Origin of the sequence: Actinomadura xylanilytica, from assembly GCF_030283145.1 — a bacterium.
GTDB lineage: Bacteria > Actinomycetota > Actinomycetes > Streptosporangiales > Streptosporangiaceae > Spirillospora > Spirillospora xylanilytica.
Map to the genome: position 1 here is coordinate 112388 of NZ_JASNWE010000006.1, position 55874 is coordinate 168261.

Annotated in this window: 52 protein-coding genes (2 of these 52 running past the window's edge); 19 read left to right on the forward strand and 33 right to left on the reverse strand. The window is 72.3% G+C overall.

Annotation, left to right across the window (positions count from 1 at the left end):
- From QP090_RS34755 to QP090_RS34780, 6 genes are all read right to left on the reverse strand, one after another.
- On the reverse strand, positions 1–4438 hold the 5' portion of the coding sequence (locus tag QP090_RS34755) for a type I polyketide synthase (protein WP_285943981.1). Its footprint begins 1442 nt before the window's first position; the window shows 4438 of its 5880 coding nt (coding positions 1–4438); it begins with the start codon at positions 4436–4438; its stop codon lies off the left edge, out of view.
- A gap of 227 nt (positions 4439–4665) precedes the next feature.
- Complete coding sequence (locus QP090_RS34760; RefSeq protein WP_285943982.1) at positions 4666–5652, reverse strand: enediyne biosynthesis protein; 987 nt, start codon at positions 5650–5652, stop codon at positions 4666–4668.
- On the reverse strand, positions 5649–7631 hold the full coding sequence (locus tag QP090_RS34765; protein WP_285943983.1) for a CRTAC1 family protein: 1983 nt from the start codon (positions 7629–7631) through the stop codon (positions 5649–5651). Before QP090_RS34765 ends, QP090_RS34760 begins: the two co-directional genes overlap by 4 nt.
- A gap of 205 nt (positions 7632–7836) precedes the next feature.
- A complete protein-coding gene (locus QP090_RS34770) occupies positions 7837–8712 on the reverse strand; it encodes an SDR family NAD(P)-dependent oxidoreductase (protein ID WP_285943984.1) in 876 nt (291 codons plus the stop codon).
- Positions 8709–9314, reverse strand: a complete 606-nt coding sequence (locus tag QP090_RS34775; protein WP_285943985.1) for a peroxidase-related enzyme — start codon at positions 9312–9314, stop codon at positions 8709–8711. Before QP090_RS34775 ends, QP090_RS34770 begins: the two co-directional genes overlap by 4 nt.
- Before the next feature lie 54 nt (positions 9315–9368).
- Positions 9369–10343 carry a DUF1702 family protein gene (locus QP090_RS34780; RefSeq protein ID WP_285943986.1) on the reverse strand — a complete coding sequence of 325 codons (975 nt, stop codon included), beginning with the start codon at positions 10341–10343 and terminating at the stop codon, positions 9369–9371.
- Between QP090_RS34780 and QP090_RS34785 the strand changes: the two genes are divergently transcribed.
- Together QP090_RS34785 and QP090_RS34790 are read left to right on the forward strand one after the other, a co-directional pair.
- A complete protein-coding gene (locus tag QP090_RS34785; protein ID WP_285944069.1) occupies positions 10261–10599 on the forward strand; it encodes a hypothetical protein in 339 nt (112 codons plus the stop codon). The genes QP090_RS34780 and QP090_RS34785 overlap by 83 nt on opposite strands.
- A gap of 12 nt (positions 10600–10611) precedes the next feature.
- A complete protein-coding gene (locus QP090_RS34790; protein WP_285943987.1) occupies positions 10612–12147 on the forward strand; it encodes a GMC family oxidoreductase in 1536 nt (511 codons plus the stop codon).
- 109 nt (positions 12148–12256) lie between these two features.
- Here QP090_RS34790 and QP090_RS34795 read toward each other — a convergent pair whose 3' ends face one another.
- Positions 12257–13111 (reverse strand): maleylpyruvate isomerase N-terminal domain-containing protein, encoded by an 855-nt coding sequence (locus tag QP090_RS34795; protein ID WP_285943988.1) that lies wholly within the window; start codon positions 13109–13111, stop codon positions 12257–12259.
- 156 nt (positions 13112–13267) lie between these two features.
- On the opposite strand from QP090_RS34795, the gene QP090_RS34800 reads away from it, so the two are divergent.
- Positions 13268–13999, forward strand: coding sequence for a TetR/AcrR family transcriptional regulator (locus tag QP090_RS34800; protein ID WP_285943989.1), 732 nt, complete (start codon positions 13268–13270; stop codon positions 13997–13999).
- An 89-nt stretch (positions 14000–14088) separates the two neighbouring features.
- Here the strand turns inward: QP090_RS34800 and QP090_RS34805 are convergent, their stop codons facing one another.
- The 3 genes from QP090_RS34805 to QP090_RS34815 form a co-directional block, all read right to left on the reverse strand.
- Positions 14089–14757: a maleylpyruvate isomerase N-terminal domain-containing protein gene (locus QP090_RS34805; RefSeq protein WP_285943990.1), complete on the reverse strand. Its 669-nt coding sequence runs from the start codon at positions 14755–14757 to the stop codon at positions 14089–14091.
- A 13-nt stretch (positions 14758–14770) separates the two neighbouring features.
- Positions 14771–15805 (reverse strand): NAD-dependent epimerase/dehydratase family protein, encoded by a 1035-nt coding sequence (locus QP090_RS34810; protein WP_285943991.1) that lies wholly within the window; start codon positions 15803–15805, stop codon positions 14771–14773.
- 675 nt (positions 15806–16480) lie between these two features.
- Positions 16481–17212 (reverse strand): ScbR family autoregulator-binding transcription factor, encoded by a 732-nt coding sequence (locus QP090_RS34815; protein ID WP_349666533.1) that lies wholly within the window; start codon positions 17210–17212, stop codon positions 16481–16483.
- A 1085-nt stretch (positions 17213–18297) separates the two neighbouring features.
- On the opposite strand from QP090_RS34815, the gene QP090_RS34820 reads away from it, so the two are divergent.
- Complete coding sequence (locus tag QP090_RS34820; RefSeq protein ID WP_285943993.1) at positions 18298–19062, forward strand: helix-turn-helix domain-containing protein; 765 nt, start codon at positions 18298–18300, stop codon at positions 19060–19062.
- Between the two features lie 410 nt (positions 19063–19472).
- Here the strand turns inward: QP090_RS34820 and QP090_RS34825 are convergent, their stop codons facing one another.
- The 5 genes from QP090_RS34825 to QP090_RS34845 form a co-directional block, all read right to left on the reverse strand.
- Entirely contained in the window at positions 19473–20219 is a 747-nt protein-coding gene (locus QP090_RS34825; RefSeq protein ID WP_285943994.1) for an SDR family oxidoreductase, read from the reverse strand.
- Positions 20220–20316: 97 nt separating this feature from the next.
- Positions 20317–21015 carry a DUF899 domain-containing protein gene (locus QP090_RS34830; protein ID WP_285943995.1) on the reverse strand — a complete coding sequence of 233 codons (699 nt, stop codon included), beginning with the start codon at positions 21013–21015 and terminating at the stop codon, positions 20317–20319.
- A gap of 166 nt (positions 21016–21181) precedes the next feature.
- Positions 21182–22729 carry an AMP-binding protein gene (locus tag QP090_RS34835; RefSeq protein WP_285943996.1) on the reverse strand — a complete coding sequence of 516 codons (1548 nt, stop codon included), beginning with the start codon at positions 22727–22729 and terminating at the stop codon, positions 21182–21184.
- Positions 22726–23550: a p-hydroxycinnamoyl CoA hydratase/lyase gene (locus QP090_RS34840; RefSeq protein WP_285943997.1), complete on the reverse strand. Its 825-nt coding sequence runs from the start codon at positions 23548–23550 to the stop codon at positions 22726–22728. The genes QP090_RS34835 and QP090_RS34840 overlap by 4 nt, the downstream gene beginning before the upstream one ends.
- 239 nt (positions 23551–23789) lie before the next feature.
- Entirely contained in the window at positions 23790–25025 is a 1236-nt protein-coding gene (locus QP090_RS34845; protein ID WP_285943998.1) for a carotenoid oxygenase family protein, read from the reverse strand.
- A 105-nt stretch (positions 25026–25130) separates the two neighbouring features.
- Between QP090_RS34845 and QP090_RS34850 the strand changes: the two genes are divergently transcribed.
- A complete protein-coding gene (locus tag QP090_RS34850; RefSeq protein ID WP_285943999.1) occupies positions 25131–25808 on the forward strand; it encodes a TetR/AcrR family transcriptional regulator in 678 nt (225 codons plus the stop codon).
- 6 nt (positions 25809–25814) lie between these two features.
- Here the strand turns inward: QP090_RS34850 and QP090_RS34855 are convergent, their stop codons facing one another.
- From QP090_RS34855 to QP090_RS34870, 4 genes are all read right to left on the reverse strand, one after another.
- A complete protein-coding gene (locus QP090_RS34855) occupies positions 25815–27356 on the reverse strand; it encodes an acyl-CoA carboxylase subunit beta (RefSeq protein ID WP_432763111.1) in 1542 nt (513 codons plus the stop codon).
- 470 nt (positions 27357–27826) lie between these two features.
- Positions 27827–28390, reverse strand: coding sequence for a carboxymuconolactone decarboxylase family protein (locus QP090_RS34860; protein ID WP_285944001.1), 564 nt, complete (start codon positions 28388–28390; stop codon positions 27827–27829).
- Between the two features lie 188 nt (positions 28391–28578).
- Complete coding sequence (locus QP090_RS34865) at positions 28579–28713, reverse strand: hypothetical protein (RefSeq protein ID WP_285944002.1); 135 nt, start codon at positions 28711–28713, stop codon at positions 28579–28581.
- A gap of 3 nt (positions 28714–28716) precedes the next feature.
- Entirely contained in the window at positions 28717–29109 is a 393-nt protein-coding gene (locus QP090_RS34870; RefSeq protein ID WP_285944003.1) for a hypothetical protein, read from the reverse strand.
- A gap of 456 nt (positions 29110–29565) precedes the next feature.
- Between QP090_RS34870 and QP090_RS34875 the strand changes: the two genes are divergently transcribed.
- Complete coding sequence (locus QP090_RS34875; protein WP_285944004.1) at positions 29566–30786, forward strand: VldE C-terminal domain-containing protein; 1221 nt, start codon at positions 29566–29568, stop codon at positions 30784–30786.
- A gap of 54 nt (positions 30787–30840) precedes the next feature.
- Here QP090_RS34875 and QP090_RS34880 read toward each other — a convergent pair whose 3' ends face one another.
- From QP090_RS34880 to QP090_RS34910, 7 genes are all read right to left on the reverse strand, one after another.
- Complete coding sequence (locus QP090_RS34880) at positions 30841–32802, reverse strand: ATP-binding SpoIIE family protein phosphatase (RefSeq protein WP_285944005.1); 1962 nt, start codon at positions 32800–32802, stop codon at positions 30841–30843.
- A 349-nt stretch (positions 32803–33151) separates the two neighbouring features.
- On the reverse strand, positions 33152–34015 hold the full coding sequence (locus tag QP090_RS34885) for a spermidine synthase (protein WP_285944006.1): 864 nt from the start codon (positions 34013–34015) through the stop codon (positions 33152–33154).
- 26 nt (positions 34016–34041) lie between these two features.
- A complete protein-coding gene (locus tag QP090_RS34890; protein WP_285944007.1) occupies positions 34042–35049 on the reverse strand; it encodes an ABC transporter ATP-binding protein in 1008 nt (335 codons plus the stop codon).
- Positions 35039–36076 (reverse strand): ABC transporter ATP-binding protein, encoded by a 1038-nt coding sequence (locus QP090_RS34895; protein WP_285944008.1) that lies wholly within the window; start codon positions 36074–36076, stop codon positions 35039–35041. The genes QP090_RS34890 and QP090_RS34895 overlap by 11 nt, the downstream gene beginning before the upstream one ends.
- 3 nt (positions 36077–36079) lie before the next feature.
- The gene (locus QP090_RS34900; RefSeq protein WP_285944009.1) at positions 36080–37060 is read right to left on the reverse strand and encodes an ABC transporter permease; all 981 of its coding nucleotides are present in this window, start codon (positions 37058–37060) and stop codon (positions 36080–36082) included.
- On the reverse strand, positions 37057–37983 hold the full coding sequence (locus QP090_RS34905) for an ABC transporter permease (protein ID WP_285944010.1): 927 nt from the start codon (positions 37981–37983) through the stop codon (positions 37057–37059). Before QP090_RS34905 ends, QP090_RS34900 begins: the two co-directional genes overlap by 4 nt.
- 6 nt (positions 37984–37989) lie before the next feature.
- Positions 37990–39600, reverse strand: coding sequence for a peptide ABC transporter substrate-binding protein (locus QP090_RS34910; RefSeq protein ID WP_285944011.1), 1611 nt, complete (start codon positions 39598–39600; stop codon positions 37990–37992).
- Between the two features lie 180 nt (positions 39601–39780).
- On the opposite strand from QP090_RS34910, the gene QP090_RS34915 reads away from it, so the two are divergent.
- Both QP090_RS34915 and QP090_RS34920 read left to right on the forward strand, forming a co-directional pair.
- Positions 39781–41103, forward strand: coding sequence for a M20/M25/M40 family metallo-hydrolase (locus tag QP090_RS34915; protein WP_285944012.1), 1323 nt, complete (start codon positions 39781–39783; stop codon positions 41101–41103).
- Between the two features lie 123 nt (positions 41104–41226).
- Complete coding sequence (locus tag QP090_RS34920) at positions 41227–42054, forward strand: thioesterase family protein (RefSeq protein ID WP_285944013.1); 828 nt, start codon at positions 41227–41229, stop codon at positions 42052–42054.
- Between the two features lie 22 nt (positions 42055–42076).
- Here QP090_RS34920 and QP090_RS34925 read toward each other — a convergent pair whose 3' ends face one another.
- Complete coding sequence (locus QP090_RS34925; protein ID WP_285944014.1) at positions 42077–42979, reverse strand: TIGR03620 family F420-dependent LLM class oxidoreductase; 903 nt, start codon at positions 42977–42979, stop codon at positions 42077–42079.
- 98 nt (positions 42980–43077) lie between these two features.
- On the opposite strand from QP090_RS34925, the gene QP090_RS34930 reads away from it, so the two are divergent.
- From QP090_RS34930 to QP090_RS34945, 4 genes are all read left to right on the forward strand, one after another.
- Positions 43078–43647 carry a TetR/AcrR family transcriptional regulator gene (locus QP090_RS34930; protein WP_285944015.1) on the forward strand — a complete coding sequence of 190 codons (570 nt, stop codon included), beginning with the start codon at positions 43078–43080 and terminating at the stop codon, positions 43645–43647.
- A 10-nt stretch (positions 43648–43657) separates the two neighbouring features.
- Complete coding sequence (locus tag QP090_RS34935) at positions 43658–44485, forward strand: hypothetical protein (protein ID WP_285944016.1); 828 nt, start codon at positions 43658–43660, stop codon at positions 44483–44485.
- A 53-nt stretch (positions 44486–44538) separates the two neighbouring features.
- The gene (locus QP090_RS34940) at positions 44539–45576 is read left to right on the forward strand and encodes an MBL fold metallo-hydrolase (RefSeq protein WP_285944017.1); all 1038 of its coding nucleotides are present in this window, start codon (positions 44539–44541) and stop codon (positions 45574–45576) included.
- Between the two features lie 192 nt (positions 45577–45768).
- Positions 45769–46560, forward strand: a complete 792-nt coding sequence (locus QP090_RS34945) for a putative protein N(5)-glutamine methyltransferase (RefSeq protein ID WP_285944018.1) — start codon at positions 45769–45771, stop codon at positions 46558–46560.
- Here the strand turns inward: QP090_RS34945 and QP090_RS34950 are convergent.
- Positions 46535–47047: an MFS transporter gene (locus tag QP090_RS34950; RefSeq protein ID WP_285944019.1), complete on the reverse strand. Its 513-nt coding sequence runs from the start codon at positions 47045–47047 to the stop codon at positions 46535–46537. The two genes, QP090_RS34945 and QP090_RS34950, sit on opposite strands and share 26 nt — an antisense overlap.
- A gap of 122 nt (positions 47048–47169) precedes the next feature.
- On the opposite strand from QP090_RS34950, the gene QP090_RS34955 reads away from it, so the two are divergent.
- From QP090_RS34955 to cutA, 3 genes are all read left to right on the forward strand, one after another.
- On the forward strand, positions 47170–47931 hold the full coding sequence (locus QP090_RS34955; protein ID WP_285944020.1) for a class I SAM-dependent methyltransferase: 762 nt from the start codon (positions 47170–47172) through the stop codon (positions 47929–47931).
- A gap of 65 nt (positions 47932–47996) precedes the next feature.
- Positions 47997–48716, forward strand: a complete 720-nt coding sequence (locus tag QP090_RS34960; protein ID WP_285944021.1) for a TetR/AcrR family transcriptional regulator — start codon at positions 47997–47999, stop codon at positions 48714–48716.
- Between the two features lie 427 nt (positions 48717–49143).
- A complete protein-coding gene (gene cutA, locus QP090_RS34965; protein ID WP_285944022.1) occupies positions 49144–49461 on the forward strand; it encodes a divalent-cation tolerance protein CutA in 318 nt (105 codons plus the stop codon).
- Here cutA and QP090_RS34970 read toward each other — a convergent pair.
- The gene (locus tag QP090_RS34970) at positions 49442–50692 is read right to left on the reverse strand and encodes a helix-turn-helix domain-containing protein (RefSeq protein ID WP_285944023.1); all 1251 of its coding nucleotides are present in this window, start codon (positions 50690–50692) and stop codon (positions 49442–49444) included. The genes cutA and QP090_RS34970 overlap by 20 nt on opposite strands.
- Positions 50693–50829: 137 nt before the next feature.
- Between QP090_RS34970 and QP090_RS34975 the strand changes: the two genes are divergently transcribed.
- Entirely contained in the window at positions 50830–51327 is a 498-nt protein-coding gene (locus QP090_RS34975) for a hypothetical protein (protein ID WP_285944024.1), read from the forward strand.
- 195 nt (positions 51328–51522) lie between these two features.
- The gene (locus tag QP090_RS34980) at positions 51523–51852 is read left to right on the forward strand and encodes a hypothetical protein (protein WP_285944025.1); all 330 of its coding nucleotides are present in this window, start codon (positions 51523–51525) and stop codon (positions 51850–51852) included.
- 55 nt (positions 51853–51907) lie between these two features.
- On the opposite strand, the gene QP090_RS34985 is transcribed toward QP090_RS34980, so the two are convergent.
- Positions 51908–52474: a DUF1707 SHOCT-like domain-containing protein gene (locus QP090_RS34985; protein WP_285944026.1), complete on the reverse strand. Its 567-nt coding sequence runs from the start codon at positions 52472–52474 to the stop codon at positions 51908–51910.
- Between the two features lie 233 nt (positions 52475–52707).
- Positions 52708–52953, reverse strand: a complete 246-nt coding sequence (locus QP090_RS34990) for a hypothetical protein (protein WP_285944027.1) — start codon at positions 52951–52953, stop codon at positions 52708–52710.
- 72 nt (positions 52954–53025) lie between these two features.
- Between QP090_RS34990 and QP090_RS34995 the strand changes: the two genes are divergently transcribed.
- A complete protein-coding gene (locus QP090_RS34995; protein ID WP_285944028.1) occupies positions 53026–53631 on the forward strand; it encodes a site-specific integrase in 606 nt (201 codons plus the stop codon).
- Here the strand turns inward: QP090_RS34995 and QP090_RS35000 are convergent.
- Positions 53619–55103: an aldehyde dehydrogenase gene (locus tag QP090_RS35000; protein WP_285944029.1), complete on the reverse strand. Its 1485-nt coding sequence runs from the start codon at positions 55101–55103 to the stop codon at positions 53619–53621. The two genes, QP090_RS34995 and QP090_RS35000, sit on opposite strands and share 13 nt — an antisense overlap.
- 115 nt (positions 55104–55218) lie before the next feature.
- Between QP090_RS35000 and QP090_RS35005 the strand changes: the two genes are divergently transcribed.
- The gene (locus QP090_RS35005) at positions 55219–55845 is read left to right on the forward strand and encodes a pyridoxamine 5'-phosphate oxidase family protein (protein WP_285944030.1); all 627 of its coding nucleotides are present in this window, start codon (positions 55219–55221) and stop codon (positions 55843–55845) included.
- Positions 55846–55860: 15 nt separating this feature from the next.
- On the opposite strand, the gene QP090_RS35010 is transcribed toward QP090_RS35005, so the two are convergent.
- A protein-coding gene (locus tag QP090_RS35010; protein ID WP_285944031.1) for a DUF8814 domain-containing protein crosses the window boundary here: on the reverse strand, positions 55861–55874 show its final stretch. Its footprint extends 1219 nt past the window's final position; 14 of the gene's 1233 nt are visible here — the last part of the coding sequence; the start codon falls outside the window, past its right edge; its stop codon occupies positions 55861–55863.

Below are 55874 nucleotides of genomic sequence, written 5' to 3' on the forward strand. Positions count from 1 at the left end.
CGTGGTAGCGGACGAGCGGGGTGCCGAGGAAGCGCATCAGCGGCAGTTCGGGCCGGTCGTGCCGGACCGTGTCGATGGTCCCGGTCCGGCCGCTGACCACCACGACCTCCGGCGCGTCCGGGTCGGCGAGCAGCCGGCGCATGATCTGCACGCCCTGGTCGGGGGCGACGGGGGTGATCCCGTCCTGGGCGAGCGACTCGACGACGGCGAGCCGCTCCCCCATCCCGACCCCGGACCAGACCGACCATTCGAGGCACAGGGCCCGGCAGCCGGGGTACTGCTCCGCCGTCTCCCGGGTGAGGGCGGCCAGCCACTCGTTGGCCATGGCGTAGTGCCCCTCGCCGCGCAGTCCGGCGCGGCCGATGATGCTCCCGAACGTGACCAGCAGCCGCAGCCGCTCGGGCCCGACGGCCGACAGCACCGTGCGGAGCCCGTCGATCTTGGGGGCGAAGGTCGCCCGGACCTCGTCCATGTCGAGGGCGGTCAGCCCGCGCGGCAGATTCCGGCCGGCGCCGTGCAGCACCGCCGTGACCGGCCCCAGCTCGCGGGTCGCGGCGGCCACCGCGGCGCGCACCCCCGCCGCGTCGCAGACGTCGGCGCGGTAGTAGCGGGCGGTCACCCCGGCCTCGGTCATGCGCGCGAGGTTCGCGGCCAGTTCGGCGTCCTCGCGCGGGTCGGAGCGGCCGAGCACCGCCAGGCGGGCGCCGGTGTCGCCGGCCAGCGCCAGCGCGCACTCGGCGGTGATGCCCTTGCCTCCCCCGGTGACCAAGAGGACGTCCGAGCCGTCGAGCGGCGCGGCCGTCCGCTCCGCGCGCACCGGCATGGCGCGCAGGGTCGGGACGCGGCGGACGCCGTCGGCGTCGTAGTGGACCTCGGCGTAGTCGTCGGTCGCGGCCACCTCGGCGGCGACCCGGGCGGCGGCCTCCGGGCCGGGCGGGACATGCGCGATGGTGACGCGGAGGTGCGGGGCCTCCAGCCGCAGCGTCTTGGCCAGGCCCGCCGCGCCGCGCCCGTGCTGGACGAGCACGAAGCGGTCGCCCGCCTCACCCGACAGCGCGGCCTGCACGCCTTCGAGGGCCGACGCCAGGTGCTCCGCGGCGCAGTCCTCGGGCAGGCAGACCAGGACGCCGGGGCCGGTCCCGGCGGCCTGGAGGGCGGATCGCAGCGGCTCGGCGAGCGGGTTGCCGCCGGGCGCGTACAGCCGCCACTCCCGCTGCCCGGACGGGTTCCGCGGCCCGGCGCCGTCCGGCGGGGGAGGTTCGGGAGAGCGCACCGGCGGCGTCTCGACCAGGTCGACGGCGAACGGCCTCGCCCACGCACCGGCCCCCTCGACCACCGGCGCGGGCGCCGTCTCCCCCGAGGTCTCCGCGAGCTGGTCGAGGGTCTCGGCCAGCTCCCGCAGGGTGGCCGTCGCGAAGCTGGTCGGCGGCTGGAGGATGGTCACCCCGCGGGCCTGGGCCGCCAGGTTCATCACCTGGCCCACCGTGATCGAGCTCAGGTGCAGGTCGTCGAGCAGCCGGCTGTCGTCCGACACCATCTCGACGGGGAGCTCGACGCGTTCGGCCACCAGGCGGCGGAGCGCCCCGAGGGTGCTCTCGTCGGTGCCTTCACCGGCCGGGCTCCCGGCGAGCTCGGGACCGGCGGGCGCGGGGCCGGCGGCCTCGGGGCCGGTGGGCCGGGCTCCCGCCTCCCGTCCCCCGATGCTCACGGCGGGCGCCTGCTCGCACGGGCTGGCGAAGAAGGCGAACGTCTCGCCGATCTCCAGCGGCCGGGCCAGCCGGTCGTGGAACAGCGCCTCGTGGTCCACCGGCGCCCCGATGACGTACGCGGCGCCCGCGACGCGCAGCAACCCGCGCAGCGACTCGTCGTCGGTGTCCAGGGCCACGGCCGGCACGCCCGTCGTCTCGGCCGCCAGCCCGCTGAGCACCCGGCCCGGCCCGACCTCCACGAACAAGTCGACGTCCTTGGCCGCCAGCTCGACCGCGCGGGTGAACAGCACCGGATCGGTGATCTGGCGGCGCAGCAGGGCGGGGATGTCGGTCTCGGCCGGCAGGAGCGCACCGGTGACGGTGGAGATGATCCGCCGCCCGATCCGGCCGAACTCCCTCTTCTCCAGCCCGGCCGCGAACGCGTCCGCGGCGGGCGCGACCAGCGGCGAGTGGAACGCGTGCGAGACCGCCAGCCGGGTCCAGGACACACCGGCCTCCGCCGCTCTGGCGCCGGCGGCCTCGATCGCGTCCGCCGGTCCCGCCACGACGGTCTGCGCCGGCCCGTTGTAGGCGGCGATGACGACCGGGAGGTCGCGGATCAGCGCGGTCACCTGGTCGGGCGGGGCGCCCAGGCCCGCCATCGTGCCCGACTCGCTGTGCTCGGTCATGGTGCGGCCGCGGTCGCCGACCAGGCCGAGCAGCGCCGGCCCGTCCATCGCCCCGGCCCAGTGCAGCGCGGAGATCTCCCCGAGGCTGTGGCCGACGGCGACGCCCGCCTCCAGCCCGAGCAGCGACAGCGCGCGCAGGCCGGCCATCGAGCCGGTGGCGATGCGCGGCTGCGCGACGGCGGTCGCGACGGCGTCGCCCGCCGCCGGCAGCGCCGCGCGCTCGTACACCTCCTCGACCTCGGCGAAGCGGCGCCGGAGCGCCCCGCCGCTCAGGCCCTTCCCCGACCCCTGTCCGGTGAAGAGGTAGCCGATCCGCCCCTCGCCGCTCGCGTGGCCGAGGAAGCGGCGGCCCTCGGGATCGGCCAGCACCGTCTCGCCGGCGTCGAGGGTCTCCAGCAGCCGCCGCAGGCCCCGCTCGGCGTCCTCGGGCGAGGAGACGACCAGGGCGGCCCGGTACGGCAGGTCGCGCAGCCGCTGGTGCAGCGTCGCCGCGAGGTCGCCGAGCTGGGCGTACGACAGGGTGGGCACCCAGTCGGCCAGCTCGGCGAGCCGGCCGCGCAGCTCGTCCGGCGAGCCGCCGTCGACGAGCAGCAGCTCGGCGTCCTGCACCGACGCGGCCAGCGCACGGGTCCGGCGGCTGAACGGGCGGGGCCGCCGCGCCCCGGCGCCCTCGACCACCACATGGCTGTTGATGCCGCCGAAGCCCATCGAGGTGATCCCCGCCCGCGGCGGCGCTCCGTCCGGCCAGGGCTCGGCCTTGCGCAGGACGCGCAGCAGCTCGCCGTTCTGCTCGATCACCGGATGCGGGTCCACGCAGCCGACGGTCGGTGGCAGCACCCGGTGGTGCACCGCCAGCACCGCCTTGATCAGACCGGCCACCCCGGCGGCGGCCTTGGTGTGGCCGATCATCCCCTTGACGGTGCCGATCACGGCGGGCGCCGCCGCGGCGCCGGCGGTCGCCGCGGCGTCCGCCCTGGCCCTGCTGAGGGCGGTGAGCTCGACGCCGTCCCCCACCTCCGTGCCCGTGCCGTGCCCCTCGAACAGCGGCACGGTGTCGATGCCGAAGCCGGCCCGCTCGTAGGCGCGCCGCAGGGCGAGCCGGTACCCGTCGGCCTCGGGGCGGGTGATCCCGCCCCGGCCGTCGGAGGAGATGCCCCACCCGGCGACGGTGGCGTAGACGCGGCGGTCCGCCCGGACGGCGTCCGGCTCGCGCATCAGCACCACCATTCCGCAGCCCTCGCCGGGCCAGAAGCCGTTGGAGTTGCGGTCGTACACCCGCATCTCGGTCCGGGCGAGGGCGCCGGTCTTGGCGAAGCCGACGATCTCGAACGGGTCGATCGAGAGGTCGACGCCGCCCGCGATCGCGACGTCGAGGTCGCCGTCGAGCAGCGCCTTGCACGCGGTCGACACCGACAGCAGCGAGGACGAGCAGGCCCCGTCCACCGCGTAGCCGCCGCCGTTGAGGTCGAAGTAGTTGCAGATCCGGCCCGCGATCGTGTTGGACAGCCCGCCGGCCAGGGTGTCCTCGTCGGGCGCGGGGAACGGGCTCTTGTAGGTGTCCTCGAGGTCGTCCAGGAACCCGCCGAGCCGAGTGTCGTCCCAGCCCTGCTCGCGGAGCGCCGCCGCGACCGTCCGCCGGACGTAGGGCCAGCGCAGCCGCATCAGGTTCGCGCGGGTGAACTCTCCGGTGAGGGTGTTGCCGACGACGACGCCGGTGCGTTCGCGCCGCAGCCCCTCGGCGTCGGGGAAGCCCGCGTCGGCCAGGGCCCGGCCGGCGACGTCGAGCGCCAGCCAGTGCGTAAGGTCGGTCGACCGGTAGGTGCTGCCGGCGATGCGGTGGGCGACCCGGTCGAAGGTGTAGCCCTCGATGACGGCGGCGTTCCTGGAGTAGAAGCTGTCCGGGGCGGCCGGGTCCGCGTTCCAGTAGTCGGCGAGCCGCATACGCTCGTCGGGCAGCCGCCGGAAGGCGCGGCGACCGGCGAGCGCGTTCTCCCAGAGCCGGCCCGGTGAATCGGCATCGGGATAGACGCTCGCCATTCCCACAACAGCAACCCTAGGCATATTCTCATCGCCTCTTTCTGCATCGTGATGATTTACCAGCGTGCCCTACTCGATGCAGATCCGACTTCTCTTGAAATGCTTGAAGACCGATCACCGGAACGGTGAATTCAAATAACACCGTTTCATAATGGTGTCATTTATTGAAATCGCCGGTAGTCGCGGCGGGCATGCCGAAGAGCGGCTCCCGCGACGTGCGGGAGACCGCTCTCGGTGCCGAGGTCAGGCGATCAGGCGGTGGACGGATTCGACACCGGCGCCGCCGCGCCGGCCGCGCGCTCGCGCCGCTGCCGCCTCAGGTGCGCGACCCACCAGCCGAGCCCGCGCAGGGCGCACAGGGCCGTGGTGGCGTAGAACAGCGTGTAGGTGATGTTGAAGAGCATCAGCACGGCGTAGATCACCGCGAGGCTGGAGCCGAAGATGAACTGGGCCCGGCCCTTGGACGGCGTGGTGCCGGGGTCGGTGATCATGTAGTTGGTGAACAGCACGAACGCCACCCCGGTCATCACCGCCAGGCCGGTCGCCAGCGGCGCGTCCCAGATCCAGTGCCGGACCAGGGCCTGGATCGCGAAGCCGCCCATCCAGCCCATGATGAGCATCACCCGCCCGGTGAGCACGGCGTTGATGACCGTGCCGGCGGTAATGATGATCACCGGAATCAGGATGCGGAAGAGCGAGTTGGCGTACTCGGTGAACTGGTAGGGCGGCGCGATGCTGACCCACGATCCGAAGCACAGCAGCGTGACGGTGATGCCAAAGTTCGACGGGTTCATGAAGTGCCGCCACCGGCCGTTGATCGGGGCCCTCAGGATGTGCTTCTGCGCCACCCCGACGACCACGCCGAACATGATGGGCCACCACATGTCGTTGGCGTAGAGCAGCATGTTGACGGCCAGGGCGGTGATGTGCGACGGGAGCAGGAACTCGTACAGGCCGCGTGCGCCGTTGCCCCGGAACCGGGGGGCGACTCCGTCCGCCCTGGCGCTGATCACCTCGAAGACCAGCTCGGTCGCGTACGCGGTGACGACCGCCAGGATCGGCCACAGCCAGGGCTGCTCGAAGCCCAGCACCGTGTATCCGATGATGTTGAACACGCTGATCGAGATCGCGAAGTTGCGCAGCGCGAGGTAGCGGACGTCGGGTTTGCGCACGGCCTTGGCCGGCGGCGGGGCGGTGGGCGCCGGCGCGGCGCCGGTCGGCTCGACTGTCGTGGTCATCGGCTCGGAACCTCCTTGGCCGTGGTGTCCAGAAGCAGGGTGTGGTCGCCCTCGTTCAGCCGGACGGTCTGCTTGTGCAGCCGGGCCTGCGTGTCGCGCCACTGGAGCTCGACCTCGACCGGCCCGCCGGTCCGGCCGAGCCCGAAGCGGACCTCGAAGCTGCGCTTGCCGCTGTGGCCGCTGCCCCCGTCGAGTTGCGAGATGTGGGTGCGGCCGTCGGCGGTCCGGGCCCGGACGGTCACCCCGTAGGCGGGCGACCCGATCCCCTGGAGGTCCTTGCCGTCCGGACGCCCGGCCACCGGCCGGAAGAGGTGCAGGTCGAGGTAGCGGCCCAGGTTCGGGGAGTTGTTGGCGTAGAACGCCGGCGGGCCCCACTGGCGGGCGAGGGCGAAGTCGAGCGCGCCGTTGCGCCGGGTGTCGGCCATCGCCACGCCCCGCGTGGGGATCGGGACGGCCAGGCCGAGTTCCTTGGTGAGGTTGGCGAAGGGCCCGCCGTCCTGCCGGGCGTAGAAGGCGACCGGCTGGCTTCCCGCGATGTCGTCGCCGGGCTGCACGTTGGGCCACATCGCGGGGTTGGTGTAGATGTTGTCGTTGGTCATGGCCATCTCCTGGAGCCACGGCCAGCGGTTGATCTTCCCCTTGACGAAGCCCTCGGTCTGGACGATCTCCAGCTTCCCGCTGTTGCGGAAGTCGCCCATCTTGACGTCCCAGCCCCAGCCGGTGAACGCCAGCCCCATCTCGCGGGCCTTCTGCGTGTACGGCGCCTCCCCGGCGGCGAGCCGGCGCTGCATGTCGGCCTCGCTCCCGGCCTGGTTGATCCAGGTGAAGTTGCTCTCCTCCAGGCCCCAGGCGGTGGTGATGTTGCTGACCGACATGTCGAACCGGCCGCTGTTGTTCAGGTCGCCGAAGTCGACGCCCATGCCCTTGAACGAGCTCTTGCCGATCACGAACGACTTGGGCGTCGTGGGGCTCCGCTTCCCGATCACCTCGCCGAACCTGATGGTGCCCGGCGTGGACCGGTTGTGGAGCAAATGGTCCTTGCCGAAGTCGTTGGCCAGGTAGAGCTCGGGGACGCCGTCACCGGTGAGGTCCGCGCTCGACGCGGCGAGGGTCCAGCCGGAGGACGCCTTGAACGGCAGCGCGCCTCGAGCCTCGGCGAACGTCGCCGTGGGGCGGGGGCCCGCGGTGGCGTTCTGCCAGCGCAGCACGTGCGAGCCCCCGCCGTTCTTGGCGTTGGACATCGAGGCGTTCATCTGCACGTTGTTCAGGCCGTGCGGATCGAGGACGTCGGAGTCGGGGAAGTAGTTGCTGACCAGGATGTCGGCGTGGCCGTCGCCGTCGAAGTCCGCGACGTTGACCGCGTTGGTGTTCCACCGGGGGCCGTGGTAGGCGCCGTCGGCGCTCCCCTGGGGCACCAGTTCCACCCGCTCGTAGGTGTCGGGCGCGAGCGCGCGCGTCCCGGTCTTGGCGAGGAAGAGGATCGGGGTGCGGCCCCAGTAGTAGACCATGAGGTCCATTCGCCCGTCGCCGTTGAAGTCGCCCGGCGCGCAGCCCATCGGGGCCATGGCGGGATGCACGGGGAGCGGCGCGGGATCGAGGGCGAAGGGCGTGAACCGGTCGGCGGCGGGTGCCGTCGGCGCGTAGGTCACGACCACCTTGTCGGTCCGGGTGTCGACCAGGCACATGTCGTCCGGCCGGCCGTTGCCCTGGAGGTCGTTGATGGCGACCGCCGCACCGACCGCGGAGATCCACGACCGCAGGTGCCGGAAGGCGGGGTTCACCGTCCGCTCGGTCTGGGTCGGCTTGTACCCGGGCGGCATGGCGATCGGCATCTCGGTGAAGCGATACCGCGACGCCAGCTCCGCCCGTGTGTCGGCCGAGGCCGTCGGGAGCCGCGCGACAAAGTACAGAGCCAGGATCAGCGCGAGCGCGGTCAGGCCGGGGATGAATCTGCGCTTCCGCGCCCAAAGAGATGCCATTTCATTCTCTCCATCGGGGTCCGGTCGATCCTTGTATCGGCGGTCATGCAGCATCCCTATGCTGAAATACGAGGCCCCGTGTCCGCATCTTTCCGAATGCGGTTTTCCCGTCGTTGTCCGCGGTCGCCGCCCGAACGCACGGAGCCCTGGCACGGCACCCCCGGAACGGGAATGCCACACCAGGGCCCAAGGGCGGCGGGAGAGCTCAGGGAATCGGAAAGAACAAGCGCACGAATCGTTCGAAGAAGCGGTCGCCCATCGTCAAGCGCATGCGCGGGAGAAGCCGGGACGGCATGCCTATCCGGTAGCGGATGCGGGGGTTCGGCGCGGTCGCCGCCCGCTCGATGACCTTGGCCACCGCGTCCGCCCGGACCGCGATGCGGCCCCGGCCGCTCGGGCGGGGGGTGTCCCGGTAGGCCTCGTGCCAGTCCACGAAGTACTCCCAGAAGTCCCGGTACACGCCCGCGTTCTGCTCCTCGGTCATGCCCAGGTCGGCCACGCTGGTCGGCACGAAGCCGCCCAGGATCGGGGACGGCTCGATCAGCACCACCTTGATGCCCGCGCCGGCGACCTCGTGCCGGAGCGAGTCGCCGATCGCCTCCAGCGCGTGCTTGGTCGCCTGGTAGTAGCCCCGGCCGGGGGTCGCGAACTGGCCGAAGATCGACGACATCAGGACGATCCGGCCGGCGCCCTGCTCGCGCATCCCCGGCAGCACGAGCTGGGTCAGCCGGGACAGCCCGAAGACGTTGGTCTCGAACTGGCGGCGGACCTCCTCCATCGGGGTCTCCCCGATCGTGCCGTTCAGGCTGTAGGCGGCGTTGTTGATCAGGGTGCCGACGGCGCCGTGCTCGGCGGTGATCCGTTCGACGGCCTCGATCATCGACTTCTCGTCGGTCACGTCGAGGCGCATCGTGGTGACGCCCTCGGCGGCGAGCTCCTCCAGCGCTTCGACGTTGCGGGCGGTCGCGTAGACCGGCAGGCCCGCGCGGTGCAGGCGCAGCGCGGCGGCGCGCCCCGTCCCCGACGACAGGCCCGTGCCCGACGACGCGCCGGTCAGCAGGATGGCGCGTGACGGCGTCATCGAGTGCTCTCCTGCTGGGAGATGCGGCTCTTCTGCTGAAGGGCCGCGCCGAGCCCGACGGAGTCGACGAGCCGGTTGATGAAATTGAACAGCGCCGCGCAGAAGACCGCCTCGAGGATCTCGTCGTCGCTCCACCCCGCGTCGGCCGGAGCCGCCCAGTCGGCGTCGGTGACCTGGTAGGCCGCCGTGCTGACCTTGGTGACCAGCCGCATCAGGGCCAGCGTGCGCTCGTCGACGGGGAGATCCTCGGGCGTGGTGGCGGTCTCGACGGCCGCGGCCAGCTCGGGGCTGCCGCCGAACTGCAGGAGGAACCAGTTGTGGGTGCCCACGCAGTACGGGCACTGGTTGACCTGGGAGGTCCACGCCGCGATCAGTTCCTTGGTCTCACGGGCCAGCGCGCCGTCCTTGAACATTCCGGCGTAGCCGGTCGTCACCACGTGGAGCAGTTCCGGCCGGGTCGAGGTCAGCCGGAACATGTCCGGCACGAACGGCAGCCCGGTCGCCGTCTTCACATCCTCGTACAGGTCGGCGAGCCGGCCCTCCGCGTCGGCCTCCTCGACGAGCGGCACCCGGACGCCCTTGAGCATTGAGTTCTCCTGCATGGGCCTGGCCCTTTCTTCGGGGGGTTGTCGGTGTCCGCTCGGCGGGCGGCGGTGTCAGCCGCCGCGGACGGCGGCCTGGATGCGCTGCCGCCAGACTTCGAACGCGGGCAGCGGGCCGTCCGGGGGAAGGTCGTCCAGTGCGGTGTCGGTCAGCCGGGCCGCCTCATCGACCGTGCACCCGCAGATGACGCGCACGGCCTCAGTGGTGTCGTCCACGACGAGTCCCGGCAGGAGGCGCGCCTTGGCGGCGAACGCCGATCCCTGGGCGAGGTCGCCGCGGTGGTCGCCCGCGAGCTTCACCAGGGCCTCCAGCCCGACGGCCCCGGCGCCGCCCCCGACGCCGCCCGCGTAGGTCGCGGCCAGGCCGGTGCCGCCCCACAGGTCCGCGCGCCGCTGCGGCGCGAACGTGCCGATCATCGACGCCACCCGCTCGACATCGGCGCCGCAGACGAACCACAGCGCCCGGCCGATGCCCTGGTCCACGGCCCGCGCCGCGTATCCCGAGGGGTCGGGCCAGGGCGGGACGACGGCCGGGGCCTTCCGCTCGTGGACGTACTCGCGCGTCGAGAAGTAGGCCAGGTGGAACCCGTAGCCGTCGAGCGCGAGCCAGCGCAGCAGCGGGTCCTGGAGCACGATCGCCGGCCACAGCCGCTTGGGGAGGCGGGCCATCGCCCAGCCGATCCCCACGTGCGCCATGTAGATGTGCGCGCCCGCGGGACCGTCCACGAAGGCCCGCACGCGGTGGCGCCGCCACGGTGTCATCGCGTCGGTGATGGCCAGGGCCATGGCGGCGCCTTCGTAGGCGAATCCGCGGAACCGCCGTTCGACCGTGTCGAGCAGGGCGCTCAACTCGGCCATGTCACCGCTGGTCATCGCGTGTTCGAAGCCGGTCAGAAACTGCCGGCCGGTGTGTTCGAGTCGCGCCTGGGCCTGCGGATCCCGCGCGGTGAATCCGCGCCTCGCAAAGGTGACTTCGGAGAAATCCGGTGTCAGCAGGCGTTTGCGAATGTTTCCCGTCAAGGTTGCCATGTATCCCCCTGAACGCGGTCGTCCCCGGGGTGGGGTCGATCTCAGGGTGCCGTCCCGCGGCCGGGACGTCATCTTCTCTATTGCCATTTCATCGGGAAGTCCGAAACGGCACCGGCCCGCGCACATCGGCGCACAGGCGAAGAAGACGGCGGCGATGCCGGATGTGATGCTGAGGCTTGAGATCATGCGCGCGATCTTCTGGCGGCGCCGCCCGCATTCCGGTGGCGACCGCGATCCTGCCGGCCCCGATGCGTGATGAGGATGTCCCATGACTTATCAGTACGACGAGATCATCGTCGGCTCCGGATCGTCCGGCGCCGCCCTGGCCGCACGGTTGACCGAGGATCCGAGGCGACGCGTGCTGCTTCTGGAGGCGGGCCCCGACTTTCCCGTCGTCGATGAATCACCGCACGACATTCTCAATGGCAACGAGATGTCGCTGAACGACCACGACTGGCAGTTCCGCGCCGCCATCACCGACGGCCGCCGGATCCGTTTCCCGCGCGGGAAGGCCACCGGCGGGTCGTCGGCGGTCGGCGCCACGATCGCGCTGCGCGGCACGCCCGCCGACTACGACGAATGGGGCGCGGCCGGGAACCCCGACTGGACCTGGCCCCAGGTGCTGCCCTACTTCCGGCGGCTCGAGGACGACCTCGACTTCAACGGCGAGTTCCACGGCAAGGGCGGTCCCGTCCCGATCCGCCGCTGGCACTCCGACGAGCTGACCTCCGGCCAGGAGGCGTTCGCCGACGCCTGCCTGAGCGCCGGGTTCCCCGAGGTGAAGGACCACAACCACCCGGAGGCGACCGGCGTGGGCCCGATCCCTTCGAACCGGCGGGACACCGTCCGGCGGGTCTCGACCGCGATCGCCTACCTCGGGCCCGCGCGCGGGCGGGAGAACCTCGAGATCCGCTCGGGCGTCCTGATCGACCGGCTGCTGTTCGAGGGCGACCGCGCGGTCGGGGTGCGGACGGCGGACGGGACGGAGATCCGCGCCCGGCGGGTCGTCCTGTGCGCCGGCGCCGTCGGCTCCCCGGCGATCCTCATCCGTTCGGGGATCGGCCCCGCGGACGACCTCGGCCGCCTCGGCGTCGGCCTGCGGCTCGACCGGCCCGGGGTTGGCGCCAACCTCATCGACCATCCCCGGACCGGCGTCTTCATGTCGGCCAAGCCCGGCGCGTTCCAGCGGTCGGACCCGTTCCTCCAGACGATCGTGCGGACCACGGCGGAGGGGTCGCAGGAGTTCAACGACCTCCAGTACTACATGGTCAACCACTTCGACCTGACGCTCTTCCCCGAGCTTCAGATGCTGGCACGGTCCTCGACCATCATCGGCGTCATGGTGGTGCACCAGCGGCCGCAGTCGCGCGGACGGCTGGTGCTGCCCTCGGCGGATCCGGCGGCGGCCCCCGAGATCGACCTGAACTTCCTGGCGACCGAGCACGACCTGAAGGTGCTCGTGGACGGCGTCCGCACGAGCTGGTCGCTGGCCATGCACCCGGGCATCCGCGACCTCGGCGAGGACGTGGTCGTCCTCAACGACAGGTCGCTGGTCGACGACGAGGAGATGGTCCGGCAGTACGTCAAGTCGAGCCTCGACAGCGCCTACCACCCGGTCGGCACGGCGCGGATGGGCCCGGCCGGCGACGACGGCGCGGTCGTGGACCAGCGCCTGCGCGTCCACGGCACCGAGGGCCTGTACCTGTGCGACGCGTCGGTGATGCCCAGCATCGTCAGCGCGAACACCAACCTCACCTCGATCATGCTCGGGGAGCGCCTGGCGGACTGGCTGCGCGAGGCCTGACCCCACCGGGACCGCGACAAGCCCCTGCGCCCGCCGTCACGGCGGGCGCAGGGGCCTTTCCGGGCGGCCCGGCGGCCGGGTCCCGCCCGGCGGGGGCGGGCGGGACCCGTTACGGCGTGCGCACGACGCGCAGGAAGGCGGGAAGCAGCCACGGCCTCCGCCCGCGGACGACCACCTTCCCGCTCAGCACCGCACGGGCCTTGCCGATGCGGTCGAACAGCATCAGGTTGAACGTCGCCGGGTCGAAGAAGATCCGCACATCGGCGCCGGGGCCGGGCTCCTCGACGGTCGCCCGGCCGTCCTGGAGGACGATGGTCGCGGGCGTGGTGTACCGCGACCGGAACTCCACCGCGATCCGCCCGTGCCTGGGCGGTTCGTCGGAGTCCAGGAAGCGGCCGAGGCCGTTGCGCGTCATCCCGACCATGAAGAGCTCGAAGAACGCGGCGGCGTCCCGCGGCGGCACCGTCCAGGGGAGCCGCGCGGCGCGGGCGATGTCCCAGCCGTGGATCAGCAGCTCGTTGATGAGGTGGGCCAGCAGCCCGGCCACCGGCACCCGGGCGCCGCCGATCCACGGCACGGGCCGGTCGGGGTCGGCGTCCGCGGCGGTCTGGAGAACGGTGCCGACGGCGGCGCGCAGCCTCTCGGTGAGCGCTCCGATACGGCGGTCGGGAATGCCCTCCAGCATGGCGTCGTTCAGGCGGTCCACGGTGTCCACCGTGGTCGCCGGCACCAGCTCGGCGACCACGCCGGCGGGCCGGCGCGCTTCCGCGCGGACCAGCGAGGTGTACATCTCCGCGATGCCGGTGACATGCGCGACGGTATCGGCGACGGACCATTGGTCGACGGCCGTTCTCCGCGTGTCGGGAACCTGTTCGGCCAGCCGGGCGAAACGTTCCGAAGTATGTTCGAGAGAATGGCGGACCGCCAGCCACTGGTCATGCGTCACCCGGAATGTGGAAGCCATGATTCCCTCCTTCAGGATAGTGCCGACGGTAACAGCGGGGCACTCCGTTGGACACCGACCGCATCGGATACAGCAACATCAGAGAAACATATTCGGCGTTCCCCCAATAGCCTGAAGGAAGATCTCTCCACTGCCGCTGGAAGGAAGTCCTGCCGGATGTCACCGCGCAAGATCGATCCTCGGGTTCGCGCACGGCTGGTGGACGTGGCCGCGCGGCTGCTGGCGGCGGAGGGCCCGCAGGCCCTGTCCGCGCGCCGCATCGCGACGGAGGCCGGCAGCTCGACCATGCCCGTCTACACCCACTTCGGCGGGATGAGCGGGCTGGTGCGCGAGATCGTCTATGAGGGCTTCGCGCGCATGGAGCGGTATTTCGCCCTCGTGCGCGAATCCGATGACCCGGTCGCCGACATGGCGCTGCTGGGCCGGGCCTACCGGCGCAACGCGCTGGCGAATCCGCACCTGTACGCGGTCATGTTCGGAAGCTCGACGCTGGCCGGCTTCGAGCTGTCGGAGGAGGATCGCCAGCACGGTCGCTACACCCTGGTCAACGTGGTCGAGTGCGCGGGACGGTGCATGGCGGCGGGCCGGTTCCGGGCCGCCGACGAGGAACTGGTCGCGCATCAGATGTGGACCGCGACGCACGGGCTGGTCACGCTCGAACTGGGCGGGTACCTGGTCGCGCCGTACGAGCCCGAGGCCTGTTTCGAGTCGCAGCTCGTCGGCCTCATGGCCGGCGCCGGCGACACGCCCGAGGCGGCCCGGCGCTCGGTCGGGCTGTCGCGCCGGCGGATGCCGCGCGAGCTGGCGCCCTGGGCCGAGCATGAACCTGCGCCCCCGGCCGGGCCCGGGGCGGGCGATCCGGTCGGCAGGACCGCTGCGGGCGCCTGACCCGTCCGGCCGTCCAGCCGTCCGGCGGCCGGTCTGCCGGACCGCCCGGCACCTGACGCGGCCGGACGGCCGGACGGCCGCGGTCCCGGTCAGGAGTCCGCGGCCGGCATCTCGACGGGGTGCGCGGGCGGGGTGAACGGCCCCCACGTGAAGGCCGGGAGCCACGGGCCGGGGTCCGCGCTCCACGACAGCCGCGCGATCTGTTCGTGGGTGCGCCTCCCGCCGATCGACCGGACCACGTCATGGCGGTTCCCCCGCATGGTGATCGCGGGCTCTCCGGCGCCGGCCGTCCATCGCAGGTCGCCGGCCTCGATGCCCACCGCGGGCAGGCCGTGCGAGGCCAGCGAGAACGAGAATCCGAGGATCCCGAGCTCCATGACGCCCACGTACGCGGGATGCCCGTCCGGCATGGCCTCCCCCAGGACGGCCCGGATGTCGCCCTCGTGAACGAAGGCGTCCGCCACGAGGAGGTCGTTCATCTCGCCGGTTCCGTCGGCGACCGCCCGTTCGAACTCCTCCGCCAGGCCGTTCCAGTGCCGCAGGAGGTCGGGTACGGCCGCGGACGCGGGCGGCGGTTCGGCCACCGGCGCTCCTAAGCCGCGCGCGCAGATCTCGGCAAGATGCGCGACGAGTCCGCGGACCGTCCAGTCCGGGCAGGCGGGGACGGTGCGATCGGCGACCTCCGGGCGCTCGCCGAGCAACCGGGCGACGTTCTCGCGCACCCTGCGGTAGGCGACGGGGTTCGGTACTCGTTCCATCTCGGTCCTCCCACTAGAGCCGTTTGGCGGACGCGCCGGCGGACCGCGCCGCCCGACCGGCCTGCCGGCCGCTCAGGTGCCCCTGCCGGTGCAGCCATCGCACGGCGTCGCGGACGGTCTCCGCGAGCGGCCGGCCGTCGATGCCGAGACGGTCGGCGCCCTCGTCGACGGGAGCGCTGACGGCGCAGGCGTACGCGGCTCCATATTCCGCGGGGATGTGCCACGGCCAGACCCGCTGGACCTGGTCGGTCAGGCGCGCGGCGGGGAGCATCGCCCGGGCGGGCAGGAAGAGCGCCGGCAGCGCCCGCCCCGTGGCCTCCCGCACGGTCTGAACGTACCGGCGTGTCGACACGTGGCGGCCGGGGCCGAAGAGCCGGTTCCGCCCCGGCTCCGCCCGGCGGAGGACCTCGGCGTGCAGCCGCGCGGTGTCCCGCACGTCGCCGAGCGGGAAGCCGCCGCCCGGCCACATCGGCATCAGCCCGCGGAGCAGGTCGCGCAGCCGGGCGTTCTGGTCGCCGAGATGGGGATCGTCCGGTCCGAGCAGCGGCGGCGGATAGGTGATCACGACCGGCGCGCCGCGCTCCTGAAGGCCGCGGGCGACCGCCTCGGCCGCGGCCTTGCTCGCCATGTAGCGTTCGCGCGGGCGGCCGACCGGCGACCCGGCGTGGACCGGGCCGTGCGGCGAGGGGTACAGCGCGCCCACCGTCGAGACGTGGACGATCGGATCCGCGCCCGCGCGGCCGGCCGCCTCCAGGGTGACCTCCGTGCCCCGGGCGTTGGTCCGCGCCATCGCCGCGTGCCTCCTGCGGTCGAAGGAGTAGACGGCGGCGGCGTGGAGCACCGCGTCCGTGCCCTTCAGCGCCCGGCGCATCGCCCGCTCATCGGTGACGTCCGCGCCCGTCGTGTCCACCGCGTCGAGCGGCACCCCGAGCGGCGCCAGCGCCGGTTCGACCCTGGCCTCGTCGCGGACGACCAGGCGGACCTGGTGCCCCGAGCCGACGATCGCCGCCACCGAGTGGGCACCGACGAAACCGGTGCCACCCGTCACTCCCACCAACATGAGCTTCGACTCCCGCCCGCCGAGAACCAGTCCGGCTTCAGCGTGCAATGGCCGTACTCCCTTTGTCTTCTCCTCGTGTGCCGCCACCGGCGTGGGCGCATGGTGCATCTCATGCTCGGCACGAGGCAGTGCCGTGTCCAGGCGGGCCCGCCCGCGGGACGCCGGCGGGACGCAGACGGGACACTCACTGGACACCGACGGGCTTGCTTGACGCAAGCACACACCTTAAAGTACTTGCATGAAAAAAGCATGATGGACGGGTGCGGCCCGGCCACGTGCCGCCGGACCCGAGCGCTCCGGGTGAGGAAGCTTGAAGCCGGGAGACCGGCGATGGGAGGAGCCCCTATGCGGGATCGCGCGGCATGGTGGTGGCGACTCGTGCTCGCCACCACTTCACTCGGCCTTCTGCCGCCTTACACGACCGGCCTTCTGGGTGGGCCGGGCCGGGGCCGCCACGCCCGCTCCCTCGCGTTCGCATTCGTATTCGCGGCAAGGCCGCTCCCCTCCTCGCCCAGCCTTGTCCTGGCCGTCTCCCCCCGTCCGGCCTCGGCTCGAGGTCTCCGAAGCGGCCGGTCGGCCGTGGCACTGCCGCGGCCGTCCCGTTCATCAATGGCAAGGCCGAAGAATTCACGAAGTCGCGGCCGCGGGCCGAACACCGATCCACTAACGTGCCGCGACGTCGATCGGCTCTAGAAGCGGAACGAGTTCGTCGAGCTTTGCGGGGAGCACCAGGCCGGGCAGGGTGGTGCGCCACATCGCGAGAACGCATCGCTGAAGATCCTTGCGATCACCATTCGCCGCGTACTGAAGGCCGATGAACGCGGCCATCATGAAACCGGCCACCGCGCCGGTGTCCACGTCGGGCTTGAGGTCACCCTGGACGCGGGCCTCGTTCAGCAGGTCCGCGAGCTCCCCGGCCCAGGCCGCGGACCGCGGGTCGACCGACGATCCGATGAGCTGCCGGTCGACCATCAACCGGACACCGGCCCACATGAGCGAATCACTGCGAAACGCGCAGACCAGGCGACGGGACAGGGCGATGAGCATCGGCATCGCCCGGGTGTGCTCTTCTCGCAGTTCGACGATCAGCGCGTCCCATACATCGCGGCATTCCTGCACGACCGCGAGCGCGAGCGCCTCCTTCGACGAGAAGTGGAAGTAGAGCGAGCCCTTGCTGACACCGCGGCGATCGATGATGTCCTGTAGGCGCGTTCCGGCATATCCCCGTTCCTCGAACGTCTCCGCGGCGGCCTCAAGGATCATCCTCCGCTTCCGGCTGGCTCGCTCCTGCATACCGACCATCCCTTCACAACACGGATGGCTAGTTCCGGTGATGTGACCTGACACCAGTGTAACTTTGTTCAGGCCAGTAAGCATCCTCGTCAAGCCACTCATCTTGATCAACCATGAGCGCGACCATAGGCCCGGACTGAGAAAGCCGACGCCGACGCACGGCCTTTATCGAACGAGAAACTCGGGCGCGCACGAGAGCCCGCCACGAATAGCGTGAACCAGCGGCCGGGAACAGGCACGCATCGCCGACCCGCCCCGGCGCACGGGCGCACCGGCCGATCGGTCCCACGCGGCCCGACCTTCGAACCAGGGCCGGAAGAGGCACCTGAGCCGGGAGGTCACCGGAGGCCGGCCGCTCCGGATGGGCGGCGTCGCCGCCACCGCTCGAGGGCCCGGCCACCCGGCGGAGGACGGCCCGCCCCTGTGGCGCGCGGCCGGGATCGGCCAGGTACCCGTGTGCCGTCCCGCGACCACAGGGGCTGGGCGGTTCAGTTTTCTCACCGCCCGGTCGGTGCGGTCTCACCGTCCGGCCGGGTCGACCTCACTCCCCAGTCGGGGCGACCTCACCGTTCGGTCGGTGCGGTCTCACCGCGCGGTTGGGTCGACCTCACCGCCCGGCCGGGCATCACGGGGCCGCGTCCCGGCCGGGCCGGCCCGGCGCGCGGACCGCGATCGGCGTCGGCGACGGGGGCTCCGTCGCACAGAACTGCTCGAATTGCATAGCGTGATCACGTCAATACAGAACTGTTCGGCTAGCCCAGGGCGCGGCAGCCTGTCAACCCGGCGACACAATGGCGGAGGTAGCGCCCGTCTTCTTCAAAGATGCTCTGAGTCCGCCCGTGCCAGAAGTTGACCGCCCCCGACACTTGCAGTAAACCGACCTCCCGGTTTATCAATGTATTGTCCACCGGACCGCAGCGCTGGACTAGCGCACCGATATCTCATCCCGCGGCAACAAGTTGAAAAATTCGCGTACTTCTGTGACCTACGGTCATCATCTGGTCACTCACATCACGGTTCTACATCATAGCGGGCAGAAGAAATGATCTCAGCATCGGCCGACGACATCGGCCGATCCCATTCTCCTCATATCCACAACCGTAAACACCTCCTTATCGGGCCACTGTCGAAGGTCATTTCTTTCCATGCATCACGCTAGCCGCTCCGCCAACTCGCAGGAGGATTCCGTGGACAGCATCGAGCGATCCGTAGAGCGTGTGATCGAGGCCATGCACGAGAATCTCGGAGAGAACTTCACGGTCGATGACATGGCCCGGATCGCGATTTTCAGCAAGTTTCACTTCTCCCGGGTGTTCCGGGATACGACGGGTGTGTCGCCGGGCCGCTTCCTGTCGGCTCTGCGCCTCCAGGCGGCCAAGCACCTTCTCGTCTCCACCTCGCTCAGCGTCGCCGACATCAGCATCCAGGTCGGCTACGCCAGCGTCGGAACGTTCAGCTCACGGTTCAAGAGCTCGGTCGGCGTCGCCCCCAGCGTCTACCGCGCCACCGGCGGCGTCACTCCCCGCAGACAGCCCCCGAGCACGGGCGGCGGCAAGAGATCCTCGACCGTACGGGGCGAGCTCAGGCCCGGGGAGAACGGGCCGGGCGGCCCCGCGTTCGTCGGCCTGTTCCCGGATGTCATCCCGCAAGGAAGACCGGCCCAGTGCACCATTCTTCCACGGCCGGGACGATTCGTTCTGGAGAACGCGCCTGAGGGCATGTGGCACGTACTGGCGTACTCTTTCGGCCCGGACCGCCATGACGGCGCGGATGTACGCCGTGGAGCCGCTTCGGCGCCGTCCATCGGAGGTTACGGACCGATAGTCATCGGTCCCGACACCGCCACCGTGGAAGCCAATGTTCAGCTCAGATCGGCACGCCCACTGGACCCGCCGGTGCTACTCGCACCGCTCGACGCCGACGCCGCCGTACTGAACGCGATCGCCAGTTAGCACCCGGCACATCACGGTGGTCGAAGCCTCTCCCGCGGGGCGCGGTCCGCCCGCCGCGGCAGGTTCCGGGTGATCGAACCGGAAAAGGACATGAACGCGGGACCGTCCTCCCGGCACCGGCGCCGCGCGCAGGCAGGGCAGCCCCATCCCGACCGACGACGGCGGGAATTTCGCCCGTTGAAATCATGCCGAGCGAGCAGCACATGAATAGCACGCCCCCGGGACGGCGCAGGTGCGCGTACCGTTCCCGTCGCATCCGGCGCGTTCCCGAGGCACTGCGGCACCACGACAAATAGGTGAATGTTCAACTCGCGCGTGCAGGGGCCCGATGCGTGAAGCGGCCCCGGGCCCTGGCAGCGGCTCTGGATACTGCCTGGGCCCGGGGCGGTCCCCCGCGGAGGGTGGTCTGATCAGGGGAGTTTCTTCAGGCCGGCGCCGGTCAGGAGGTAGGCGGGGGCGACCTGGGCGGCGTCCCGCCGTACCAGGTCGACCAGCGCGGTGCCGGCGGCGTCCGGGGTCAGCGGGTCGCCCATCTGCTTCAGGTACTCCTCCTCGGACTGGCCGGAGCGGGCCGCGTACGCCTGGGCCGCCGCACGGCCGAGGTCGGTCAGCGGCGTGATCCGGGGCAGCACCGCGGTGAAGGTGATGTCCAGGCCGGCCCGGCCCGCCTCGTCCTGCGCGTACGCCGTGATGAAGCGCTGGGTGGCCTTGGCGCCCGCGTATCCGCCGCTGAGCGGCGAGCCGGCGAGGGCAGCGCCGCTGCTGACGACGACGACCCTGCTGCCGGGCCGCAGCGGCTTGAGCAGGACCTCGCGCAGCCAGTGGAACGCGATCCGGACATCGGTCTCCCAGTTGACCGAGAACGTCTCCCAGGTGTGGTGCTGCAACGGCCGCATGAGCGGACTCGCGCCGGCCACCAGGACGACGATGTCCGGCTCGTGGCGGTCGAGCAGCAGGCCGGCCGCCGCGGCGTCGCCGGCGTCGGCGACCTCCGTCCGGACGGTGCCGGCGCCGGCGGCCGGCCGGGCGAACTCCACCGGGGTGCGGGACACGGTGACCACCGAGGCGCCCGCTTCGGCGAGGCCCGTGGCGATGCCGTGGCCGAGGCCGCGGCTCGCGCCGACGACGAGGGCGGTCCGGCCGGGCAGGTCGATCATGGTGTCCTCCAGATCATGGTTCTCCTCCGGATCTCAGGGATCGCGCCGATGGGTGCGCCGGCGGCCACCGCGGCAGCCGCCGGCGCGGTTCGTAGGGCTATGACTGGAACCTGGTGCCGTTCCACCAGTTGTCGCCGGGGCCGGTCGAGTCCTCCGCCTCGTACCGGTCCTTGTGGCGCCACCAGTCCCAGGGGTGGTCGAGCTGGTCCTCCTGCCGCCCGAGGTGGGTGATGTCCAGGTAGTTGTAGAAACTCTTGAAGATCTCCCCGCCCCGATCGAAGATCGAGTAGGTGAAGAAGACCTCGTCGCCGTCCCGGAGGAACGCGCTCACCCCGGGCGACTCGCCCTGCTCGGTCGTGACCTCGTGGTCGTAGTTGAAGTCGCTGCCGTACGACGAGTACCACGGCAGGTTCCAGCCCATCCGGGCCTTGAACGACTCGAGCTTCGGCAGCGGCGCCCGGGAGACCAGGACGAACGTGGTGTCCCGCGCCCACAGGTGCGCGAGCTCGCCGACGCTGTCGGCCTGCATCGAGCAGCCGATGCAGCCCTCGTCCGCGTCCGGGGCGAACATGAAGTGCCGCACGACGAGCTGGCGGCGTCCCTCGAACAGATCGAGCAGCGTGACCGTGCCGTGCGGGCCCTCGAAGCGGTAGTCCTTCTCCACCTTGACCATCGGCAGCTTGCGGCGTTCCGCCGCGATCACATCGCGTGCGTGCGTGACCTCCTTCTCTTTCTCCAGCAGGGCCCTGCGGGCCTCCAGCCATTCTTCCCTGGAGACGACCGTGGGAAGAGTCATCAGACCTCCTCAGGAAATGCCGGTGAACCTGCGGACCGGCCTCCAATGTCGTTGAATGGTGATCGCTGCTACCCGGCTGCTGCTCGGGAACCATTCACTATCAGCGTGCCAGGATTCTTCGGAAAATCGTTCTCCCCGCTTGCCCATTCGCGGCGGGAAAGGCGCGTCAGGCGGCGGGGTCGCGTTCCTTCAGGGCACGCCGGGCTATCTTTCCGACCGGCGTCCGGGGAATCTCGTCGACGAACTCGAGCCGCCGGATCTTCTTGTACGGCGCGACGCGCTCGGCGATGTAGGACATGAGCTCTTCGGGGGTGACCGGCTCCCGCGCGACCACGAAGCCCTTCGGGATCTCGCTCGCCTCCTCGTCCGGCACCCCGATCACCGCGGCGTCGGCGACCTTGGGGTGCGCCTGGAGGAGGGTTTCGAGCTCGACCGGGGACACCTGCTGCCCCTTGTACTTGATGAGCTCCTTGAGCCGGTCGACGAGGAAGAGCTGCCCGTCGTCGTCCATGTAGCCGAGGTCGCCGGTGTGCAGGAACCCGTCCGGGTCCAGCACCTCCCGCGTGGCCTCCTCGGCGTTGAGGTAGCCCTTCATGACATGGGGTCCCCGGATCAGGATCTCGCCGGTGTGCCCGCGCCCCCGCTCCGCGCCCGTCTCCACGTCGACGATCCTGCATTCGATGTTCGGCGTGTTCCGGCCGACCGACGCGTTCGCCACGGACCCGTCGAGCTGCATGAACGACACCAGCGCCTCGGTGAGCCCGTACCCCTGGTTGATCCGGCATCCGATTCGGTCCCGCACGCGGCGCGCGATCCCCGGGTCCAGCGCGGCGCCGCCGCTGACGATCGAGCGGACCGAGGAGAGGTCGTACCGGTCCACCAGCGGGCTCTTCGCGAGCAGGACGGCGATCGTCGGCACGATGAACAACCGCGTGATGCGGTGCTCCTGGATCGCCGCCAGGTACGCCTCGGGGTCGAAGCGCGGCATCGTCACGATCGTCGAGCCCTGGAGCAGGCTCGCGTTCATCGCCATGATGAGGCCGAAGGCATGGTGGAACGGCGGCACGGCGAGGACCTTCTCGTCCTCGGCGTTCGGCGCGCCCAGGCTGATCTGAAGCACGTTCGCGACCATGTTGCGGTGCGTCAGCATCACCCCCTTGGGGGTGCCGGTGCTCCCGCTGGAATGCAGGAGGGCCACCACGTCGTCCGCGGGGTCGATGGACGGCTCGGGCGGGCCGTCGGCGCCGAGCAGCGCGGCGAACGGCGTCGCGCCGGCCGCCTCCCCGAACACCAGGACCTCCTCCACCTTCGTCCGGGCGGCGAGCGCCGCCGCCTTGGCCGCCTCGGCCGGGGAGACCACCAGCAGCCGCGCGCCGGCGTCGTTGAGATGGGCGGTGAGCTCGTCCGGCGTGTCGAGCGGGTTGAGCAGCACCACCGTCCCGCCCGCCATCGCGGCGGCGTGGAAGGCGATCGGGTACTCGGGCACGTTCGGCGCGAGCATGGCCAGCACGTCGCCCTTGCGGAAGCCGCGGGCGTGCAGCCCGGTGGCGGCCCGCCGCACCGCCGACGCGAACCCCCCGTAGGTGTACTCGCGGGCCCCCGCGACGTCGACGACCGCGGTCCGGCCGGCGTGCCGCTCCGCCCGGCCCAGCACGAAGGACGTCAGGGACGTCGCGGGCACGTCCACGGGCGGGTGCGGGCCCGTGAAGATCATGACGGGACCTCCGCGCGCTGGTAGGTCTTGAGGCCGGGCTGGTAGGCGCGCTTCTCGAACTGCTTCAGGGCGACGTTGATCCACTCATTGGAGGTCAGCCGGGACAGCTCCCAGAGCTTCGCCTGGTCGTAGTCGATCGCCGCGGGCAGGTCGGTGGCCCGGTTGTGCTCGTAGACCTGCTTCGCCAGGGCCAGGGTGACGGGGTTCTTGTTGACGAGCATGCCGACGAGGCGGTCGGTCTCCGCGTCGAGCCGGTCGTGCGGCACGGCCTTGTTCACCAGCCCGTACTCGGCCGCCTGCGTCCCGGTGAACCGGTCGCCGGTCAGGATGTAGTAGAGCGCCGCCTTGCGGGGCAGGTTGTGGGCCGTCGCCCAGGTGGCGCCGCCCGCCGGGAAGATGCCGAAGTTGATCTCCGAGAGGCCGAACAGCGCCTTCTCGGACGCGATCGCCAGGTCGCAGAGCCCCGCCAGCAGCACCCCGCCGCCGAAGGAGAGCCCGTTCACCTTGGCCACGGTCACCGCCGGGAACGCCTTGATGCGCATGAACCAGTCGAGCGCCACCTTGTTGGTGCGGTAGAACTCCATCGGGTCGTCGAACGGCCTGAGGAAGCACTCCTCCAGGTCCATTCCGGCGCTGAAGCTGTCGCCCTTGCCGGTCGCCACGACCGCCTTGACGTTTCCGTCCGCCTCGATCAGGTCCAGGGCCCGGTTCATGTCCCGGTGCATCTGCGGGTTCATCGCGTTCTTCTTGTCCGGGCGGTTCAACTCGATCGTGGCCCGCGGCCCGTCGATCTCCAGGTTCAGAGTCTCCAGAGACGTCATGATTCGCTCTTCCTTTCGTCAGACGAGAGGTACCTGCGACCATGAGCATCACATATTGCGCGACCTTTTGACTTCTTCCGAATTGCCCTTCTGCGCCTTACCCGCAATGTCCGGCCGGGGCATCTTCCAGATTGCTCTAAAGCACCGGCGATAATAAATAACACCCGCCCGGAGAATACCGAAAGGGCCCGCGCCCGATGTGGCGGAGCGGCCGGCGGCGGCCCGCCGGCCACGGGGGTTCACCCGGTGACCGTCTCCGGGACGGACGCCGCGCACCAGGCCGTCCGCCATCCGGCCGGCGCCGCGACCGGCAGCCGCACCACCGCCCGCGGGGGCCCGCCCACGGCGAGCGCGTCGAACACCCGCAGCTCGCCGCACCGGCGCGCGGCGTCCTGGACGGGCACCACCAGCCAGCCCGCCCCCTCCTGCGCACAGTGCGGATCCGGCGCGAACACCGGCCGGCCGACGCGCAGCCCCGGCCGGAGCGCGTGCTCGCCGGACAGGCCGGTCGCGAGGTCGTGCACGACGATCCGGGGCCCGTCCGCCGAGTTCGCGGTCCCGAACACGAACCGGCCGGCACGACCGGACGCCCGCTCGTCGAGGACGGCCGTCTCCAGCCCGTCGACCAACCGGCGCGTGGTCACCGACCCGGTGGCGGCATCGAGCACCCAGCGACGAAGATGCGGCCGATCCGGTTCCTCCGGTGAAGAGAACGCCCGAGCGCGGGAAACGCCGTCCAGGACGACCTGGTCGCCGTCGTCATAGGCGTTCACCACGTGGGGGACGTAACAGGGCTCGATCTGCGTCCACCTCGGCTCCGCCCCCTGCGCGTCGCGCGGCAGGAGGCCGATGCGCGCGGGCCGGCCGGGCTTCCAGACATAGGGCAGGCGGGCGCCGATGAGTTCCGCGGCCCGGGAATGGACGACGGGCAGGTCGAGGACCACCACGTACCGGCGGGTCAGCCCGACCGCCTGCATGAGCGGCGCACCGGGGAGCGAGAACGGCTCGGCCCGCACGATGGCGCCGTCAGGGGCCGCCACCAGGTGCTCGGCCTGGTCGAGGCCCGGATACGTGGCGATGGTGTGCCAGTGCGTCCCCCCGGCCTCGCGGACGGGCCGCGCGAATGCGGCGGGCCCCGGCCCCTCCCCGCCTGAAGGACGGCGGTCCGCGAACCACAGCGACGGTGCCAGCGCCGGAACCGGGCCGAGCGGGTCGTCGCGCCGGACGGGCAGTTCGGCTCGGAGCCACCACGCCTCTCCGCCCCCGAGCCGGATGCCCGAGAAGACGTGCGGCCCCGCGACGGCGCCTCCACAGGATCGGGCGGCGGTCACCGGATGCGCGCCGGAGAGGAGGAAGCAGCCGTCGAGCCCGGCGGGGAGGGCCCCCTGCACGCTGAGCACGTCGTGCGCCGCCGGCCCCCCGGCCGGGGCGGTCAGCCCCGTTCCCGGGTCTCCTCCGCGAACACCGGCGGTCATCGCACCAGCCCCCTCTCGGAGCCGCGCCCCGTGGCCACATCTCGCGGGACACGTCGCATAACAGTGTTGTGAGAAACAATATCGGCGTTATGTAACACTGTCAATATGAGTCCGCGACGGCTGGACCCGCAGGTCCGCACAGACATCATCGACATCGCCGCCCGGCTCCTGGCCGACGAGGGCCCGCAGGCGCTCAGCACGCGGCGGATCGCCGCCGAGACGCGCAGCTCGACGATGGTCGTCTACACGCACTTCGGCTCGATGGGCGAGCTCGTGCGGGAGATGGTGTACGAGGGCTTCGCCCGGCTCCAGCGCCATCTCACGCAGGTGCGCGCCACCGCGGACCCGGTGGCCGACCTCGCGCTGCTCGGCCGTGCGTACCGGCACAACGCGCTGGCCAACTCGCACCTGTACGCGGTGATGTTCGGCGGCGCGGCACCGAGCGGCTTCACCCTGAGCGAGGCCGACCGCCGCCACGGGCGCTACACGCTGGGCACCATCGTCGAGTGCGCGGGCCGCTGCATCTCCGCGGGACGGTTCCGGCCCGCGGACGCCGAGCTGGTCGCGCACCACATGTGGAGCGCGACGCACGGGCTGATCACCCTGGAGCTGGGCGCGTACCTGATCGGCCCGTACGACGCCGACCACTGCTTCGAGTCCCAACTGGTCTCGCTGATGGCCGGGGCCGGGGACGCCCACGACGACGCCGCCGCCTCGGTGGCGGCCTCCGCTGCGCGCTTCGCCCAGGAGGTCGCCGCGGCGATGGCCACCGCGGCGAGGTGAGCCCCGCTACAGCGGGATGTTGCCGTGCTTGCGCTGCGGGCCGGCCCGCCGCTTCTCCCGCAGCATGGCCAGGCCGCGGGCGACCGCCGCGCGCGTGTCCGCCGGATCGATCACGTCGTCCACCAGTCCCAGCTCGGCGGCGTAGTACGGGTGCATGAGCTGGTCGGAGTACTCGGCGATGAGTTCCGCGCGCAGCCCCGCGGGATCGGCCGCGGCGGCCAGCTCCCGGCGGAACAGCACGTTCACCGCGCCCTCCGCGCCCATGACCGCGATCTCGTTGGTCGGCCAGACCAGCGAGAGGTCACAGCCGACCGACCGGGAGTCCATCACGATGTACGCGCCGCCGTAGGCCTTCCGGACGATCACCTGCACCCGGGGCACCGTCGCCTCGCAGTAGGCGTACAGCAGCTTGGCGCCATGCCGGATGACCCCCGCGTGCTCCTGGTCGACGCCCGGCAGGAACCCCGGCACGTCCACCAGCGTCACCAGCGGGATCCCGAACGCATCGCAGAACCGCACGAACCGCGCCGCCTTCTGCGCCGCGTCCGCGTCCAGCACCCCGGCCAGCACCATCGGCTGGTTGGCGACCACACCCGCGACCTCGCCGTCGATGCGGGCGAGCGCGCAGATCACGTTCTTCGCCCAACCCTCGTGCAGTTCGACGAAGTCCTCCTCGTCGACGATCTCGGCGATCACCTCGCGCATGTCGTACGGCCGGTTCGGCTCGACCGGCACGATCTCGGCCAGCCGCGGCCTCCGGTCGGCCGTCGCGCCGCACGACCCGCCGGCGGGCGCCGGCTCCAGGTTGTTGGCGGGCAGCAGCGACACGAGGTAGCGCACCTCCTCCAGGCAGGTCTCCTCGTCGTCGTGGACGAACGTGGCCACGCCCGACCGGCCGCCGTGCACCTCCGCCCCGCCGAGCTCGGCGTGCGTGACCCGCGTGCCGCTGACCGCCTCGACCACGTCGGGTCCGGTCAGGTAGAGATGCGCGGTGTCCCGCACCATGAAGGTGAAGTCGGTCAGCGCGGGCGAGTAGGCCGCGCCCCCGGCGCACGGCCCGAGCACCACGCTGATCTGCGGGATCACCCCCGACGCCTGGACGTTGCGGTAGAAGATCCCGCCGTACCCGTTCAGGGACATCACGCCCTCCTGGATCCGGGCACCACCGCTGTCGTTCAGCCCGATGAGGGGGGCGCCGTTCGCCAGCGCCAGGTCCATCACCTTGTGGATCTTCTCGGCGTGCGCCTCGCCGAGCGACCCGCCGAACACGGTGAAGTCCTGGACGTAGACGAACACCCGGCGGCCGTGGACCGTGCCGGATCCGGCGACCACGCCGTCGGTGGCCGGCCGGTTCTCGCTGATCTTCATGCCGCGGGCGCGGTGCCGCCGGTGCATCTCGATCTCGACGAACGAGTCCGCGTCCAGCAGCAGGTCGAGCCGCTCGCGGGCGGTCCGCTTGCCGAGCGCGTGCTGCCGCTCGACCGCCTCCTCGCGCCCGGCGATCGTGGCGGCGCTCAGCCGCTCGCGCTGCTCGCGCAGGCCCGCCATGGTCCGGGCGGTCTCCGGTGGCGCGGCGGGCGGTGCCGGCCGGGCCCCGGCCGCCCTCCCGTTCGGCCGCGGCACCGGAACCGGAACGAAATCGACCTCCGAAGTGCTCACCGCCCCTCCTTCCCCGCTCGGCGGCGTGTTCCCGGGGCCGGCGACGAACGCCGCCCGTCCCCCACCCTGCCCGTCCGCGATCACCGCGGCATCTCCGAGCATGCGGAGCGCGATCCGCCGTCGGGAACGGCAGCAGGACGCCCGGTCACGCCCCGCCGCTCGGCGGCGAGGGACCGGTGTCGCGAACGGTGCCGTGTCGGCGCCGGTGGCCGGCGCCCATCACCTTCGGGCGGGAGCAGGTCCGGCCGATTACGGCCGAACACCGGCGCGGATTCATTAGCGGCCGAATTGCGAAGCGCCGCGCCGCGAGTTGGGAACCGGCATTGGCGCGGAGGGCGTTCGCGCGTCACTCGCCCGCGTCAGGCGGGCTGTTCGTCCCCCTGCCCCAGGAGGCCCAGGTAGCCGGCGCTCACGATGACGTCGGCGGCCGAGACATAACCGCTCGGGTCCTTCGGGACGGTGGTCGCCAGGCCGTCGACATAGCGGTTGAACATGCAGAACGCCGCGGCGATGAGGACCGTGTCGTGGATCTCGATGTCGGTCGCGCCGGCCTTCCGGGCGGCGGCCACGTCCTCGTCCTGCACGTGCTTGCCGCCGCGCTGGACGGCGGCCGCCACCTGCAACAGCGCCTTCAGCTTGTCCGGTATCGGGGCGCTGGCAGCATCGGCGCGGACCTGGTCCACCAGCGGCATCCCCTCCGGGAGCTGGGCCGCCGCGAACGCCGCGTGCGAGGAGGTGCAGAAGTCGCAGTCGTTGAGCCGGGAGACGTAGGAGGCGATCAGTTCCCGTTCGCCGCGGCTCAGCGTGCTCGGCCCGCGCAGCAGGATCTCGGCCAGCTCGGACATGGGCCGGGCGGTCTCGGGCCGGTATTCGAATAGGGAGCCGATCCCGACTGCGTCGCTGTTCAGGGGGATATGGGGCACGACAACTCCTTCGGGCACACGGGTACGAAGGTCGACTTCACCGAAAAGCATAGAAGGAGATTCCCGGCATGGCGATGCTCCGGGCGCCCATTTCTGGTGAATACCCGTGTCCGCGGCCGATCGACACTGCGGATGCCAATACATCGCAGCGGGGCGGAGACCGGGCCCGGCACCTCACGGACGGGTGATCACAGCGTCCGGGGCGCGGCCTCCGGCGCGGGAAGCGCGCCGGAGGCCATGTCCTCGTCACCGCCGGCGGGCCGTCGGCCCGGCGGCAGGTCACCGGCCTGGAGCCTCGGCCGGCCGGTGAGGCGTGAGGACATCGTCTAGCAGTGCGGGACCTTGCCCTTCACGATCCGGATGTACCGGCCCGCGACCCATTCCTTGGTGGAGATGCCGAGCCGGTACCATCTGCGGTCGCCCTTGACCGACTCGCCCCAGGTCCAGCATTTGATATCGACGATCTGGCCCGACCGCAGCCAGCCCAGGCGCCTGGAGTGGGTGGTGGGCATGGCGCGGATCGCCAGCCTGCCGCGGGAGGTCACCTTTCCCTTGGCGTAGTGGTCGACGCGGGCCGCGGGGGCGGCCACGGTCGAACTCTGCACGGCCGCCTGGCGCGCCGGAACGGTGCTCGCCGTCGCGGGCGTCATGCCCATTCCCGTGACGACGGCGGCTGCCATCGCCGTGCTGATCAGTGTTGCTCGGATGCTCTGTCGCACGCGTTCCTCCTGCTTGTTCCGGGTTTGGATGGGTCGGGGCCCATCTGACCGGGCGTCCTGCGGGGAGGTCGGCTAGCCGCGACCACGGCCGCCCGGGACAAGGATCCCGCACTTGAATAATTCCGTCGCCTTTTCAGTGTGAAATCTCTCGCACGGGTATCGGTCATGTCACCAGACGGGCGACGAATTTCCGAAGTAAGTGCATCAAAATTGGCCGAGAAATCGAAGAATTTCATCGGATTCCGCGCTTTAGCGGAGATTTACTGATTACCGACTCATGGCGCCGCGGAGGCGCCGCCGCGCGATCCGGCCGCCGGGCCCGGCTGGCCACCGTCCGCGGCGCTGTCTAGGATGCCGCGCAGAGGATCGAACGGAGCCGAGCCCGCCCCTCACTCCGCCGGTCGCGGTTCCGCCGTGGCCGGATCACGCTTCGAAGGGGTCGGCGACCAAGTGCGGATGCGCGGGGGCAGGGACGCGGCGGACGGGCGCGGCGGACGCGGCGGACGGGGCGGCAGGAGGCGCCGCGGCAAGGCGCTGCCGGCGGTGGTGGCCGCGGCGGTCGCGATCACGCTGGCCGTCGACGTCGCGGTGATCGTCTCGGGCCGGGTGGACGACACCGGCGGCGCCCGTCCCGAGGACCGGGGCGGGCTGGTCTCGGTGGCCCGGGAGCCCGCTCCCCCGCCCGCCGCGGTCGCACCGCTCACCCGGCGGCTCACCCCGCACGTGCTGATCGCCGGAACCGCCCCGCTGACGCCGGCCGTGGTGGCGCGGGCAGGCCGGATCAAGGGCGTGGCGGGCGTCGCGGTCGTCGACGCGGCCCGCGCGCAGGTCGGCGGGCGGCAGGTCGGGCTGCTCGGCGTCGACCCGTCCACGTTCCGGGCCTTCGCGCCCCAGCAGACCGCCGAGTCCGACCAGCTCTGGCAGACCGTAGCGACCGGCGGCCTCGCCGTGTCGTTCGACCTGAGCCGGGACGGTTCGATGCCGCTCGGCCAGGTGGTGCCCGCGGGCAGCAGCTCCCGGCCCGGACAGGTGCGGGTCGGCGCCTACGCCACGATGGGCATCGGCGACGTCGACGCGGTCGTCTCCCGGGCCCAGGCCCGCGCCCTCGGCATGCCGGACGGGAACGGGCTGGTGCTGAGCGCCCCCAAGGCCGACGCGGGCAAGCTCGCCAAGACCCTCAAGGCCATCCTGCCGCGCGGGACGAAGGTCGCCGTGCTGCCGGGGGCCCGCACCGCCCCCGCCAAGGCCGCGCGACCCAAGGCGCCGCCGAAGGTGACCGGACGGCCCGACGGGGCGAGCGGGGCGCGCTCACCGGTCAGCGGCAACATGATGACGCCCACGATGCGCGCCGTGGTGCTGGCCGTCGACGGGATGTTCGGCCCGTTCCCCACCATCGGCTGCTACCGGGGCGCGGGCGATCCGCAGGACCACGGCGTCGGCCGCGCCTGCGACTTCATGGAGAGCACCGCGGGCCGGATGCCGAGCGCGGGCGCGCGGCGGCACGGCGACCAGGTGGCCGCGTACGCCATCGGCAACGCGCGGCGCCTCGGCATCTCCTACGTCATCTGGAGGCAGCACATCTGGAACGTGCGGGGCGGCGGCTGGCGGCCGATGGAGGACCGCGGCAGCCTCACCCAGAACCACTACGACCACGTGCACATCTCGGTCCTGCGCTGACCCGCGCCCGTCCGCCCGGGAGGCCGGATGCGGCCGGAGCGGCGGAACCGGCTGCTACGGGAGCGCCTGCTCGCACCACACGGCCTTGCCCGTGGCGGTGCGCCGGACGCCCCACCGCTGCGCGAGCCGTCCGACCACGTGCAGGCCGCGGCCCGTCTCGGCCGCGCCCGCGTCGTCGTGGTGGCGGATGCGCGGGCGCCCGTCGGAGGAGTCGAAGACCTCGCAGACCAGCCCGCCCTCGCGGACCAGCCGCAGCGTGATCCGGCCGCCGGTGTGCCGGATCGCGTTGGTGACCAGCTCGGAGGCGAGCAGGACGGTGGAGTCGGCCATCTCGTCCAGCCCCCAGCGGGACAGCCGGTCGCGGATCAGCCCGCGCGCCCGGCGGACCGCGGCCGGGTCTGCGGGCAGCTCCCAGGACGCGTGCTGGTCGGCGGGGATGCGGTGCAGGCGGGCGACGAGCATCGCGATGTCGTCACGGTGCTGGTCGTCGTAGACGCCGTCCAGCGCGGCCTGGCACAGCTCCTCCAGGGGGCGGGCGGCGGCGCCCCGCGCGAACGTGTCGCGCAGCCGGGCCAGGCCGTCGTCGATGTCGCGGGCCCGGTTCTCCACCAGGCCGTCGGTGTAGAGGAACAGCAGCGTGCCGTCCTCCACGGTGAACTCGCGGCTGGACACCGGGCCGTCGCCGACGCCGAGCGGCGGCGCGGGCGGCACGTCGAGGTAGGCGGCGTCGGCGTCCGGCGGGGCCAGCAGCGGCGGCAGGTGCCCGGCGCTGGCCACCTCGCAGCGTCCGGTGACCGCGTCGTACTCGACGTAGGCGCAGGTGGCGAAGTGCGGTTCGCGCTCGCCCAGGGTCCGCATCAGCGAGTCGAGCCGCTCCAGGGCCTCGGCCGGCGGCAGCTCCAACCCGGCGAGCGTGTGGATGGCGGTGCGCAGCCGGCCCATCGTCACCGCGGCCCGCACGCCGTGCCCGGCGACGTCGCCGACCACCAGCGCGACGCGGGCGCCGGGCAGCGCGATCGACTCGTACCAGTCGCCGCCGACCTCGATCAGCCGGCTGCCGGGCAGGTAGCGGTGGTGCACCTCGACCGGCGACGGCGCCGACAGCCCGGTCGGCAGCAGGCTGCGCTGGAGGGTGAGCGCGGTCGCGCGCTCGCGGCCGTACCGGCGGGCGCTCTCGATGAAGATCGCCGCCCGGGACGCGAACTCCATCCCGATCTCGACGTCGTAGGCGTCGAACGGCCGGTGCGCGATGGTGCGGGTGCACACGAAGAAGCCGAGCACCGTGCCGTCCGCGGTGATCGGCAGCAGCAGCAGCGAGGCGCCCTTGAGCAGGTCGGCGACCGGCGGGCGGCGCCAGTCGGCGGCGATCCGCGCCGCGCCGTCGCCGCCGAGCCCGGTCAGCACCGGCTCCCCGCCTTCGATGCACCGCACGTAGGGGGTGCCGGCCGGGTAGGCGAGGGTCTCGCCGGTGGGGAAGGTAGCGTCCCAGGCCGGGTCGCCGTCGTCGAACCCGATGGCCATCCGGCGCAGCGGCCGCTCGCCGCCGGACCCGGGCGGCTGGTCGTCGTCGACCAGGCTCTCCAGCAGCAGGAGCGCACCGGAGTTGCAGAAGTGCGGGACGAGCACGTCCATCATCCCGCGGGCCAGCAGGTCGAGGTCGAGGGTGGCGCCGATGCGGGGCAGCGCGTCGTCGAGCAGCGCGCGGCGGATGACGGCCGGATCGAGGAACCGGTCGGCGAGCGGCACCGGCACCCGGATCACCGCGAGCGCGGCGAGGTCGGGGGCGCCGCCGCTCATCGGGTGGACGGTCACCACCGCGTCGAGGGCCGCCCCCGACGCGGTGCGGACGGTGAGCATGGCGGTGCGCTCGCGCTCGGCCCGCACCGCCTCCAGCAGCGGTTCCAGCGCGCCCTCGATCACCTGGTCAAGCCGGGCCCCCAGCAGCTCGTCCGGGTTCGCGGCCAGGACCCCCGCCGCGTTGCGGTCGAACTGGAGAATTCTCCCCGACGAATCCATGCCGAGAATCAGAATTCGGGTGGACGACTCCATCGCTCGATTATGGGACATACAACGGCCCGATGAGACCGATATGCCCACGGACACGTGCCTGGGGCGCGCCGGGAATGCAATTCCGCCGCAATCGCAGCGGCCGGCCGCATCGATATCGGGCGTCCAGATACCGCGCTCGGACGCCAATTCCGGACGGGTGGCCGGGGCCACGGCTCCTTCCCGCCGTCAGCAGGGACCGGACGGCTCCGCTGGACGCGGCAGTGTCCGCGCGGCGTACGCGAGCTTGCCGGGGTTCAGCACGGTGCGGATCGCGACGATCCGGTCACCGTCGATCTCGGCGACGCCCGGCGCGCCGTCATGGGCGGCCGAACGCCTGCGGCGGCGGGACGGGGGCAGTGATCTCCTCACCGTCGTGCAGCGGCGCGGCCCCGCCGCAGAACGCGGCGAGGTCGCCGCCCTCCACCAGGCGGGCCCGCGCGATGCCGCCGGCGGCGCGGCGGCCCAGCTCGGCGGACGGCAGCGGCGCGTGCGACGCGGCGACGATCAGGTTGCCGAACCGCCGGCCGCGCAGCACGCCCGGGTCGGCGAGCAGCAGCGTGTGCCGGAACACCGAGCGCACGGTCGCGGCCACCCGGCGCGCGTACGGCAGCCGGAACCCGTCCGCGACGTTGACCATGTAGGCGCCGCCCGACCGCAGCACCCGCTCGACGTCCAGGACGAACTCGCGGGTGGCGAGCTCGACCGGCATCGACGCCTCGGCGAAGGCGTCCAGCACCACCAGGTCGTCGGCCCCGTCGGGGACCGCCGCGAGCCCGGTGCGCCCGTCGGTGATGCGGATCTTGAGGCCGGGCACGTGCTTGACCGGCAGCCGCTCGCGGACGACCTGGACCAGCTCGGCGTCCGGCTCCAGCACCACCTGCCGGGAGCCCGGCCTGGTCGCGGCGATGTAGCGGGGCAGCGTGCAGCCCGCCCCGCCGACGTGCACCGCGTCGAGCGGTGCGCCGGGCGGGCCGAGGCAGTCGGCCAGGTCGCCCATCAGCCGCATGTACTCGAAGTCGAGGTGGGTGGGGTCGGCGAGGTCGACGTAGGACTGCGGCACGCCGCCCACGCACAGCATCCAGCCGCCCTCGCGCTCGGAGTCGCGCAGTAGCTCGGCCTCTCCGCCGGCGACCTCGTAGCGGACGGGCGGCGGCGCGGCCATGTCCTTCTTGCGTGCCATGTCCCCACCCTACGGAACCCTCGGGGCTAGGCGGTCAGGGTCTCCTCGGCGGCGAAGTGGCAGGCGCTCGGATGGGCCGAGCCCTCCCTGGCCTCCAGCGCCGGCTCCTCCTCCGCGCAGATGTCGGCGGCCTTCCAGCAGCGGGTGCGGAAGCGGCAGCCGGACGGCGGGTCCAGCGGGGACGGCGGCTCGCCCTCCAGCGTGATCTGGTCCGCCCAGCCCGCGAACTCGGGGTCGGGGACCGGCACCGCCGACAGGAGGGCCTGGGTGTAGGGGTGGGTCGGGTGCTCGTAGATGCGGGACTGGTCGCCGGTCTCCACCACCTTGCCGAGGTACATCACCGCGATGCGGTCGGAGATGTGCCGGACGGCGGCCAGGTCGTGCGCGATGAACACGTAGGCCAGGCCCAGCTCGCGCTGGAGGTCGCCGAGCAGGTTCATCACCTGGGCCTGCACCGAGACGTCCAGCGCCGACACCGGCTCGTCGCAGACGATCACCTCGGGGCGCAGCGCCAGCGCGCGGGCGATCCCGACCCGCTGCCGCTGCCCGCCGGAGAACTGGTGCGGGTAGCGGCTGACGTGGCCGGGGTCGAGCCCGACGAGCTCCAGCAGCTCCTGCACGCGGGCGCGGCGCTCCCCCTTGGGCGCGACCTCCGGGTGGATCGCGAACGGCTCGCCGACGATGTCGCCGACCGTCATCCGCGGGTTGAGCGAGGAGTAGGGGTCCTGGAGCACCATCTGGACGCGGCGGCGCAGCGCCCGCAGCTCGCCCTTGGGGAGGGTGAAGATGTCGCGGCCGTCGAACCGGACCGTCCCGGCCGTCGGGCGCTCGGCGGCCAGCAGCAGCTTGGCGAGGGTCGACTTGCCGCAGCCCGACTCGCCGACCACGCCGAGGGTCTCGCCGCGGCGCAGCTCGAGGTCGACGCCGTCGACGGCCTTGATCCGGCCCACCTCGCGCTTGACCACCACGCCGCGGGTGACCGGGTAGTGCTTGACCAGGCCCTCGACCTGGAGGATCGGCGGGTCAGCAAGCACCGTGGACCTCCTCGGCGAAATGGCAGGCGGCGGCGTGCCCGGGACCGACCGTGACCAGCGGCGGCCGTTCGGCGGCGCAGACCGCCTCGGCCCGGGGGCAGCGCGGCCGGAACGGGCAGCCGGGCGGCAGCGCGGCCGGGTCCGGCGGCGCGCCCTTGATCGGCACCAGCGGCCCGCCGCGCTGGTCCAGCCGGGGCACCGAGGCCAGCAGCCCGGCGGTGTAGGGGTGCGCGGGCCGGGCGTACAGCTCGCGGGCGGGGGCCTGCTCGGCGACCGACCCGGCGTACATCACCACGATGCGGTCGGCGACGCCCGCGACGACGCCGAGGTCGTGGGTGATCAGCACCAGGCCCATCCGCAGCTCGTCCTGGAGCTCGGCGAGCAGCCGCATGATCTGCGCCTGGACGGTGACGTCGAGCGCGGTGGTCGGCTCGTCGGCGATGAGCACGTCGGGCTCCAGCGCCAGCGCCATCGCGATCATGATGCGCTGCCGCATCCCGCCGGAGAACTGGTGCGGGTAGTCGCCGAGCCGCTGCCGGGCCGAGGGGATCCTGACCCGTTCCATCAGCTCGACGGCCTTGTCCCGGGCCGGCTTGCGGCGCAGGCCGCGGTGCACCCGGTACATCTCGGTGATCTGGTCGCCGACGGTGAAGACGGGGTTGAGCGCGCTGAGCGCGTCCTGGAAGATCATCGAGATCCGGTCGCCGCGGAACGCGCGGCGGCGGCGCTCGGGCAGCCCGAGCAACTCCTCGCCGCGCAGCCGCACCGACCCCTGGGTGACCCGGGCGGGCGGGGTGTCCAGGATGCCCATCACGGCCTGGGCGGCGACGCTCTTGCCCGACCCCGACTCCCCAAGGATCGCGACGGTCTCGCCCTCGGCGAGGGTGTAGGACAGGCCGTTGACCGCCTGGACGTCCCGGCCGCGCACGCGGAACTCCACGTGCAGGTCGTCCACCTCCAGCAGGTGGCCGTCCTCGGGGGCGTCGCGCGGCGGCGGGACGGCGTCCGGCTCCTTCGTCAGCTCCATTGCCTACCGTAGTTTCGGGTCGAGGGCGTCGCGGACCGCGTCGCCGAGCATCAGGAAGCTCAGCACCGTGGCCGACAGGAACACCGCGGGGAACAGCAGCAGGTGCGGGTGGTCGACGAAGTACGACTGCGCCAGGTTGAGCTGGAGCCCCCACGACACCTGCGGGTACTGGAGGCCGACGCCGAGGAAGTCCAGCGTGGCCTCCCCCGCGATCACGTTGCCGACGTTGAGGGTGGCCACCACGATCACCGGGGCGATCGCGTTCGGCAGGATGTGCCGGGTCATGATCCGCCGGTCGGACGCGCCGAGCAGCCGGGCGGCCTGCACGTAGTCGGCGTCCCGGACCGCGATCACCTGCGCCCGCATGATCCGGATCATGGTGGTCCAGCCGAGCAGCACCAGCACCAGCGTCATCGCGCCGGGCCCGTGGCTCGGGAAGGCGACCAGGATGACGGTGGCGCCCAGCACGAACGGCAGCCCGAAGAACACGTCGGTGATCCGGGCGATCAGCGCGTCCAGCGGCCCGCCGTAGTAGCCGGCCAGCATCCCGAACACCAGCGCGATCAGGAACGCGAACAGCGTGACCGCGACGCCGATCAGCAGGGTGGGCCGGGCGCCGTGCACGACGTGCGAGAAGTAGTCGCAGCCGGCCAGGTCGGTGCCGAACCAGTGGTCGCCGGACGGGCCGAGCTTGGACAGGTTGGGGTCGCAGCCCTGGTTGACGCCCCGGCCGGTGAACAGGCTGGGGAACAGCGCCATCGCGGCGACCAGCGCAAGGATCACCAGCGAGCCCCAGAACACCCAGCGCCCGCGCAGCTCCCGCCACGCGTCGTGCCAGAGCGACGCCGCCTGCCCGCCGACCGTCCCGCCCGCCTCCGCGACGGCCGCCGCGCTGGTGCCGGGCGCGCCGGCTCCCGCGCCGGGCGCGGGGGCGGGGGCAGCACCGGCCGGCCCGGTCGGATCCACTTCCTTGTGTTTGGTCACTCGTACCGGATCCTCGGGTCGAGCCAGCCGTACAGCAGGTCCACGATCAGGTTGACCAGCAGGAAGATCAGGACCAGCAGGGTGACCGCTCCGACCACCACCGGCCCCTCCTTGAGCTGGATCGACTGGAACACCTGCTGCCCGACGCCGGGCAGGTTGAAGATGCCCTCGGTGACGATCGCGCCGCCCATCAGCGAGCCGAAGTCCACACCGAGGTAGGTCACCACCGGGATCAGCGAGTTGCGCAGCGCGTGCCGCCCGACCACCCGGGTCCGGCCGAGGCCCTTGGCGCGCGCGGTGCGCACGTAATCGGCGCGCAGGTTCTCGGCCAGGCTGGTGCGGGTCAGCCGCGCCACGTACGACAGGCCGAGCGAGCCGAGCACCATGCCGGGCAGCAGGTAGCTCACCGGCCAGCCCTGGTCGGTCCCCGCGGACGGGAAGATCTTCCAGTTGAGCCCGAACACGATCTGCGCGGTGTAGCCGAGCACGAACACCGGGACCGCGATCAGCAGCGTGGTGCCGCCGAGCACCAGGGTGTCGGCGAGCCTGCCGCGCCGCAGCCCGGCCCAGGCGCCGAGCGCGATCCCGACGACCAGCTCGAACGTCCAGGCGGTGAGGGCGAGCTGCGCCGTCACCACCCAGCGCCCGCTGAGCATCTCCGAGACCTTCTGGCCGGTGTAGTTCTCGCCGAGGTCGCCCTGGAACAGCCCGAACATGTACTTGGCGTACTGGACCAGCACCGGGTCGTTCAGGTTGTACCGGTCCCGGAGCGTGTTCAGCACGTTCTCCGGGACCGGCTTGTCACCCGCGAGCGCCTGGATCGGGTCGCCCGGCAGCGCGAACACCAGCAGGTAGATCAGCAGCGTGGTGCCGATGAAGACGGGGATCGCCTGGAGCAGGCGCCGTAGGACGTAGCGCCACATCGGGGGCTACTTCACCGTCACTTCGTTGGCGAGCAGCCCGGTGGCGTACGCGGTGATGGTGACGTTGCCCACCTTCTCGGACCGGCCGCCCTGCCCGGCCCAGGTCCACAGCGGGATCATCGGCATCTCGCGCAGCGCCACGTCCTCGGCCTGGTTGTAGAACTTGACCGCCTCGGCCCCGCTCGGCGCCTGGTTGCCCTTGGCGATGAAGCCGTCGAACTCCTTGTTCTTCCACGTCATCTTGTTGCCGATGCCCCACATGCTCTCGAGGTAGTTCTGGGCGCTGGGGTAGTCGGCCTCCCAGTTCTGCCGGTAGGGGCCCTTCTCCTCGTGCGCCGACAGCATCGAGAAGTAGTCCGAGGAGGGGACCTGCCGGAACTGGACGTCCTTGATACCGAGGTTCTGCTTCAGCGAGTTCGCGACGATCTGCATCCACTGGTAATAGGTCGGCTGCGCGTTGGAGAAGTACAGCTCCAGCGACCCCTTGAACCCGCCGGCCTTCTCGAACAGCTCCTTGGCCTTGGCCGGGTTGTAGGCGCACAGGTCACCGCAGGCGTTCGGGCGGTGCCCCTCGATGATCGGCGGGAGCAGCGAGTCGGCGGGGATGTAGTCGCCGTTGTAGACCGCCTTGTTGATGCCCTGGCGGTCGATGGACATCGAGATCGCCTTGCGCAGGTCGGGGTTCCCGAACCGGTCGTCGAACAGCGGGAAGCCGAGGTAGTCGATGGTGCCCATCTTGCGGGGCAGGAACCGGTCGCCGAGCAGCCGCTTGGCCTCGGGGACCTTGGCCGCCGGGATGGTCTGGAGGACGTCGAGCCGGCCGGCCCGCAGGTCGGTGTAGGCGGTGTCGGCGCTGGAGTAGCTCTTCCAGGTGTAGCCCTTGTTCTGGGGCTTGCGCGATCCCTTGTAGGCCGCGAACGGCACCAGCTTGACCTGCTTGTTCCGCTCCCAGTCGCCGCTCATCTGGTACGGGCCGTTGCCGATCGGGTGGTCGTCGAACTTCTTGAGCGCCCCGGCGTCCTTGAACGCCGCCTTCGGCATCGGCGCGAACGCCGGGTAGGTCAGCAGCAGCGGGAACTGGTTGAAGCTGTCGTTCAGCGTGACCTTCAGCGTGGTCGCGTCGACCACCTCGAGCCCCGACAGCTTGTCGCTCTTCGGCTTGGCCTTGGGGTCCTCGGGGTTGATCTCGGCGTACCCCTTGATGTGCGAGAAGTACTCGTTGGCCTCGTAGGCGTTGGGCCCGTAGGCGGCGTTGTTCCACGCGTCGGCGAAGTTGGACGCCTCGACCGGCTCGCCGTTGTGGAAGGTGCGGCCGGGCTGGAGCTTGATCGTCCAGACCTTCTGGTCGTCGCTCTCCAGCGACTGCGCCGCCAGGTTGACCGGCTTGCCGTCCTTGCTGAGCCCGACCAGGTTGTCGAACAGCCCGCTCAGGACGTCGAAGGAGTAACTGCTGGTGGTGTTGCCCGGGACCAGGTGGTCGGGCTCCGAATGGCCCGCGGTGAAAGTGCCGTCGGACGACGTCGACCCGCCGCCGCAGGCCGACAATCCGAGCGACGCCGTCAACGCGACCGCGGCGAACCCCGCGGCCCGCCGGCCCGTTCCCCTGAGGCTGGTCATGCTTCTCCTCCGCTGCCCGCCGGCCACGACGCGGCCCGCGCTGTTCAGGCACTGTCGTGCCACCGGCCCGATTTCGGTACGCACCTGAACGAACCGTCACCGGATCGATACCATCGTGATCATTCGTTGACAGAGGTCAGCGCGCCCGGCAATTAAAGGAACCCTGCGAAAGGCGACCGAATGTCCCGGCCCGAGATGTCCGTTCCGCCGACGGCCGTCGACGAGGTGACGGAGCTCTGCGCCGCCCTCATCCGCCACGACACGACCAACGAGGGCGAGGGCGAGGCGCGCGGCGAGCGGGCAGCGGCCGAGTACGTCGCGACGCTGCTGGACGAGGTCGGAGCGGAGGCCGCCGTCGTCGAGTCGGCCCCCGGCCGGGCGAGCACGCTCGCCCGGATCCCGGGCACCGACCCGTCCCACCCCGCGTTCCTCGTGCACGGGCACCTGGACGTGGTGCCCGCCGACCCGGGCGAGTGGAGCATGCACCCGTTCTCCGGCGAGGTCCGCGACGGATGCGTGTGGGGCCGCGGCGCGGTCGACATGAAGGGCACGCTCGCGATGACGCTGGCGACCGTCCGGCAGCGGCTGCGCGAGGGCCGCCGCACCCGCGGCGACCTGGTGCTGGCCTTCCTCGCCGACGAGGAGTGCACCGGCGACTACGGCTCGCGGTACGTGGCGCGCGAGCACCGGGGGCTGTTCACCGGCTGCGCCGAGGCGATCAGCGAATCGGGCGGGTTCAGCGTCGACGCCGGCGGCGCCCGGATCTATCCGATCGCGACCGGCGAGCGCGGCACCATGTGGATGCGGCTGACCGCGCGCGGCACCGCCGGGCACGGCTCCAAGCCCGCGCCCGACAACGCGGTCGCCGAGCTGGCGCACGCGGTCTCCCGGCTCGCCGCCCACGAGTGGCCGGTCCGGCTGACCTCCGGTGTCCTGGCCCTGCTGGAGGGCCTGGCGGACGCGCTCGGCACCACCATCGACCACGACCGGCTCGACGAGGAGGCGCGGCGCCTCGGCGGCGTCGGGCGGCTGTTCGAGGGGACGATCCGCAACTCGGCCAACCCGACCCGCCTCGACGCCGGCTACAAGGTCAACGTCATCCCCGGCACCGCGACCGCGCAGGTCGACGGCCGCTACCTGCCCGGCACCGGCGAGGAGTTCCTGGCCACCGTCGACCGGCTGCTCGGCCCGAAGGTCACCCGCGAGTTCATCAACTACGAGGAGGCGCCCGCGGCCGATCCCGCCGGGGCGACGTTCGCGGCGCTCGCGGGCGCGCTGCGCGCCGAGGACCCGGCGGCGCGCCCCGTCCCGTACGTGATGGCGGGCGGCACCGACGCCAAGTCGTTCAACCGGATCGGCATCACCAGCTTCGGCTTCGCGCCGCTGCTCCTCGGCCCGGACCTGGACTACCTGGGCATGTTCCACGGCGTCGACGAGCGGGTCCCGGTCGAGGGCCTTCGCTTCGGCACCCGCGTCCTCGACCGGTTCCTGGACACCCGCTGACCGCCGCGCCCCGGACGGCGGGAGGCCCCCTCGGACCGGGCACCGGCTGGACGAAGGGGACATCGTGGCGGTTCGGGGTCGTGGCAGACTGACCAGGCGGAATCGAGCACACGGGGGGGCGGAATGGCGGACTTCAGCGCGGCCACGGCGGTCGAGCCGAGAACCGGAGCGGGGACGGGAGCGGACGGCCACGAGTTCGACGCCGCGCTGGACGAGCAGTGGAGCGTCGGCGGCAAACTGCACGGGGGCTACCTGCTGGCGGTCCTCGGCCGCGCGGCGGCGCGGGCGAGCGGCGTCGCGCATCCGCACCTCACCGCCATCGGCGGGGCGTTCGTCGAGCCGCCCGCCCCCGGGCCGGCGGTCGTGGCCGTCGAGGTGCTGCGGGCGGGCCGCGGCACCACCCAGCTCCGCGCCCGGCTGTCCCAGGACGGCCGGCCCTGCGTGGAGGCGCTGATCACGCAGGGCCTCCTGGAGGAGGGCGAGGCGTGGTGGACCTCCTCCGAGCCCGTCGACCTCCCGCCCGAGCGGGACTGCTTCCCGATGCCCCCCGAGGCGCCGGGCGCGGGCCTGCGGGTGGCGCTGATGGAGGTCGTCGAGCAGCGGCTCAACCCCGCCGACCTCGGGTTCGCCGCGGGCGAGCCGGGCCGCCGCGGCACGGTGTCGGGATGGCAGCGGCTGGCCGACGGCTCCGACTGGGACCCGCTCAGCCTGCTGGTCGCGCTCGACCCGGTCCCGCCGGTCTCCTACGACCTCGGGCTGCCGGGCTGGGCGCCGACCGTGCAGTTCGGGGCCTACATCCGGCGGCTGCCCGCGCCCGGCCCGGTGCGGGTGCGGATGACCGCGACCGAGGTGGCGGGCGACCGGATGGACGAGGTGGCCCACGCCTGGGACGGCAAGGACCGCCTCGTCGCGCAGGCCACCCAGTTCGCCGCGGTCCGCGTCCCCCGCTGATCCGGCCCTCCCCCGCCGCGCCTCAGAGGAGGGCGGGGGCCAGCTCGCGCCACTCGGCCATCGGAAGCTCCGACGGGTCGGCCGTCAGCACCTGCACGCAGACGTGGTCGGCCCCGGCGGCGAGCTGGTCCTCGACCCGCGCGCGGATGGCGTCCACGTCGCCGTAGGCGACGATGGCGTCGACGAGGCGGTCGCTCGGGCCGCCCACGATGTCCTCGTCGCCGAAGCCGAGCCGCCGGACGTTGGCCGTCTGGTGGGACTCCACCGCGAGGTACCCGGCGACGTGCTCGCGGGCGGTCACGCGGGCGCGGGCGCGGTCGGTGTCCAGGACGACCGCCTGCTCGACGCCGAGGAACGCGTCCGGCCCCATGATCTCCCGGGCCCGCGCGGTGTGCTCGACCGGGACGAAGTAGGGGTGCGCGCCCCCGACCCGCTCCGCCGCCAGCGCGAGCATCTTCGGGCCGAGCGCGGCCAGGACGCGGCGCGGCGCGGCGGCGGGTGCCAGGCTGTGCCGGGGGACGGCGTCCATCGAGTCCAGGTAGGCGCGCATCGTGGCGACCGCCTTGCCGCGGGCCGGCATCGGGTAGCCGTCGAAGTCGTGGACGGTGTCGTCGACCCGGTGCCCGCCGAGCCCGAGCAGGTAGCGGCCGGGGAACGCCTCGCCGAGGGTGCGCTCGGCGGTGGCCATCGCGATCGGGTCGCGGAAGGCGATGTTGGCGATGCCCGCCGCGACCGTGATCCGCCGCGTCGCCGACAGCAGCAGCCACGCCTGCCCCACCGAGTCGCGGCCGAACGCCTCGCCGAACCACAGCGCGCCGTAGCCCAGCTCCTCGATCTCGGCCGCCGCCTCCCGGACCCGGGTGGCGGGCTGCCCCTCGAACGCGAACGTCCAGACGCCGACGCGGCCGGCCTCCTGGTTTCCCATCGCGGACTCCTCGTTGCCCAATGTTCCGGAGAACCTCTCCGGTTTGTCTGAGCTACCATACGGAGAAGTTCTCCGATTGGCTACCCAGGGGGTGGGCGATGACGGCCGGCGACACGGCGCGGCCACTGCGCGCCGACGCGCGGCGCAACCGCGACCGCGTCCTCGCGGTGGCGCGGGAGGCGTTCGCCGAGGAGGGCCCCGACGCGTCCCTCAACGAGATCGCCCAGCGGGCGGGGGTCGGGCCCGGCACGCTCTACCGCCACTTCCCCACCCGCCGCACGCTCCAGGCCGCGGTGCTGGGCGACCGCATCCAGCGCCTCGCCGGGCGGGCCGACGAGCTCCTGACCACGGCCCCGCCCGGCGAGGCGCTGGCCGGCTGGATGCGGGCGCTGCTGGAGCACGGCCGCACCGACCACGGACTGGGCGGCGCCATGATGGCCGAGCCGCTCGACGTCGGGTTCGACTGCCACGCGACGATCCGCGCCGCGGCGGAGAGGGTGCTCGGAGGGGCCCAGCGGGCGGGCGCCGCCCGGCCGGACCTGTCCTGCGACGACGTGATCCAGCTCGTCGTCGGCATCGCGCTGTCCACCGTGCAGGGCGACCCGGGCCGGTCCGAGCGGCTGCTCGGCCTCGTCCTGGACGCGGTGCTCGTCCGGGACCCTGGGTAGTGGTCATGACGTGGACTTCTCCAGCGCGGCGCACGAGCTCTACGGGGTGACCCCGGACGCGTTCATGGAAACGCGGACCCGCCTCACCAAGCGGGCCCGCGGGGACGGCGACGCGGGTCTGGCCAAGCGGATCGGGGCGCTGCGCCGTCCGACGCAGTCCGCCTGGGCGGTCAACCTGCTGTCGCGGTCTGCGGGCGAGGAGCTCGGATGGCTGCTCGAGGCCGGAGCCGGGATGCGCTCGGCGTGGGCGTCCGGCGGCTCCATCGGCGGGCTGGAGCAGCGCCGCGGCGAACTGGTCGCGCTGCTGGTCCGCACGGCCGGACGGCTGGCCGAAGAGGCCGGGCACCCGCTGCGCGACCCGGCCGTCCGCGAGGTGGAGGACACCCTCCAGGCCGCCACCGTGGACGCGTCCGTCGCCGACGAGGTCAGGGAGGGCCGCCTCACCCGGCCCCGCCGCCACAGCGGCTTCGTTCCCGCCGGGGTTCCGGCCGGGCCCGCCGGACGGGCCGGATCCGCCGAGCCCGCCGGACGGGCGGAGAGGCCGACGGGGCGGGCGCGGCGTCCGGCCCGCGAGTCCGAGCCCACGGGCCGCGCGGACGACCGGAAGGCTCGCGCGGCACGGGAGCGCGACGAGCGCAGGCTGGCCGAGCGCGAGGAGAAGGTCGCCTCGGCGCGGGACGACTCGGACGCGGCCTCGGCGGAGGTGGCGCGGCTACGGCGGGAGCTCGACCGGGCCGTCACCCGGAGGGACGCCGCGGCCAGGCGGCTGGAGCGGGCCGAGCGGGCGCGCGACGGCGCGTCCGAGGCGGTCAGAGGCCCCCGGCACGAATCCGGGTGACGAGATGAAGTAGGTTCTGCCCGAACGTGATTCTACGAAATAGGGGGCAGACGGTGGCGGTACCGGTCTTGGAGCAGCCGGCCGACTGGGCCGAGCCGGGCGCCCATCCGGTCGCCGCGGGCGTGCACCGGATCCCGCTGGCGCTGCCCATCCCCTCGCTGCACGCGGTCAACGTGTACGTCATCGAGGACCAGAGCGGGCCGATCGTCATCGACTCCGGCTGGGCGATGCCCGACACCCGGACGGCGCTGGAGAAGGCCCTGGGCACCCTCGGGCACCGGCTCGAGGACGTCTCGCAGTTCCTGGTCACCCACGCGCACTGGGACCACTACTCGCAGGCCCTCGCGCTGCGCGAGGCGTTCGGTACCCGGGTGCGGATCGGCCGCGGCGAGCGGCCGTCCATCGAGGCGTTCGACCGGGCGCTCGGCCTGCACCCCCGCCAGGTCGGGCTGCTGCGCCGCTGCGGCGCGGACGGCGTCGCCGACCGGATCGCGACCATGGACATCCAGGCGAGCGAGCGGAACGTGCCGCACGCCCTGCCCGACTCGTGGCTGGACGACGGCGAGCGGGTCGTGCTGGGCCGCCGGGGCCTGGACGTCTTCGCCACTCCCGGCCACACCCGCGGGCACGTGGTGCTCCGGGACGCGTTCGCCGGGCTGCTGTTCGCCGGCGACCACGTGCTGCCGCACATCAGCCCCTCGATCGGGCTGGAGACCGAGCCCGAGGCCAAACCCCTGCGCAGCTACCTGGCCTCGCTGCGGCTGGTCCGCGACATGCCCGACACGCTGCTGCTGCCCGCGCACGGGCCGGTGACGCCGAGCGTGCACACCCGGATCGACGAGCTGATCGAGCACCACGCGGCGCGGCTGGACGTGGCCGCCGAGCGGGTCCGCGCCGGGAACGGCACGGCGTTCGAGGTGGCGCGGGGCATGCCGTGGACGCGCCGGCAGCGCAAGCTGGACGAGCTCGACCCCTTCAGCCAGATGCTGGCCGTCCTGGAGATCGATGCGCACCTGGACGTGCTCACCGACCAGGGCATCCTGGACGCGCACGAGACCGGCGGGGTGCGGACCTACGCCCCCGCGCGCTAGGCGGCGTTCCCCCGGGGCACTTCGCGCCCGGAGCCGGGAGTCCGGTAACGTCACGGCTCCGAGCAGTGGAACGACTGGGGAGGTGAGACCCGTTACCGCCCAAGCAGACCGGGTGCTCCCCTCCCCGACGGACGTACGGCCCACCGGAACCAGGTGACCGCGGGAGCGCCCGCAGGCATCCCGGAAGGTCCCATGTCATTCTCCGTCCCGTCCCTGTCCGAGCCCGCCATCGTCACCAGGCTGCGCGCCGCCGGCTGCGTCTTCGCCGAGGAGGAGGCCCGGCTCCTCGTCTCCACCGCCACCACCCCCGCCGACCTCGGCGCCATGGTCGAGCGGCGGGCCGGGGGCCTGCCCCTCGAGCACGTCCTCGGCTGGGCCGAGTTCCGCGGCCTGCGCGTCGAGGTCGACGCAGGGGTGTTCGTCCCGCGGCGCCGCACCGAGTTCCTCGTCGGCGAGGCCGCGGCGCTGGCACCGCCCCGGGCCGTCGCCGTCGACCTGTGCTGCGGCGCGGGCGCGCTCGGCCTCGCGCTCGCCGAGGCGGCCGACCTCGCCGAGCTGCACGCCGCCGACATCGCGCCCGCCGCCGTGCGATGCGCCCGCCGCAACCTCGGCGACAGGGGGCGGGTGTACGAGGGCGACCTCTTCGACCCGCTGCCCGCGTCGCTGCGGGGCCGTGTCGACATCCTGCTCGCCAACGTGCCCTACGTGCCCACCGGCGAGCTGGGGCTGCTGCCCTCGGAGGCCCGCGAGCACGAGGCGCGGACCGCGCTCGACGGCGGCGCGGACGGCCTGGCGGTGCTGCGGCGGGTGACCGCCGCCGCCGTGGCGTGGCTGGCGCCCGGCGGCCACCTGCTGTTCGAGACGAGCGAGCGCCAGGTGCCGCGCGCCGCCCAGATCGTCGCCGGCGACGGGCTGGTGCCGCGGGTGGCGACCTGCGAGGAGCTGTACGCCACCGTCGTCATCGGCACCGGGCCCACCGGCTGAGGGCGCCGGGCCGGGCCGTGGCCCGGCCCGGCCCGCGGGTCGGGACGGCCCCGCGCGGGCCGTCGGCCGGCACCAGGCGCGGGACCACCGCGAGCACGACGAGGGTCGCCGGGAGGTTGACGAAGAAGATCCACCTCCAGTGCAGCAGCTCGGTCAGCGCCCCCGACAGCAGGACGCCGCCGACGAGGCCGAGGCCCGAGATCGCGCCCCACAGGCCGAGCGCCCCGGCCCGCTCGCCGGGGTCGGTGAACAGCAGCACGATCAGCAACATCGCCGCCGGCGAGGCCAGCGCCTCACCCGCGCCCTGCCCGAAGCGCGCCGCGAGCAGCACGGGCAGTGCGGGCGCGCAGCCCGCGGCCAGCGAGGAGGTCGGCCCGGCCGGGCCGATGCCGAGATCCGCCCCGATCGAGGGCAGCGCGACGTTGAGAGCCGGGGTCTTGCGGGCACCTGTGGCACCGGAGACGGGGTCCGGCGCCCCTGGAGTCACCTGGTGAAGACGGCCACGGTGGTCCTTCGTCGGGGTCGGGCCGCCAGGGTAGGCGGTCGCGCGCCCCAGGCGCCGAACGGGTTCTCGCGTCGCGGCGGGAGGGGAGCTGGGACGATCAGAGCATGACACGCACCTTCGACGACCTGATCACCGAGGCGGCGGCGGTCCCCGTCGACGGCTGGGACTTCTCCTGGCTGGACGGCCGGGCGGCCGAAGAGCGGCCCTCCTGGGGGTACGCGCGCTCGATGGGCGCGCGGATGGCCCGCGCGACCGCCGCGCTCGACGTCCAGACCGGGGGCGGCGAGATCCTCGCCGGGGTGCCCGCGCTGCCCCGCCTGGCCGTGGCCACCGAGTCCTGGCCGCCGAACCTCGAATGCGCCTCCCGGCTGCTGCGCCCGCGCGGGGTCGCGGTCGTCGCCGACGCCGACGAGCCGCCGCTCCCCTTCGCGTCCGGCGTGTTCGACCTGGTGGTGAGCCGCCACCCGGTGACCACCTGGTGGGACGAGATCGCCCGGGTGCTGGCGCCCGGCGGGACGTACTTCTCGCAGCAGGTCGGCCCGGCCAGCGTCTTCGAGCTGGTGGAGTACTTCCTCGGCCCGCAGCCGCCCGAGGTGCGCGGCAGGCGGGACCCCGGGGAGGCCCGCGCGGCGGCCGAGGCCGCGGGGCTGGAGGTCGCCGATCTCCGCTCGGAGTCGCTGCACACCGAGTTCCGCGACATCGGCGCCGTGGTCTACTTCCTGCGCAAGGTCGTCTGGATGGTCCCCGGGTTCACCGTTGACCGGTACCGCGACCGGCTGCGCGAGCTGCACGGGCTGATCGAGGCCGAGGGCCCGTTCAGCGCGCGCACCACCCGTTTCCTCATCGAGGCCCGCAAGCCCGCCTGACCGGGATGCGGAGCCGTCCCTTGAGGATAGAACCTTCGTGAGAACTTCTCACGCGAGGAGGGCCGATGGGGCTCGCGCCGGAGAGCGGCATCCGCGGCCGGTTCCGGGTCTACGTCCGGGACGAGGCCAAGACGATCGCGCTGCGGCAGCTCGCCGAGGGCGGGCCGCAGGCGGTGTCGGTCAACGCCATCGCCAAGGAGCTCGGCATGTCGGGCCCGGCCCTCTACCGCTACTTCGCGGGCCGCGACGCGCTGTTCACCGAGCTGGTCACCGACGCCTACCTCGATCTGACCGCCGCGGTCGCCTCAGCGGTCGCGCCCGAGGCTGACTCCGACACCGGCTCCGACACGGGCCCCAAGGCCGGTCCGGGCCCGCGTGAGCGGCTGCGCGACTTCGCCGCCGCCTATCGCGGCTGGGCCACCGCGCAGCCGCACCGCTACCGGCTGCTGTTCGCCGCGCCGTTCCCCGGCTACGACGCGCACGCCGAGGAGCTCGTCGCCGCGGCGCAGCAGCTGATGGCCGTGCTGGACGGCGTGCTCGCCGGCCTTCCCGGCGACGAGGGGCCGGCGGGCCTCGGCGCCGGTTTCGACGCCTGGGCACGCGGCCGGGCGCCGGAGGGCGCCGCGCCCGCCACCACGCTGCGCGGGCTGGTGACGTGGTCGCGGCTGCACGGCCTGGTCAGGCTGGAGATCGAGGGCAACTACGCCTCGATGGGCCTGGACCCGGGCGTCCTGTTCGAGAGCGAGGTCGCCGCCCTCCTGCGCACCCCGGTCACCGGCGCCTGACCGTCCCGGACGGTCAGGCGCCGCCCGCCCCAGGGGAGCGGCGCCTCGTCCATCCCCCAGTACACGCTCTTCTGCATCAAGCAAGTGGATCACCTGCGAAGATAGAACGCATTGTGTACTGACCTGCCGAAATGCCTAACACACCATCACGCCGGATCACGCACATTCACGGGTCGATGTGCCCTCGATGTGCCCCGCGTGATGGTGCGTGAAGGTGGCCGGATGGTGACAGCAGCCTGCCTTGGCGAACGGGCCGTGGCGGCGAGCGGCCCGCGACGACAGGGCCGACCGACGGAGCGTCCAGTGGACGCTGCCCCTGAGATGAGACGACGCCCCGCCCCTCACACGCGATGAGGTGGCGGGGCGTCGTCGCGCTCGGTGCAAGAACGCCCTATCAGGATAGCTCTGCGCAGATAGGGTCGCCCGCATGACGGACTATCTCCAGGTGTCCACGACCACCGACAGCCGCGAGGCCGCGATCACGCTGCTCAAGTCGGCGGTCGGCGCCAAGCTCGCCGCGTCCGGTCAGGTAATCGGCCCGGCCAGGTCGGTGTTCTGGCATCTCGGCGAGCTCGGCGACGGCGAAGAGTGGCAGTTGTTCCTACGCACCACCCGCGCCCGGTACGCCGAACTGGAGACCCACCTCATCGAACAACACCCATGGGACAACCCCGAGGTGACGTACACCGTCATCGACGGCGGCTCGGCCGGCTACCTGGAGTGGCTCACACGGATGACGTCATAGTCGCGCGCTCGATCGTCTCGGCGACGGCGGGGATGCTCGCGTGCGGGCGTAGACGCTCGGCGACCTCAGTCACCCGCGCCCGCGGCCGAGCGGACGCCACGTCGCTCCCCAGGTCGATGGAGCGGATCAGGATCCGGGCCGACTCGGTGACCTCCCCGGAGTCGAGGAGCGCCTCAGACAGCCATGTCAGGTAGAGCGCCTTGTCCCGGGCGTGTGCGTCGTCGTACCGGGCCAGTGCCCATTCCAGTGCGGGGACGGCGCGATCGGGTCGTCGCAGTTGGCTCCAGCACCGTCCCGTCATGATCTGGAGCTCGGTCTCGTCGACCCACCGTGCCCAGTCCCGGGTATCGTCCGCGCCGCCCGCCAGCGCTTCCCGCGCTTTGTCGAGGGCCTGCTCGACCTGCGAGGTGTGCGTCGATCCGGCGACCGCGTGCGCCCACGCTGCCCGCTCGTACAGCAGCGCGCGGACAGCAGCCGGGGTTTCGTCGTCCACGACCCGGCAGGACGCGTCAGCCTCCGTTGTGCCAGACCGGCCGGTGCTCACCCGATGATAGGCCATGAGTGCCAGGGCGTTCCCGATCAGGGTCGGCTCGCCGGCCTCGGACGCTGCGGTCATGCTCTCGCGGAACAGCGCGTTCGCGCCCGCCATCTGCCCGGAGTCCAAGGCGGCCCAGCCCGCCTGCTGCGCCTGCTCGGCCATCACACCGAGCAGACCGCGGCCTGTCGCCTCGGAGTAGCCGCCCCGTTCGACGAGCGCCCGGGTCGCCGACAACTCGGACGCGTACACGGGGTAGGTGTCGGTCCCGCCGAGGATCTCGTCGAGCCGTCGCAGTCGGGCCGTACGGCGACGCAGCTTGTCGACGAGACCGGCGCCGACGCGGCGGCCCTGCTGGTCGGTGAGGCTCAGCGGTGCGACCGCCAGGCCGGCGGCGGCGGCCGACAGGCTGAGGAAGTCTCTGCGTTGCACGTCATCCCCTGAGGGTGTGAGGGCGAAGAGCTGCTGCTCGGTGGTGCCGAACGCGCGAGCGTACGCCCGCCGGTACCGGACCCCGATGCCCGAACGGCCTCGTTCCCAGCGCTTGACGTACTCGATCAGCGTGTCAATCGACGGGATCTGCGGGCCGGCCAGGGCATCGCGAATCAGCTTGGCGACCTCGCGTTGCGTGAGGCCGCGCTCATCACGTTCAGCGCGGAGTCTAAGTCCGAGCGCGCGTTTCTCATCGGGCGTCATACGTGTGCACCTCACGTATCGCCGTGCCCCCGGGATGCCCCCCAGGTGTCCCCCCATTGTGCCCCTGTCGTCGTGGCGGCGACCGGTGTTCGCTGGCTGTGACCGAATCAATACCCGCACCTCACAGGACGGTCACGATGGTCACGACTCGCTCAGACGATCCGGCGGAGCTACCCGAGCCGGACGGTCCCGCCCTCCTGGCGAGTCTCGCCGTGGCCTTCCGGGGGCAGGGGTTCACCGCCGAGGTCACGAGTGGGCTGCTTCGGGTGGTGGACGGGCCGGACAGTCGGGGCGTCCGGCTCGATTGCCGTCGGCGTGCCGGTGATTGGGACCGGTGGTGGTTTACGTGGGCGGGTGGGATCTGGCTGTGTGAGGCCGACAAGCCGTTCGAGGCGATCACGACGGTGAAGGGCGCGTTGCGGCGGGCCGGGGACCCTCGCACCTGCGAGGAGCTGGCGGCGGCCGAGGTCCGCGCGGAGTTCCCTGACTGGACCATCACCGACACCGAGACCGAGGGCGGGCGCCGGTGGTGGGCGAGCCGCGGTGCACCGACGAGCACCATCCTGAACCGCGGCTCCGACCTGTCTGCCAGCAGTCCCGAGGGGCTGCGGTCCAAGCTGCGGGCCCACCGATGAACGTGGGCGCGGCGGAACCATTCCGGGGAGCAACCCGCCGTGCCCGCCCGACACCGCACGGCCCGCGCGGGGGTCGTGCGGCCCGATGCCCGGCCGGCGGACTGGGGAATCCGTCCGGCCGGGTGGGGGGATCGCGCGGCCGGTGCTCCACACCCCCGCCCTGGGGAGCACCGGCCGCGCTTGGGGAGGGGAGCGATGACGGAGTACGAGCTGAGCGGCGCTGACGGCGTCTACTTCCTCCGCGACCAGGACGACCAGATCGCCGGGACGCTGCTGCGCGAAGCGGGCGGGTGGTGGCGCGGCGTCGCCCCCGACGGCCGGGTCCGCAAGTTCTTCATCGCCCCCGACGAGGACGGCGAGCATGGCGTCGTCGGTGACGGCGGCGCCGCCGATGCTCTTGCCGCGGCTGCGGGCGGACTCGTGTCCTTCCAGGGTGCGGTCGCGGATGTACTCGCGTTCCATCCCGGACAGGGCGGCCAGCACGGTGAAATTCGTCGTCGAGGTGACGGTAGCGCTGGCGGCTGAGCGAGTGCAGGCGTGGCGGCGACCGAGGATGAAGGACGCAGGCTGCGTACCGGGGTTATCGTCTGCGACGCTGCTTGATCTTGATGTAGCCGAAGACCGGGTGTCCTTTCATCACGATGGTCGGCGCGTGGGGATCGGCCGCCTGGACGGCTTTATTGCTGATATGTGAGGTGTTCGTGCTTGACGGGTCGACTCGGGCCGCCCAGCCGTCTGGAAGGATCAGCCGGATCCACCCCGTCCGGGTCGCCGCCTCAACGGTGACCTCGCGGTGCGCGCAGGATGCCCGCCTGAAGTCGATCGTGATGAAGCCCGTCGTGGACTCGGCGGTAATCCGCCGCGGAACGACCCACTGTCCCGACTGCCTGATGTTGGGTGTTGTGGTCTTGAGGACAAGCGTTTCGGGCTCTGGGACGGCGGCCGGGCCCGGTACCGAAGGGGGATGGACGGGCAGGTCCACCACCAGGGCCCGGAGTTGGCCGTGCGTCTTTGCGCCGTAGGCCAGGCTGAGCCTTTCGTCCAACTCCTCAAGATCGATACGGCCTTCGCCGGCGGCAATCCGTAGCCTCTCGGCGACGGCCTCCCGGTCCGCATCCGCGGCCCGGGCCGTGTCTGCCGGGTCCATCGGCGACGACTCCTCCATACCGACCACAAGCGGACCTTGCCTCCCTCGGCCGTGCGGCCGGTCCAGCGCCGGATATCTACAACGTCCGGCCAGGTTAGCCCGTAGTTCCCGGGCATCGGCGCCCCGGGGTCCGGGGGCTGAGCGCTGCATGACGAAGACGCCCCGTCCTCCGCCGAAGCAGAGGACGGGGCGTTCGTGCCGGACGGGCTTCCCCACCCGCCGACGTTGTGAGGCTACCGGGGCGTGGTGGACGCGTAGGCCGGGACGCCGCGCGCCAGCCCGAGGGACAGCAGCACCCGCCCGGCCGTCGGATAGTGGACCTCGATCCAGCGGGCCGCGGCGTAGTAGACGGCGGTAACGGCGGGGGTGACGATCGCGGTCACCGCGGTCGCGTCCAGGTCGAGCCTGATGCGGGCGGCCTGGCCGACCAGGACGCCCACGATGAGCGGGACGAGGGTCCGGACGATGCTGTCGTACATGAGGGGGTCTCCTACAGGTCGGCAGGGGCGGTCGGTGTCGCCCACGCGGTGGGGTCGTCGAGGGGCGTGGTGGTGGCGGTCAAGCGCTCGCGGGCGATGGGGCTGGAGCTGGACGCGATCGACTTCCAGCGCCGGGAGGTCGACATCTCCCAGCAGCTCAAGGCGGTGTCCGGCCGCAAGCCCTACCTTGCACTCCCCAAGACCAAGACCTCGATGCGCACCGTGGAGCTGCCGGAGGTGACTGCGGTCGCGCTGGCTCGGCACATCGAGCAGTATCCGCCCGTCGAGGTCGAGATCGTGGACGAGACCGACCCGCGCCGGCCGCGGACCCGGATGGCCAAGCTGGTCTTCCTGTGGGGAGGGGACGCAGGCGCCCGGACGAAGAACCTCACGCCGATCTACCGGTCGAGCTGGTCTCGCCCATGGAAGCCGGCCGCCCGCGCCGCCGGAGTGCCGGAGGGGGTGGGCCTGCACTGCCTCCGGCACTACTTCGCGACCCTATTGATCCATCAGGGCGCTAGCGTCAAGACGGTGCAGCTTGCTCTCGGGCACGCCAACCCTATGATCACCCTGAACGAGTACGTCGGCGAATGGCCCGAGGCATACGAGAGGACCCGCTCGATCGTGGACTCAGCCCTCGGTCATGTGCCCCGGTTGTGCCCTGCTCAGGTGCTCTGAGCACCCCACTGCTGGCTGTAGGGCTGCTGCTCGTCCATCCCCCAGTACACGCTCTTCTGCCGCATGTAGGCGAAGATCCCCTCGCGGCCCTTCTCCCTGCCGAGGCCGCTGTCCTTGAAGCCGCCGAACGGGGTGGAGATGCTGAACTGCTTGTAGGTGTTGACCCACACGGTGCCCGCGTCGATCCGGCGGGCCACCCGCCACGCGGTCCGGTAGTCGCCGGTCCAGACGCCGCAGGCGAGCCCGTACACGGTGTCGTTGGCCTGCGCCACCAGGTCCTCCTCGTCCTCGAACGGCAGCGCGACCAGCACCGGCCCGAAGACCTCCTCCTGGCAGATCGCGGCGGAGTTCGGCACCCCGTCCAGGATCGTCGGCAGGTAGTAGGCGCCGCGTGCGTACGCCTCGCCGTCCGGGGTCCGGCCGCCGCAGCGGACCCGCGCGCCCTCGTCCCGGGCCCGGTCGACCATGGCGGCGACCTTGTCGCGGTGCGCGTGCGCGACCATCGGTGCGACCTGGGTGGCGGGGTCGGTGCCGGGGCCGATCCGCAGCCGTCCGGCCCGGCGGACCAGCTCGCCGACGACCTCCTCGTAGATCGAGGCGTGCACGAACGCCCGCGAGCCGGCGATGCAGCTCTGCCCGGACGAGGAGAAGACCCCGAACAGCAGCCCGGCCAGCGCCTGCTCGCGGTCGGCGTCCGGGAACACGATCGTCGGCGACTTGCCGCCGAGCTCCAGCGACACCGGCATGATCTTCTCGGCCGCAGCGGCGCCGATGGCGCGGCCGGTGGTGGTGCCGCCGGTGAAGGACACCTTCCCGACGCCCGGGTGGCGGACGATCGCGTCGCCGATGATCCGCCCCGGGCCGGGCAGCACCGACAGCAGGCCCGGCGGCAGCCCCGCGTCCGTGATCAGGCGGCCCAGGGCCAGCGAGACCAGCGGCGTCCACTCGGCGGGCTTGAGCACCACCGCGTTGCCCGCCGCGAGCGCCGGGGCGACCTTCTGCGCGTCGCTGGCGATCGGCGAGTTCCACGGGGTGATGGCACCGACCACGCCGACCGGCTCGTGCACGCTCATCGTGAGGTACGGACCGCGCGAGGGCGTCAGCGCGCCCTCCAGGGTCTCCAGGGCGGCGGCGAAGTAGCGGAAAGTGCCCTGCGCGCTGGCGACGAGGGCCCGCGTCTCGTTGATGGACTTGCCCGTGTCCGCGGTCTGGAGGGCCGCGATGTCGTCGGCCCGCTCGGCGATCAGGTCGGCGATCCGGACGAGGTACCGCGCCCGCTCGTGCGGGAGCAGATCGCGCCAGGCCGGGTCCGCCGCCGCCGCGGCCCCGGCCCGGACGGCCTCGTCCACGTCGGCGACGCCGGCACCGTGCAGCCGGGCGAGCACCTCGCCGGTCGCCGGGTCGCGGGTCTCCAGCACCTCCCCGCCGCCCCGCCGCCACCGGCCGCCCACCAGGATCTCGTCCGCGAACACGGCGCCCCTTCCTCCACAAAAGCCTTGGACCTAAGATTTATCACTACGCGAAAGCTTATGTCCAAGATGAAGCGCCGGATATCATGATCTTCTGATCACCGGCGGAAGGACGATCATGGCCGACTACGAGGAGATCGGCTCCGCGGCGGAGCTGCGCGAGCTGCTCGGGGACCCGCTCCCGCGGGTCATCGACAAGGACCGGTCCCGCCTGCACGCCCGCGACCGGGAGTGGCTCGCGCAGTCGCCGTTCTGCCTGATCGCCACCAGCGCCGCCGACGGCACCTGCGACGTCTCCCCCAAGGGCGACCCTCCCGGCTTCGTCCACGTCCTGGACGACGGCACCATCGCCGTCCCCGACCGCCCCGGCAACCGGCGCGCCGACGGGTTCCTCAACATCCTGACCAACCCGCACGTGGGGCTGATCCACATCATCCCGGGGCGCACCGAGACGCTGCGGATCAACGGCCGCGCCCGGCTGGTCCGCGAGGCCCCCTTCTTCGACGCCATGACGGTCAAGGGGCACCGGCCGAGGCTGGCCCTGGTCGTCGACATCGAGCAGATCTTCTTCCACTGCGCCAAGGCGTTCATGCGCTCGGCGCTGTGGAAGCCCGAGACCTGGGAACCCGACGCCCTGCCGTCGCACGCGCGCCTGGTCAAGGAGGTCCAGCGGATCGACCAGAGCCTGGAGGAGCTGGAGCACTACTACGGCGCCGCCTACGCCAAGAAGCTCTACGCGGGGTAGCCCGGCGCCCGGGCCTCAGCAGGCGGGGG

What these genes read in the sequence shown, in the direction of transcription:
- QP090_RS34910 (WP_285944011.1), bottom strand. Translation starts at nt 39,600, where the DNA reads ATGACCAGCCTCAGGGGAACGGGCCGGCGGGCCGCGGGGTTCGCCGCG.
- QP090_RS34780 (WP_285943986.1), bottom strand. Translation starts at nt 10,343, where the DNA reads ATGGCAACCTTGACGGGAAACATTCGCAAACGCCTGCTGACACCGGAT.
- QP090_RS35005 (WP_285944030.1), top strand. Translation starts at nt 55,219, where the DNA reads ATGGCCGACTACGAGGAGATCGGCTCCGCGGCGGAGCTGCGCGAGCTG.
- QP090_RS34840 (WP_285943997.1), bottom strand. Translation starts at nt 23,550, where the DNA reads ATGACGTCTCTGGAGACTCTGAACCTGGAGATCGACGGGCCGCGGGCC.
- QP090_RS34800 (WP_285943989.1), top strand. Translation starts at nt 13,268, where the DNA reads ATGTCACCGCGCAAGATCGATCCTCGGGTTCGCGCACGGCTGGTGGAC.
- QP090_RS34905 (WP_285944010.1), bottom strand. Translation starts at nt 37,983, where the DNA reads ATGTGGCGCTACGTCCTACGGCGCCTGCTCCAGGCGATCCCCGTCTTC.
- QP090_RS34770 (WP_285943984.1), bottom strand. Translation starts at nt 8,712, where the DNA reads ATGACGCCGTCACGCGCCATCCTGCTGACCGGCGCGTCGTCGGGCACG.
- QP090_RS34790 (WP_285943987.1), top strand. Translation starts at nt 10,612, where the DNA reads ATGACTTATCAGTACGACGAGATCATCGTCGGCTCCGGATCGTCCGGC.
- QP090_RS34970 (WP_285944023.1), bottom strand. Translation starts at nt 50,692, where the DNA reads ATGACGCCCGATGAGAAACGCGCGCTCGGACTTAGACTCCGCGCTGAA.
- QP090_RS34985 (WP_285944026.1), bottom strand. Translation starts at nt 52,474, where the DNA reads ATGGACCCGGCAGACACGGCCCGGGCCGCGGATGCGGACCGGGAGGCC.
- QP090_RS34815 (WP_349666533.1), bottom strand. Translation starts at nt 17,212, where the DNA reads ATGAGTGGCTTGACGAGGATGCTTACTGGCCTGAACAAAGTTACACTG.
- QP090_RS34930 (WP_285944015.1), top strand. Translation starts at nt 43,078, where the DNA reads ATGACGGCCGGCGACACGGCGCGGCCACTGCGCGCCGACGCGCGGCGC.
- QP090_RS34760 (WP_285943982.1), bottom strand. Translation starts at nt 5,652, where the DNA reads ATGACCACGACAGTCGAGCCGACCGGCGCCGCGCCGGCGCCCACCGCC.
- QP090_RS34850 (WP_285943999.1), top strand. Translation starts at nt 25,131, where the DNA reads ATGAGTCCGCGACGGCTGGACCCGCAGGTCCGCACAGACATCATCGAC.
- QP090_RS34925 (WP_285944014.1), bottom strand. Translation starts at nt 42,979, where the DNA reads ATGGGAAACCAGGAGGCCGGCCGCGTCGGCGTCTGGACGTTCGCGTTC.
- QP090_RS34990 (WP_285944027.1), bottom strand. Translation starts at nt 52,953, where the DNA reads ATGTACGACAGCATCGTCCGGACCCTCGTCCCGCTCATCGTGGGCGTC.
- QP090_RS34975 (WP_285944024.1), top strand. Translation starts at nt 50,830, where the DNA reads ATGGTCACGACTCGCTCAGACGATCCGGCGGAGCTACCCGAGCCGGAC.
- QP090_RS34960 (WP_285944021.1), top strand. Translation starts at nt 47,997, where the DNA reads ATGGGGCTCGCGCCGGAGAGCGGCATCCGCGGCCGGTTCCGGGTCTAC.
- QP090_RS34865 (WP_285944002.1), bottom strand. Translation starts at nt 28,713, where the DNA reads ATGTCCTCACGCCTCACCGGCCGGCCGAGGCTCCAGGCCGGTGACCTG.
- QP090_RS34845 (WP_285943998.1), bottom strand. Translation starts at nt 25,025, where the DNA reads ATGACCGCCGGTGTTCGCGGAGGAGACCCGGGAACGGGGCTGACCGCC.
- QP090_RS34855 (WP_432763111.1), bottom strand. Translation starts at nt 27,356, where the DNA reads ATGGCGGGCCTGCGCGAGCAGCGCGAGCGGCTGAGCGCCGCCACGATC.
- QP090_RS34805 (WP_285943990.1), bottom strand. Translation starts at nt 14,757, where the DNA reads ATGGAACGAGTACCGAACCCCGTCGCCTACCGCAGGGTGCGCGAGAAC.
- QP090_RS34895 (WP_285944008.1), bottom strand. Translation starts at nt 36,076, where the DNA reads ATGGAGCTGACGAAGGAGCCGGACGCCGTCCCGCCGCCGCGCGACGCC.
- QP090_RS34825 (WP_285943994.1), bottom strand. Translation starts at nt 20,219, where the DNA reads ATGATCGACCTGCCCGGCCGGACCGCCCTCGTCGTCGGCGCGAGCCGC.
- QP090_RS34915 (WP_285944012.1), top strand. Translation starts at nt 39,781, where the DNA reads ATGTCCCGGCCCGAGATGTCCGTTCCGCCGACGGCCGTCGACGAGGTG.
- cutA (WP_285944022.1), top strand. Translation starts at nt 49,144, where the DNA reads ATGACGGACTATCTCCAGGTGTCCACGACCACCGACAGCCGCGAGGCC.
- QP090_RS34835 (WP_285943996.1), bottom strand. Translation starts at nt 22,729, where the DNA reads ATGATCTTCACGGGCCCGCACCCGCCCGTGGACGTGCCCGCGACGTCC.
- QP090_RS34920 (WP_285944013.1), top strand. Translation starts at nt 41,227, where the DNA reads ATGGCGGACTTCAGCGCGGCCACGGCGGTCGAGCCGAGAACCGGAGCG.
- QP090_RS34945 (WP_285944018.1), top strand. Translation starts at nt 45,769, where the DNA reads ATGTCATTCTCCGTCCCGTCCCTGTCCGAGCCCGCCATCGTCACCAGG.
- QP090_RS34955 (WP_285944020.1), top strand. Translation starts at nt 47,170, where the DNA reads ATGACACGCACCTTCGACGACCTGATCACCGAGGCGGCGGCGGTCCCC.
- QP090_RS34980 (WP_285944025.1), top strand. Translation starts at nt 51,523, where the DNA reads ATGACGGAGTACGAGCTGAGCGGCGCTGACGGCGTCTACTTCCTCCGC.
- QP090_RS34765 (WP_285943983.1), bottom strand. Translation starts at nt 7,631, where the DNA reads ATGGCATCTCTTTGGGCGCGGAAGCGCAGATTCATCCCCGGCCTGACC.
- QP090_RS34775 (WP_285943985.1), bottom strand. Translation starts at nt 9,314, where the DNA reads ATGCAGGAGAACTCAATGCTCAAGGGCGTCCGGGTGCCGCTCGTCGAG.
- QP090_RS34875 (WP_285944004.1), top strand. Translation starts at nt 29,566, where the DNA reads ATGCGCGGGGGCAGGGACGCGGCGGACGGGCGCGGCGGACGCGGCGGA.
- QP090_RS34830 (WP_285943995.1), bottom strand. Translation starts at nt 21,015, where the DNA reads ATGACTCTTCCCACGGTCGTCTCCAGGGAAGAATGGCTGGAGGCCCGC.
- QP090_RS34880 (WP_285944005.1), bottom strand. Translation starts at nt 32,802, where the DNA reads ATGGATTCGTCGGGGAGAATTCTCCAGTTCGACCGCAACGCGGCGGGG.
- QP090_RS34885 (WP_285944006.1), bottom strand. Translation starts at nt 34,015, where the DNA reads ATGGCACGCAAGAAGGACATGGCCGCGCCGCCGCCCGTCCGCTACGAG.
- QP090_RS34795 (WP_285943988.1), bottom strand. Translation starts at nt 13,111, where the DNA reads ATGGCTTCCACATTCCGGGTGACGCATGACCAGTGGCTGGCGGTCCGC.